The following is a 57671-nucleotide window of genomic DNA, read 5'->3' on the forward strand; positions in this document are numbered from 1 at the left end:
GCCTTAATCTGCTTGATGAGGGTTGCCATATGGGCAAAACCACCCATCTTGCCGTAGTTCTGCGCTGCGGCTACGAAATCAAGATATGTAAAGGCATGAGAGTCACGTGTCCCTGGAGATATACCATTTGCCTTTAAGAAGAATTCGCCCACTAAATGCGGCGTTTTTCCTTCTTGAGCCCCAATCCCCAGATTAACATTTGGCTCGCGAAAATAGATCGGTAGTAGTTGCGCGTGACAATCTGTAAAGTGCAAAAAATGGACGTTGCCAAACTTGGGCAAGTCATAAAATTTTTGCGCAGTACTTTGTGCATTGGCAAAATTAGACTGCAGGCTCATCCCCCCTGCAGAAGCAATAGCGAGAGCTTGTAGAAATTCACGGCGGTTTAAAGACATAGTGTTTCCTTAAGAAAACAGGCCTTTCGGCCTGTTTATGTATGCTATTTATTCACAGGAGACTCAGGATCTAACAGCAATGCCATCACATCCTGAATTTGCTTTTCATTTAAGAGTTTGAAATGCGCGAAACGGGGCATATTGCTGCAAGCGTTATATGCCTTCGAATTATTAATTCGATTCCAGGTGTATTTAATAACATCTTGGGAATAGCCGCGTAACTTACCGTAGCCCGATAAGGACGGGCCAATATTCCCATAGGAGATCTCCTTTGGGTCAATTTGGTGGCAGTTGTAGCAACCCCCACCAATCACCGTATCCGCACTATCCGTCCATGTAGCACCACGACCACTCTGAGCAATTCTCTCGCCGCTTTTCCAATCACCAATATATTTACCATCAGATGGCTGCTTAATGCCATCCATATTTATCTTTTGGATCTTATCGCGCATAGCCTCTCCTTGCTTGCTATTCGCAAACTTAGGATCAGAACAAAACTTCTGAGTCGCATCTTGCTCAATACGATCAAGGCCTGCGATACCCTCAGCCTTAAAACTGTCTTGCATCATCTTATTGAACTTTGGATCATTCTTTTGCTGAGCAAATGCGCTAGCAGAAAATACGATTGCAGTGAGAGCCAATCCACTAATAGCGAAGAGTTTTTTGAATTGTATAGTTTTCATAATTGTGATCTCTTATCTATTAACGCTTTAAGCCTGGTGTTTCAACTGTGCCACCATTTGCAGTCTTAGCCATATACATAGACAAGGCAATTGTTACATCTGATCCGTAAATTGGGAACGGAAAACGCTGTTGACGATAGCAATCATTTAAACGTTGCTGCATTGTCCAGAACTGACCGCTAGATACACGATAGGCAGGCCAATACCCCCATCCCATCGCCGCACCCTTTTGTTCGGTCAGATTTGGCAAGTCCTGCAGGCGAATTCGTTTGCCACTTTCAGCATGGCAGGAAGCGCATGAAAAGTCCATTGGGCCGCCTTGAAAGAAGAAGGCGCGCTTACCTAAGTCATACATTTCTTTTTCTTTTGGATGAGAAGTGCTAACTTTAATTTTTTCACCCTTAGAAAGCGTGACAACATAAGCAACGATGGCCTCCATATCCTTCTTAGGCCCCTTTTGAAAAGGAGCATCAATCATCTCTTGAGGATTACGACCCTGGAGAACTTGCATACATGTCATCAAGCGAGACTCTAGATCTTGAACTTTGTTAGTGTCTTTGAAGTAGCGCGGCAACTGCGCCGCTGCACCTTTAACAACGCCCGAACCAAGACCTAGATCACATTTCTCTAGAGTGGCATTCTTAGGTCCAGCAGGTTTTTTCCAAAGATCCTCGCCAGCAGCCTCATATAGCTCCGAAGGGTTGCCATCAGCAATCATCTCGCGATATTTTGCAATATCGTCTGTAGCGCTATTTTGCGCTGACACTGAAGATGACATTGTTAATAAAGCGGCTACAAAACTTGTAGCCAGCCCTAAGGTTAATTTATGCTGCATTTGCTACCCTTTCAAAACCATGGAGGCGGTAAAGATTCATTCAAGCTAAGAAATTTAAGAAGCCGTCGCTTCGTCAGTGCGCTTATCGCCTTTGCTATCAACCCAGGTGACAGTAATCTTGTCACCCTTTGCGCCCTTGTACTTGAAATTCAAGAATGGATCTTTAGAAACGGCGGGGCCAAATTGTCCGTTTAAAACATCTTTGCCATTTGCCTTCACATTAATCGTGCTAATAAACCAAGCAGGAATAGTTTTGCCGGAGGCATCTTTACGCTGCCCAGATTCCATATCATGTTTCATCAAAATTTTTACATCAACAGTTCCACCGTTTTCAGCAGCTCTTACGCGCATTGGATCAGCCATTTTGTTCCTCTTTTATTCTGTATATAAATGAATTATTTAATTGAATACCACAAGATTAACCGCCGCAACCACCTAGGGTTACCTTGACCTCTTTGACGGCCATATTCCACTTACCATCGGCTTTAACCAAGGCGTAAACATTAGATGTTTGACCCATCTTGATACGCGTAGTGACGAATGAATCTGTTCCAGATGGGATAAAGAACTGAGCAGCTAAGGCGCTTGGATTCTTTTCAACCAAGATGGCCATTTGCTCAGCTTTAAGTGTGGTTGTAATTCCTACGGGTACCACGGCGCCATTCTCAGCAATATCAGGAGCATTTAAGGTCACAGCAGATGATTTATCTGGGCTGCCAGCACCGAGAATTTTAAAAACATCATCCAAGCTCTTGCCTTCAAACGCAGCCTTGTTCCACTCTTGCGCTTGCGCTACGCTGATAAGTCCAGTTGAGGCCATTAGCCCAAATACTGCCGAATATTTCATTAGACTGCGACGCTGCTGATTCATAAAAACTCCTTTATTAATCACTACCCTTATAAATACATTAGCTATTTTGCTTCAAAATCGCCAAAAGATTACTAATTTTCAATTATTTACCGCCTGATAGCATCCAAGACACTAAAGTCCTACGATCCTCATCAGACAGCTGGGCTTGGGGTGGCATTGGAATCGAACCCCAAACTCCCGCTCCACCAGCCTTCACCTTAGCCATGAGCCTATCTAAAGCACCCGCCTGACCGTCATATTTCTTGGCAATATCAGCAATAGAAGGCCCCACCAGCTTTGCATTAGGAGCATGACAGGCAGAACAGTTCTCGTTCTTAAAAAGCGCTGCGGGTCCCTTGGTGCTAACGACATGGGTGTCTACAGCATGAGCTAAGCCCGCGCCAGAGGATCCAGGTAGCTGCTTAATCGGCGGCTTAGTAGTGTCAGCGCCGCGATAAGGGCCATACATGCGATTTTGCTCTGCAATATTCTCATGGGCATTGCGGGCAAATTCTGGCAAGGTTGAGCCAATCTGAACAAATGGTACGCAGTTATGCATACAAGCACTCCCATTGACATCAGGCTTTCCCGCAACATTCCAAAAGCCATGCTTTGTTGTCATGCCATTGCGGTTAGGCATTTTGACTTCGGCAATATTGTTATTGTTCAGAACGAAATCATCTGGAACAATTTCACCCAAGCTCAAAATAAAGGCCACTAAGGCGTAAGTGTCATCGGGCGTAAGTGATCGAGGAGCGTTCCAAGGCATGGCGCGATAAATATAATCCCACAAGGTTGAAACTGTTGGCACCTTCATCAAGGTTGTTCTTTGTGGCTGCTTCATATCCTTTAATGAAGCTACTTGACCCGTCTTTACGTCATCCCTGGTGGTGCCGCCAGCAATTGGCGTAAAAATTTCGTTGGACTCGCCAAAGACCCCATGGCAACTGGCGCACTTTGCCTCCCAGATTTCCTGACCTTTTTCTACCGAACCCGACCCTTTTGGTAGACCTTTAAAATCCGGACGAACATCTATATCCCATGCAGCAACCTCAGCTGGAGTTGCCACTCGACCGATACCGGGAAATTTTGCAGATCCAGATTGAGCAAAAATAGAATGTGCGCCGACCAAAAATAAGAGCGCAAAACTTAAGCGAATAATAGATTTACCCGACTTGAACATTGCTCACCTCGCCGTTTGAATCCAATTTCCAGGACTGAATTGCATTGTTATGGTAAATCGAACGCGTTCCACGAACATCACGAAGTGCCTTAATAGATGGCTGAATATAGCCAGTTTCATCCATCGCACGCGATTGAAGAATCGCAGGAGAACCATCCCAGATCCAATCGATATTAAAACGCGTGATCGACTTAGTCAGGATAGGCGTTTCTAGTCTTGCAGTACGCCAATTGTTTCCACCATCAAATGAGACATCAACACGCTTTATCTTTCCACGACCTGACCAAGCCATTCCGCTTACGTTATAAAAACCCTTATCGAGCAATTGCTGCCCGCCTGATGGGGTAGTGATAACAGATTTACATTCTTGAATGGAGGCGTATTGACGATGAATGCCATTGGGCATGAGTTCAATATAGTGAACGGCTTCATCTTTAGAGTTCCATGCCATATCTCCAACTTCGAGGCGACGCAACCACTTAACCCAGCTAACGCCTTGAACACCAGGTACAACTAAGCGAAGTGGGAATCCATTTTCCGGACGCAACATCTCACCATTCATTGCCCAAGCAACAATCGTGTCCTCTAAGCAACTTTCAAGATTAATAGTGCGCGTCATTCCAGAGCCATCACCACCTTCTGCAAGGAGAAATTTCCCCTTTCTCAAATCAGCGCCACATTCGTCAAGAAGCACCTTCAAAGGTACGCCAGTAAATTCGCAACAAGACAGCATGCCGTGGGTATATTGAACCGTCGGTACAGCAACATTACCCCATTCAAGTCCAGTATTGGCTCCGCACTCAATAAAATGCGTGCGCGAGACCGAAGGCAGCCTCATCAAGTCATTCATAGTAAAGACGCGTGGATTTTTAACCATGCCATTAATCATCAGACGATGAGTCTCAGGATTTAAGTTATACCAACCTTGATGATGTCTTTCAAAATGCAAGCCATTTGGGGTGATGGTTCCAAATAGACCCTGCAGCGGCGTAAAGGCAACCGAAGCAGCTGATACTCTCGTTAAGCCTGGCGATTCACGACGAATTAAATTAGACTCGTAAATCGATGGTACGCCATATGGCATAGTTGCCACATTCTTACCGAGAGTTGTTTGCCACTCTTGTTTTTCTAAAATTGCGGGGTCTCCCTCGCCAGACGCCATCGCAAAGGGTGCCGCAAGACTTGCAGTTGCGCCACCAAGAGCGGACATAAAACCTTTTCGCAAAAAGCCGCGTCGCTTTTCATCCAAACCATTGGCATTGATGTCTGCGATCAAATCTTGAGAAAGAAAGTGTTCCGGAGCCCTAACCAAGCGAGCGCGATTGCTGGGCTTTTCAATCACTGAAATATCTTTTGTATGAATCTCTAGTTGCTTATTGGTCATCTGATTTCTACTTGAGGAAATGAAAACATTAGAAAATTAATGCAAGCTCTCTGCTATCTTGGCGCACACTGCTTGACACATATCTACTGTCGCACTATCGGCGATAGAGTAATAGACCGTAGCCCCCTCTTTACGCCTAACCAGTATTCCAGCCTTATAAAGTGCTGAAAGATGGCGGGAAACATTTGCTTGACTTGACCCGCACAGTTTGAGCACTTCGCTGACAGATTTCTCACCGCCACAAACGGCATACATAATGCGGAGGCGCGATGGCTCAGATAAAACATTGAAATATTCAGCAACCCCAATAAACACCTTCTCCATCTCTTTTGCGGAAAGATTCTTGGTTGCCTGCTTTACTTTTGCTTTACTATTCATTGCCCTATAAGCATATATGCGTATACATGCATATATTGAACCTCGAAGACTTGAATCTTTATATAGTGAGATACCCTAGTCACAAACACAATACAATCCAAATAAATGGATATAGATGCAATTCTGCTGTCGCTCAAGCTTGCGTTTTGGACTGTGGTACTTATATTGCCCCCGGGAATATGGGTAGCCCACAAGCTTGTCAAATTAAATAAAAGTCGCCCATGGTTAGAGGCGCTATTAGCCCTGCCCTTGGTTTTGCCTCCCACCGTCCTAGGTTACTATTTTTTAGTGGGCTTTAGCGGAAAGACCTTTTTGGGTATTCCCCTGGTGTTCTCATTTCTTGGCATTCTTATTGCCTCACTCATTGTCAATCTACCATTTGCTATACAGCCGATACAGCGCGCATTTGAAGCCATCAACCCCGAAATTCGCGAAGCTGCTCAAGTCAGCGGTCTAGGCAACTGGCAAATATTTCGACTCATTGAGCTGCCTCTAGCTTGGCGTGGAATTACCAGTGCTGCCGTACTCACTTTTGCCCATACCCTTGGAGAGTTCGGAGTAGTGCTCATGGTTGGAGGCGCCATACCTGGTGACACAAAAACTGTTTCCATTGCAATTTATGACAAGGTTCAGAGCTTCGATACTACCGGGGCTGGGGCGCTTGCCCTCCTATTGCTGGTTATCTCCCTGCTGGCCATAGGAATATCGTATGGAGTCTTCGGCCGCAATCCCACCAATGGGCGCGGAGGAAGGGTTTAATGCTCAAAATTAAGCTAGCTCAGGCCCTACCCATGCCAATCCAGGTAAATCTCGAATGTGCCCCTGGTGAGTTACATGCATTGGTAGGCCCATCTGGTAGCGGAAAAACTACAGTATTAAGAACAATTGCGGGCTTAAGACAAGCCAGCTTCGGACTCATCGAGTGCGACTCTCAAGTATGGTTTCAAGGTGATGAATTCAATGGCGTAAGCCAATGCCTTGATGCTGCCACAAGGTCTTGCGGATTTCTCTTTCAACAATATGCCCTTTTTCCTCACCTCACCAGCTTGGAGAATGTCTGTATACCACTCCAAAATTCTGGATTGAGTAAAAATGAACGCCAAGCCACAGCACTTCGCTGGTTAGATCAAATGGGTATATCCGATTTAGCCAACAGAATGCCCAATCAACTCTCTGGCGGTCAACAACAACGGGTTGCATTAGCAAGAGCCCTCGCAAGAAAACCCAAAGTGCTTTTGCTTGATGAACCCTTCTCTGCAATCGATGCACCAACACGTCAGAGTCTATACAAGACATTAGCCGATCTACGAAGAGACTTAAATATTCCCATTCTCATGGTGACTCATGATTTGCGGGAAGCCGACTTGCTGGCAGATCGTATTACCGTAATTGATAAAGGGATTAGCCTTCAAACATCAAGCCCTCGAGCTCTATTCCAAAGGCCTCGTAACTCCAGAGTAGCAGAGCTCGTAGGTATCAGAAATATGTTCCATGGCGTCTTTAATGCCGGGAGCTTAAGTTGGGATGGCTGCGGAGAAAAATTTCCCGTAGTGGACAAGGGGAAAATACCACCCAATGTTCGAGTAGCTTGGGTTATTCCTCAAAGCGGCTTGAGTGTACATAATTACCCCACAAGCACCAGCATTCCAGCAATCGTTGAAACAATGAGCAGCCTTGGTCAAATCGCAGTTACGCAATTTCGTATTCAGGATAGTCAGAACACTGTTGAGTGGGAAGCCTCATCCGCAGAGATCAAAAGACTCAATATAGAATGCGGCAAGCTGATGCATATTGAATTCGATGGTAGTCAAATTCATATCATGCCCTTGAGGCCAATTAATGACCCAAGAAGATTTCAGGAATCCATTTAATACTACTTCTGTGCCGTCAAACCCAAAAGCGCCGACATTCCCGCATGTCTTGCGCCTTCAGATAATTCCTTCTCATAGCAACGCAGATCGAGAATCTTGAATTCTTGAGCCAGTTCGCGAATCATTTCTTCTGTATACAAGTGCTCAATTAAAGATGGGCCACCAGTCTTGTATTGAAGTTGCTTTGGCGTATAACCTTGCAAAATAAAAATTCCACCCGGCTTAAGGGATAAATAGACTTGCTTAAATATACGAGCGCGCATTGCTGGGTCTGCAAACTGAATAAAAATTGCAACAATGGCGTCATACGCATTGATCTGCCAGTGATATCCATCACTATCGCACAAGGAATAATCAATGCTGACTTGATTATCAATCGCCCATTGCTTCGCTTTATTTAAGGCGATATCCGATACATCGAATCCGGACACATGCATACCTTGCTTAGCAAGCCAGACGCCATTACGCCCTTCTCCATCGGCAATGCAAAGAACTGAATCGCCAGCTTTTAAATGGGGATTGGATTGTGAAACTAGATATTCATTCGGATCCTTTCCGAAAATGAACTCCTCCTTATTGAAGCGCTCATTCCAGAATTGGGTCGCATCCGAAAAACCCATCTACTTACGCAGTCCACCAATCAAATCATTTTTTAAATCATTAACATTTTCAAGTCCAACAGCAATGCGAACGAGGCCATCCGTTATGCCTGCTATTTTTCGGGCTTCAGGACTCACCCTGCAGTGAGTTGTTGTCGCAGGATGGGTGATTGTTGTTCGAGTGTCACCTAAGTTGGCGGTAATAGAACAAATCCGAGTCTGATTAATCAATTTAAATGCAGCCTTCTTTCCGCCCTTTAAAGTAAAGGACAAGATTGCCCCACCCTCTTTTTGCTGACGTTTAGCCAAAGCATGTTGCGGATGAGACTTAAGACCGGGGTGATAAACACGCTCAACACCGGGTTGCTTTTCCAACCACTGAGCAATTGCTAAGGCATTTTGACTTTGCTGCTTCATGCGCAATTCCAGTGTTTCTAAGCCTTTAAGAAAAACCCAAGCATTAAAAGCGGAAAGTGTTGGCCCCGCTGTTCTCACATATGGAAAAACCTTCCCCATAACGAAGTCGTTGCTACCAACAATAGCGCCTCCAACAACGCGGCCCTGACCATCGAGATACTTTGTTGCTGAATGGATCACCACATCAGCACCCAAAGATAAAGGTTTTTGTAATGCCGGAGTGCAAAAGCAGTTATCTACAGCAAACAATGCTTTAGCTTTTTTTGCAATCTTAGAGATAGCTTTAATATCTGCGATCTCTGTTAAGGGGTTAGATGGGGTTTCCAAATAAAATAGTTTGGTATTTTCTTGGACTGCGTTCTGCCAGGCCTTGGTATCGGCTAAATCTACATAGGTAGTAGTAATGCCAAAACGACCTAAGATATTGCTAAATAATTGTATGGTTGCGCCAAATACTGAGCGTGAGCAAACTACATGGTCGCCAGCCTGAAGATGTGACATCGCCATGGTCAAAATCGCAGCCATACCAGATGAGGTTGCAATGCAGGCCTCACCACCCTCAAGGGCGGCTAACCTGTCCTGAAACATGCTTACAGTAGGATTGGTAAAGCGCGAGTAAATAAAGCCTTGATCTGCATGAGCAAACCCATCAGCAGCAAGCTCTGCACTATCGAAACAAAAACTCGAAGTTAAAAACATCGCCTCAGAATGCTCTTGGAATTCGGCAGTACGACGAGTTCCAGCACGAACAGCAATGGTTTCTAGTGCTAGTTTTGAAAAATCTGGTTTTTTACGGGTATTTTTACTCTTCATACCGCTATTTTGACACTGAATTAGCAATTTGCCTCAGGCTTGATGGCCTGAGGAAATCTGGCGTTGTTTTTAGTCTTCGGTGGCCAAGTGCAAATGTAATTGTGAGCGAGCAAAATCACTGGAATCACGTTGACGGTCGGCCTTTGCTTCAGAGCTATTCCGAGCAGCCTCCAAAGCATCCAAATACGAATCATTGATATCGCCAGTGATGTAATGCCCATCAAAACAAGATGCCTCAAAATTCTGAATATTGGGGTTGATATCCTTGACCGCCTGCTTCATATCTTCAACACTCTGATAAATCAGCTGATCAGCGCCAATCATCTTATTAATCTCATCATCGGTCCTGCCATAGGCAACCAATTCGCTGCGCGTCGGCATATCAATTCCATAGACATTCGGAAAGCGTACAGGAGGAGCTGCCGAAGCAAAGATTACTTTTTTAGCACCTGACTCTCTCGCCATCTGAACAATCTCAAAAGATGTAGTTCCGCGAACAATAGAGTCATCCACAATTAATACCGTTTTATCCTTGAACTCAATTCGCATTGCATTGAGCTTCTGGCGCACGGACTTTTTACGTACGGCTTGGCCAGGCATGATGAATGTTCTACCGATATAACGATTTTTAAAGAAGCCTTCGCGGTAATCCACCCCTAAACGTTTTGCCACCTGCATAGCGGCTGGGCGGCTTGAATCTGGTATCGGCATGACTACATCGATTTCACCAGGAATCGTTTCCTTTCGAATCTTCTCAGCAAGATAGTCACCCATGCGCATGCGCACGTTATAGACAGTAACTCCATCAATAGTGGAGTCTGGGCGAGCCATATAAACATATTCAAAAATACATGGCGTAAGCACTGCGTCTACAACACATTGGCGAGAATAGAAATTTCCGTCTAAATCGATATAAATTGCTTCGCCTGGATTAACGTCGCGAACAAATGTAAAACCAAGACCTTCAAGAGCTACAGACTCGGAGGCGACCATCCACTCTGGACCCTTGGGCGTGTCAATGCGTCCAATACACAAAGGGCGAATTCCAAATGGGTCACGAAATGCTAATAAACCGTAACCAGCAATCAAGGAAACTACTGCATAAGAGCCCTTAACGCGTTTGGTAACGCCAGTTACCGCGTTAAACATTGCGCCCTCATCTAAGGCGGCACTATTGGTTTCTTTTTGCAACTCATCTGCTAAGACATTTAACAATACTTCCGTATCAGAGCTGGTATTAATGTGACGACGATCACGATACGCCATCTCAACACGCAAGCTTGGCGCATTTGTCAAATTACCGTTATGAGCCAAAATGATTCCGTATGGAGCGCTAACATAAAAGGGTTGCGCCTCTTCCTCGCTACTTGCTGAGCCAGCAGTTGGGTAGCGTACTTGCCCGATTCCAGCATTGCCAACTAGGCTACGCATATTACGAGTTCTAAATACATCGCGCACTAAACCATTGGCTTTGTGCATAGTGAATGAATTGCCATTCATTGTCGCAATACCAGCCGCATCCTGACCACGATGCTGCAAGAGCAGTAATGCGTCATATAAAAGTTGATTAACCGGGGAGTGGGAAACTGTTCCAACGACGCCGCACATAAGCCTAGATCCCTATTGTCAATGAAGGTGTAACTGTTGGTGTAATTTTAGGCATTGCGTCGCCCAATTGTTTGGCCCAGTCAGCTGGTAGCCATCCCTTGATTAGACCTGTTGCCATATCAATCGCAGGACGCGTAATAGCTTTCTGCCAGGCAACACTTTGAGGTATCGGTGTTAGGGCCGCCAAAGTCGCCATTACTACAACAACCAAGCCGCCACGAACTAAACCAAATACCAGCCCTAAAAAACGGTCGGTCATACTCAAGCCGGCAGATAGAATAATTTTTTGAATCACATTACCAAGCAAACCGCAGATGATCAGCGACAAGATAAACAAGATCAAGAAACTCACACCTAAACTTAAGAGCTCATCAATATGAAAAGTAGATAGCCATTCAGTAGCAAGGTAGTTGGTGTAATGATAGGAAACCCATGCCGCAACAAACCAGGATGCAAGAGCTAACACCTCTTTAAATAAGCCGCGAGAAATACCAACCAATGCGGAAACCAGCAAGACTACCAAGGTGAAATAATCCACCGTTGTTAAATTTAGGGTGGATAAATATTCCATTAGGGTGTGCCCACCTCAACAAGCCGTGGAGATAAGCCCATTGCCTTAACTTTTTTCTCCGCAGCCTCTGCCGCCTCTTTATCAGCAAACGGTCCAGCACGTAATACATACAACTTAACGCCATCTGATCCAGTTTTATTGATCACATAATTTGGAATCTTTTGATCCTTCATTTTGGCAATCCACCCTTTAGCACGCTCCTCGGAGGCGAAAGCGCCAATCTGAATAACATACTTACCCGATCCAGCTAATTTCTTGGGGACCTCTTCGGCTTTGACTTTGGCGGCAGGAGCTGCAACAACCTCTTCGCCAGCGGCTAAACCAATAGTGCTGGACTTAGTTGGTGATGGGGCTGACTTTGTGTCTGTTTTAAGCTCTGACTTCGCTTCAGTTGCAGGTGCGGCGGCGGCCTCTTTAGGGGCAATTTCTTTTTCCTTGGGAGGCAACTCTGGTGACGTCGCAGGCTTGATCTTCTCCTCCACGACTGGAGAAGCAGCGTTAGTGGTTGGTAGGCTGGTTACGATATTAACGGCGATATCATTGCTGACAGATTTAGGTGTGTTATCCAAGATGCGCGGTAGACCAACGACGGCAATGAGAACCAACACACTTGCACCTATCAGCCGATGGCGCGCACGTTGTTGTTCTGGATCTTCGGTTAAGGCAAGCTCTTCGCTTTCCTGGGCCCTTTGAAAACTTCTAGGGGCCAACTTATTAACAGTGCGACGACTCCTTACCGAACCTTGATCAAGGTCTTCAGTATCTAGGTTTCGCTTAAAAAGCTTTGGTAAACGAATCATGGATCAATGCGCCTGGTTGTTTCGATAAGCCATTACGCCGGCAACGGTATAGAAGGATCCGAAGATCACAATTCTATCACCCTCACCGGCTTTGGATAGTGCTTTTTGATATGCGGCTGCGGGGTCCGGGAAGCATTCAATACCGCCATCCTCACCGTTCTTGACCGCCACACCCAACTCTTGGAGCTTAAGGGACAGGTCTTGAGCGCTGGCCGCTCTTGCTGTTGGCAAATCCGTACAAAACCAAAAATCGACCGCATTGAGCAAGGGCTTAATCACCCCGGCGATATCCTTGTCAGCCATAGCCCCGAAAATAGCATAGGTGTATGGGTGAAAACCCATCTTATCCAAGCCCTGGCCAAGAGTGGCAGCCGCATGAGGATTATGAGCAACATCAAGCACCACAGTAGGTTGGCCAGGGAGAACCTGGAAACGGCCAGGCAGCTCTACTAAGGCAAAACCATTCCGAATATCCTGAGCGCTTACGGGAAGACGCTGATGAAGAGCCATCAATGCTGCGATAACCGCAGAAGCATTCAAAATTTGATTGGCGCCACGTAAAGCTGGATACCCCAACCCACTGAAACGCTTCTGGCGCCCCGCCCAACCCCACTGCTGTTTATCGCCTTGAAAATTGTAATCACGCCCCTGTAACCATAGATCACAACCTAACTTATCCGCATAATCAATTAAGGATTGTGGTGGCACAGGATCACCGCAAACTGCAATCGCACCTGCACGAAAAATCCCCGCTTTTTCCAAGCCAATAGCTTCACGTGTACCACCTAAAAAGTCCGCGTGATCAATATCAATACTGGTCACAATTGCACAATCAGCATCTACTATGTTGACTGCGTCTAGGCGCCCACCCATTCCCACCTCTAGAACTACCGCATCTAAATTCGAATTCGAAAATAAATGCATGATTGCTAAGGTGGTAAATTCAAAATAGGTGAGAGTCGGCGCATCAACTAAGCTCACCCTAGCGTTTTCTACAGCGGTAAAGTGCTCAAGTAAAAGGCCGTCCTTCACCTCTTCGCCATTGATGCGTGCACGCTCATTAAACGAGATCAGATGGGGTGACATATGGCAGCCGACCTTATAACCAGATGCCAGCAAAATACTTTCTAAGTAGGCGCAGGTTGAGCCCTTGCCATTGGTTCCAGCTACGGTAATTACTGGGCAGTCAAAATGAAGACCTAGAGCTTCTTTAACTCGAGAAATACGCTCAAGCCCCATGTCAATGCCGACAGGATGGGCGGTCTCCAGGTAGGCAAGCCAGGCCGAGAGGCTAGAAAAAAGAATGGGGGGTTGGTGTGAGGTACTCAAGCGCCTAAACAGCCGCGCCACCCGCAATTGCAGGTTCTGGTAACTGCTGGAGCAGCGCCAATAAACGGGCAATTTCTCCGCGCATTTGACGACGGTCAACAATCATGTCAATGCCACCCTTTTGCATCAAGAACTCAGAACGTTGAAAGCCCTCTGGCAATTTTTCGCGAACAGTTTGTTCGATGACGCGGGGTCCCGCAAAGCCAATTAATGCCTTGGGTTCAGCCATCACCACATCGCCCATAAAAGCGAAGCTGGCGGAGATTCCGCCCATAGTGGGATCGGTTAAAACACTGATATATGGCAAACCTTTTTTAGAGAGTAAGGTAAGCATCGAATTGGTTTTAGCCATCTGAAACAGTGAGAGCAGGCTCTCCTGCATGCGCGCACCACCAGTAGCAGTAATACAAATGAAGGCACACTTCTTAGCTATCGCCTCTTGAACTCCACGGGCAAAACGCTCGCCAACTACCGAACCCATCGAGCCCCCCATATACTGAAACTCAAAACAGGCAGCTACAACAGGGATACTTTCAATCTTTCCGCCCAACACAATTAGCGCCTCAGATTCGCCAGAGGCATCATTGGCCTCTTTGATACGGTCAGGATATTTCTTCGAATCTTTAAATTTGAGAGGGTCAGTTGGATAAATATCTGCACCAATCTCATATCGCCCCTTAGGATCTAATAAGCTATCAAGACGCTGACGAGCGCCGATACGCATATGGTGACTGCATTTAGGGCAAACAGATAAGTTAGCTTCGATATCCGTGCTATACAGAACAGTTTCGCAGCTGGGGCACTTTACCCATAAGCCCTCAGGAACCGATTTACGGTTCGCAGGATCCGTATGTTGGATTTGTGGGGGTAATAATTTATCAATCCAGCTCATCAGTTTTCAACTATCCAGTGCATTAACTATCTAAAGCGACGCGAATTTCACGTATGAAGTTTTCAAGTGATTGTACCGCTTGACCTGGGGCAGCATCCTCCAAAATGCGAATAATTCGACTGCCAATGACGACTGCATCTGCTGTTTTTGACACTGTACGAGCACTTTCAGCATCATTGATGCCAAATCCCACGGCAATCGGGATGGGGGTCTCCTCACGAATTTTAGGGATGATGCTGGCGACATCCTGAGTATTGAGGTGGGAAGCTCCCGTGACCCCACGCATAGAAACGTAATATATATAACCAGAAGCTATTTTGGCAGCCTCTTTTATACGTAAAGGTGATGAAGTAGGCGCCAGAAGGAAGATGGGGTCAACGCCCGCAATCCGCATACGAGCAGCAAAGTCCACGCATTCCTCTGGAGGGTAATCCACAATCAAAACACCATCCACACCGGCCGCTTTAGCTTCAATTGCAAAGCGCTCTGCCCCCATTTGCTCGACTGGATTGGCGTAGCCCATTAGCACCACTGGAGTGTTGGCATCATTTTTCCGAAATTCTTTCACCATGTCCAGGCAACCATGCAAGGTGACACCTAAAGCAAGGGCTCGCTCTGATGAACGCTGAATGACGGGGCCATCTGCCATTGGATCAGAAAAAGGCACTCCAAGCTCAATAATGTTTGCACCACCACGAACCATTGCATGCATTAACTCTACTGTTAACTTTGGATCTGGATCACCAGCGGTAATAAAAGGAATGAGGCCCTTCTTGCCAGATGTTTTTAACTCTTGAAAAAGAGTGGTAATTTTTGACATAACAGTTCGTGATTAATAATTCTGATTTGAATAGTGAAGCTTAACCCTCTGATCCGGTTGCTTGCGCTACGGTGTGCATATCTTTATCACCGCGACCGGATAGGTTCACCAAAATAGTTTGATCTTTTGGAAGTGTTGCAGCCAACTTACAAGCATAAGCAATCGCGTGGGAGGATTCGAGCGCAGGAATAATGCCTTCAATGCGACAGCAATCATGGAATGCTTTGAGAGCCTCCTCATCTGTGATTGCAACATACTCTGCACGACCAGAATCTTTTAACCAGGCATGCTCAGGCCCAACACCTGGATAGTCCATGCCTGCAGAGACAGAGTGCGTCTCAGAAATTTGGCCATTCTCATCCTGCAAAAGATAGGTGCGGTTGCCATGCAATACGCCGGGCTTACCAACACAAAGCGCAGCAGAATGGAGGCCACTGTTCAAACCGTGACCAGCAGCTTCTACACCAATCAATTTGACCTCTGGATAGTCAATATAAGGATGGAAGATGCCCATCGCATTTGATCCACCGCCAACACAAGCCAATACGTAGTCCGGCTGACGACCAGTCATTTCAGGCATCTGCACTTTGCACTCTTCACCAATAACACTCTGAAAATCCCGTACCATCATCGGGTATGGATGTGGGCCAGCTACCGTTCCAATAATGTAGAAGGTGTTATCAACATTAGTAACCCAGTCGCGCATTGCTTCATTTAAAGCATCCTTTAGCGTCTTTGTTCCAGACTCCACAGGAACTACTTTTGCGCCAAGCAGTTTCATACGGAATACATTCTGCGCTTGACGAGCAACATCAACTGCACCTTGATAGACAGTGCAATCCAAACCAAATCGAGCGCAAATCGTTGCAGTAGCGACACCATGCTGCCCTGCTCCCGTCTCAGCAATAATGCGAGGCTTACCCATTCGCTTAGCAAGCATGGCCTGACCGATCACATTATTAATTTTGTGTGCGCCAGTATGGTTTAAGTCTTCACGCTTGAGATAGATCTGAGCACCGCCAAGCATTTCACTCCAACGCTTGGCATGATAAATTGGTGATGGACGACCAACGAAGTGTTTTAACTCGTAATGAAATTCTTCTAAAAACTCTGGGTCATGCTGATACTTTGCATAAGCCTCTTTGAGCTCATCCAAAGCAAACATCAATGTTTCAGAAACAAATACGCCACCATAAGGACCGAAGTGCCCTCTTGCATCTGGCTTATCGTACATAGCTACCTCTTTTGATTAGAACTGCAAATATTAGGGTGATGGAGTTGCATCTGCGATGCGTACTGCCTCAATAAACTGCTTCATCAATACAGGATCTTTAATGCCCTTGCTAATTTCTACGCCACTAGAGACGTCAACTGCGCAAGGATGAAGGCGTGTAATTGCTTCGCCCACGTTGTGCGCGTTCAATCCACCACTCAAAACGACCCGAGGCGCGTTTGCGCTTATCCATTCTTGCGGAATCCCCTGCCAATCAAAAGGAACGCCTCCGCCACCATACCCTTCAACCAGGGCATCGAGCAAAAAGGCATTTGCTTGGCTATATTGTATGGAAAAATCGTCATAAGCGAATTGTCCCCCCACCCTAGCCGCTTTGATCCAGGGCTGACCTTGAGCTAAGCGCTGGCAGACTGCAGGCGGTTCATCCCCATGAAATTGCCACAAAGTGATCGGTGCCACAGCTCTGATAGCTTCAAATTGAGCGTCAGATGCATTGACAACAAGTCCAACGGCATCAACCCCGGCAGGAAGCCTAGAAATCAATGAGGCGGCGATATTGGGGGTTACCGCTCTTGGGCTTGGCGGATAAAAGACAAAGCCCACAGCATCAACTCCGGCCGCTACGGCTGAATCGATATCTGCAGGCGTTCTTAGGCCGCAGATCTTAATCCGAGTTCGATTTGCAGAGTAGGTAAGTAAGCCCATGATGGAATGATAAGGCTTTAGACCAGATGCAACCTAAGCTTAATCAAAGAAGGTATTTGGGCAACCATGAATTACCCAGCCAAGGCTGAGGAATATGAAATTCTTCTGGATAGGCAATTTGAGCCAAATACAAGCCAGCAGGTGAAAAAGTGGGAGCCGCAATACTGCGATCCTTTGCCTCTAAAACCTCGGACATCCACTGAGATGACTGCCTACGAACGCCAATTTGCAGAAAACTTCCCACTAAATTTCGGACCATATGATGCAAAAATGCATTTCCCTTAATCTTGAAATAGAGCCAGGGCTCATCAGAAAAGATTTCGATGGAATTAATCGTCTTAATAGGTGTCTTACTTTGACACTCAGAAGAACGAAATGAGGTGAAATCATGCTCACCGATTAAACATTTCGCAGCAGTCTCCATAGCAGCCACATCAAACCACTGATTTTCAGGAAGCATCAAATAACCTGCGCGAGATGCAACCATTGGTGAACGGCATGGCCCCGCATGCAATGCATAAATGTAAGTGCGCTCAAAGGCAGAATAACGGGCACTGAAATTTTCTGAAACTGGTTGCGCCCAATTAACCACAATCGATTCAGGTAAAAAAGAGTTGACCCCCCTAACCCAAGACCAATTCTCACGTTCTACGTTCACATCAAAGTGCACCACTTGACCCAAAGCATGAACACCAGCATCTGTTCGGCCTGCAGTAATGACGCGAATAGGATTTGATTTGACTCCATCAATCCCGACAAAGGCGGTGATAGCGTTCTCTAATTCGTCCTGTATGGTGCTTTGATTAACTTGCGATTGCCACCCAGAATAAGGGGTGCCATCATATTGAAGTCCTAAGGCAATACGCATGAAATTGCCTTAATTTCCCCGTTTTGAAAGCTCTGTTAATAAACCCTGAGCTTCAAGCGTTATTACGGGATCAATTGAACCCCCTGCCTGAATAATCTCTTGCAGTGATTTACGCGCCGCCGAAAAATCCTCAATCGTGATGTAGGCGCGCGCTAAATTTAGCTTAACCCTCAATGCATCGGCTAATGGATTAGGCTGAATGCTGTGAACTGTTTGAGATTTTTTGACGGGATTTAAATCAAGATCAATGCCAGCAAATAAGGCTTTCGCACGCTCTGGCATTGCGGTTTTTTGAGTAGATTCGACTGGATTTGCAGCGTGGGCTGAATAATGCACTCTTGAAAAGTCACGTGTCTCTGAGCGACGAGCATTCTTTGCCAAGAACCACAATAAAAGCCCAGTCAGCCCCATTAACAATAAAGTTAAGATGGCCGGGGCGAAGCTACTAAGACCAAGGAAATTAGATTGGACATTTTGGACTGTTGGCTTGCCTTTAGACTGATCAAGTAGGCGTTGCAAGTCGGCAATATTTTTCTCCAACTCAGCCACTCGAGCACGAGTTTGCTCCAAGGCCTTTTCTTGAGCAACTAAATCCTCGGCATAGCGTCGCTCCTCAATACTTCCCTCGGCGTTAGAGCCAATTTTTAATCGATCTTTAGCAGGAGCTTCCTCACCACTCTTTCCTGAAGCAGAATTAGCCAGTGAATTCGCTTTAGATGTATGGTCAGCTTGCCACTGTGCATTTGCCTCAGCTACAAACTGACTGGCTTCTACCGGACTAATGGAGCGCAATAAAGCTTGGCTTGGTTTATTTAACTGCGCACCAGCATCGAGACGATTGATGCTGCCACTAGCAAACGCATCAGGGTTTGCCTTAAATAAGGCCATCATAGTTTGATCTAGTGAAGCGCCGTCTAACTGAGGCGCCAATTGCGCCGCTATCTCAGAAAGAGTTTGGCCTGGTTTAACAGAAATTTTCTGCACATCACCCAAAAGAAGCGTGTAGACCTTGGTTATGCTGCCAGCAGACCAATTAAGGCTTAATAAAATATCCACAAATGGATCATCAGTAACCGGCAGGGCTTCAACCGTTTCCACCAATACCATCAACCGATCTTGCTGATTGCGATAGATCATCGCCTGCGGATTGAACTCTAAAACTTTTTTAGATATCCCCAAACGATCATAAGAAGCTTTATTTGAAATGCTGGCTTGAAGACTAGCTAGGGCGCCTTGTTCATCAGCGCCTACCTTAATCGGAAACTCTACCCTAAGGAGTTCACCTGCCTTGGATAAAAGTCTAGGGGGACCAAGCGATATTGCACCAGCAGAAAATGCCCAGCTTAGCCAAAATAAGCAAAGCAGCTTTGTAAGCTGAATTTGGCTATTACGGAACATTAGTGCTCAAGCAAGATGCGGAGCATGCGACGTAAAGGCTCTGCAGCACCCCACAGGAGTTGATCCCCAACAGTAAATGCAGCGAGATACTCGGGCCCCATCGCCATCTTGTGCAGGCGACCAATCGGCACAGTCAAGGTGCCACTCACCGCAGCTGGAGATAAATCACGCTCGGTGGTTTCGCGATCATTAGGCACGACTTTCACCCACTGGTTATCGTTAGCCAAAATGGATTCGATCTCTTTTAGTGGAATATCCTTTTTCAACTTTACCGTCAAACCTTGTGAATGGCAGCGCATGGCACCAACACGAACACATAATCCATCAATCGGAATGCTTCCTGGAGTTCTAAATGCAGGGCGACCTAAAATCTTATTGAACTCGGCCCCACCCTTCCACTCTTCTTTTGTCTGGCCATTCTCAACTGGTACGTCAATCCACGGAATTAAGCTACCGGCTAATGGAGTGTTGCGGAAGTTTTTCTTTGGAAAATCTGGTGAGCGTAAGGTCTCAGTGATTTTGCGATCAATATCCAAAATCCATGAAGATGGATCTGCTAACTCAGTAGCTACACTGTCACGCAATGCGCCCATCTGTAAGAGTAATTCACGCATATTTTGGGCACCAGCACCAGAAGCGGCCTGATAAGTCATTGCGCTGATCCACTCAACCATATCGGCTTTGACCAAGCCACCCATAGCCATCATCATCAGGCTGACTGTGCAGTTACTACCAATCCAATTTTTTCCACCTGCGGCCAAAGCCTTATCAATGACGGGACGATTTACTGGATCCAAAATGAGGACCGCATCTTCCTTCATGCGCAATGCACTGGCTGCATCAATCCAGTGACCCTGCCATCCTGCACCGCGAAGTTTAGGAAAAATATCGTTGGTGTAATCGCCGCCCTGACAGGTCAAAATAATGTCGCAACGCGACAAAGCCTGAATATCATTGGCATCTTGTAATGCAGTTTCGCTCTTAGCTACCTTTTGACCGTTGAGCAATGGCACCTGACCACCAGCTTGGCTTGTACTAAAAAAAACTGGCTCAATCAAATCAAAATCTTTTTCAGCCAACATTCTCTCCATGAGAACGCTACCGACCATGCCGCGCCAGCCAACTAAGCCTACCAATGGTGTTTTCGTATTTGCCATGTTGTTCAACTATCTATTTAGTGTGATGTTTTATTTAGAGAGTGCTGCGACAACCGCATCACCCATCTCTACGGTTGAAACTTTTTTCGTACCCTCGGTATAAATATCAGCCGTACGTAAACCTTGCGACAGTACTTTTTGTACTGCGGCCTCAATCCGATCTGCTTCGGTGGGCATGCCTAATGAGTAGCGCAACATCATTGCGGCAGACAAAATCGTTGCTAAAGGGTTTGCAATCCCTTTGCCAGCAATATCAGGCGCAGAACCATGACTTGGCTCATACAAGCCTTTATTGTTTTTATCTAAGGATGCCGATGGCAACATGCCGATAGAGCCAGTCAGCATTGCAGCTTCATCGGAGAGAATATCGCCAAAAAGATTACCGGTAACAACTACATCGAACGCCTTTGGCGCCTTCACTAACTGCATCGCAGCATTATCTACATACATGTGTGACAACTCGACATCTGGATAATCCTTTGCAACCCGAATCATGACCTCGCGCCAAAGTTGTGATGTCTCAAGAACATTGGCTTTATCAACACTACACACCTTTTTGCCACGCTTACGCGCTGCTTCAAAGGCGACTCTGCCTATGCGCTCCACTTCTGGCTCGCTATAGTGCATCATGTCAAAGCCTTCGCGGGCACCTTTAAATAAAGGTAATTCTGAAGTGCGAATGCCACGTGGCTGACCAAAATAGATATCGCCATTCAGTTCGCGAATGATCAAAATATCGAGACCACCAACAATCTCCGCCTTTAGGCTTGATGCAGCCGTTAATTCGTCGTAACAAATGGCAGGCCTAAAGTTAGCAAATAACTCTAAGTGCTTTCGCAGGCCCAAGATAGCCTGTTCTGGACGATGTTCACGTGGCAAGGTGTCATACTTCCAGTCACCAACAGCGCCAAACAAGATTGCATCAGCCTTCTTAGCCAACTCCAAAGTTGCCGGCGGCAAAGGATGGCCCGCCTCATCATAAGCAGCGCCACCTACAGGGGCTATCTCGAGGTCAAATTTAGGGCCTAGCGCGTTTAATACTTTTACGGCTTCAGCAACGATTTCCGGGCCGATACCATCGCCCGGTAGGACTGCAATTTTCATGAAAGGCCTTTAACTCTATAAAACTACGGCAGTTGTGTCGCAAGCCAAGGCATCTTTAGGATGCGCTCAGCCTCATAAGCCTTGATTTTATCTGCATGTTGCAGGGTTAAGCCAATATCGTCTAAACCATTGATAAGGCAATGCTTCCTGAAAGGAGCGACATCAAAGCTGTAAGCCTTGCCATCCGGGGTAATAACTTGCTGAGCCTCTAGATCGATCGTGAGCTGGTAACCATTAAATGCAAGGGTTTCATTAAATAAATGATCTACCTGAATTTCAGACAGCACAATCGGCAAAAGTCCGTTTTTGAAGCAATTATTGTAGAAAATATCGGCAAAACTAGGGGCAATCACGGCTCTGAAGCCGAATTGATCCAAAGCCCAAGGGGCATGCTCACGCGAGCTGCCACAACCAAAGTTTTTACGAGCCAACAAAATGCCTGCACCTTTATAGCGCGGTTGATTCAATACAAAATCCGGATTTACTGGGCGGGTACTGCAGTCTTGGCCAGGTTCACCGTGATCGAGGTAGCGCCATTCGTCAAATAGGTTTTGGCCAAAACCTGTTTTCTTAATAGATTTTAAAAATTGCTTTGGAATGATGGCATCGGTATCGACGTTCTCGCGATTAAGCGGGGCTACCAAACCTTTGTAAACCGTAAATTTTTCCATGTTGTCTTTGACTTGATCCGACTATGAACTGCGTTGTTGCACTTATTTCACTGGAGTAACAATAACGTCCTTACCCTTGGTCTGGGACTGATTATTGTTACTTGTATTGCTACCGCCCATGGAGTTACCCATCGTTTGCATATCTTTGCCAAGACCTTCCATCATGTTGCTGCAGGCCGATAGAACTACACCAGCAATTGCTACGATAGTTAATTTTTTAATCATCGACATTGATGTGAATTTAGACACGGTATACCCTTAAGAAATCTTACGAATATCAACAAAGTGGCCCTCGATCGCTGCAGCAGCAGCCATAGCTGGACTCACTAAATGCGTTCTTCCACCATTACCTTGACGTCCCTCAAAGTTACGATTTGAGGTGGATGCGCAGCGCTCTCCTGGCTCAAGTCGATCCGCATTCATAGCCAAGCACATTGAGCATCCCGGCTCACGCCATTCAAAACCAGCTGCCTTGAATACACGATCTAAGCCCTCGCGCTCTGCTTGAGCCTTCACTAATCCAGATCCGGGCACAACCAAAGCTAGCTTTACATTAGAAGCAACCTTTTTACCCAAACGATCCACTACTTTAGCTGCAGCGCGCATATCTTCAATGCGACTATTAGTACATGAGCCAATAAATACTTTATCGACAGAAATATTGCTCAGGGGTGTATTTGGTGTCAGATCCATGTACTCAAGTGCACGCTCCATCGCGGAGCGCTTATTTGGATCACGCTCTTTTTCTGGATCAGGAACCCGATCGCCAATTGAAAGGACCATTTCAGGGGAGGTTCCCCAAGTGACCTGAGGAGCAATTTCTTCAGCGCGCAACTCAACCACAGCATCAAACTTCGCATCGGGATCGGAGTGCAAGGTTCGCCAGTATTGCAAAGCATGTCGCATGGCCTCACCAGTAGGAGCGTAAGGACGACCCTGAACGTACTCGATCGTAGTTTCATCGACAGCAACCAATCCAGCACGAGCGCCCGCCTCAATCGCCATATTACAGAGGGTCATGCGACCCTCCATAGACAAATTGCGGATTGCTTCACCAGCAAACTCAATGGTGTAGCCAGTACCACCAGCAGTACCAATCTTGCCAATGACAGCAAGCACAATATCTTTTGCACTTGAGCCGGGCTGAAGGCGTCCATCAACCTTAACAAGCATATTCTTGCTCTTTTTCATGAGCAAAGTTTGCGTAGCTAAGACATGCTCAACTTCTGAGGTGCCAATACCAAAGGCCAAGGCACCAAAGGCACCATGCGTACTTGTGTGAGAATCGCCACAAACCACGGTCATACCTGGCAAAGTTGCGCCCTGCTCAGGACCAATCACATGAACAATCCCTTGGCGAGCATCACTCATCTTGTACTGCGTAATACCAAAGGCATCGCAATTCTGATCTAAGGTATCGACCTGTAATTTCGAAATCGGATCTGAAATACCTTGGGAACGATCGGTAGTAGGAACGTTGTGGTCAGAAACTGCCAAATTAGCGGAAATACGCCATACCGGACGGCCAGCTAGATTCAACCCCTCAAATGCTTGAGGACTTGTTACTTCATGCAATAACTGGCGATCAATATAAATAGTGGCCGTGCCATCCTCTTCAGAATAGACGACATGGTCATCCCACAATTTATCGTAAAGCGTACGTGACATTTAAATCCTCAAAAACATTATTTACGAACAGAGATGTTAGGAACCTTGCGTGAGGTTTCTCCAACATATAACTGACGTGGACGGCCAATCTTGTACTCAGGATCGGTAATCATTTCTTCCCACTGAGCAATCCAGCCGACCGTTCTTGCCAATGCGAAGATACAGGTAAACATTTCTGTTGGAATGCCAAGGGCGCGTTGAACGATGCCTGAATAGAAGTCAACGTTTGGATAAAGCTTACGACTCACAAAGTAATCATCTTCCAAGGCAATCTTCTCAAGTGTCATTGCCAACTTGAATAATGGATCATTCTCAAGACCGAGTTCTTTGAGAACTTCGTGGCAAGTCTCACGCATTAATTTAGCGCGTGGATCAAAGTTTTTGTAAACACGATGACCAAAGCCCATCAAGCGGACACTGGAATTCTTATCTTTAACTTGAGCAATGAATTCATGAATCTTGTCTACGCCACCATTTGCTTGAATCTCATTCAGCATTTGCAAGCAAGCTTCATTAGCACCGCCGTGTGCTGGACCCCACAAGCATGCAATACCAGCAGAAATAGCTGCAAAAGGATTGGTGCCTGAAGATCCACACAGACGAACTGTTGATGTAGAAGCATTTTGCTCATGATCAGCATGCAAAGTGAAAATACGATCTAAAGCGCGTACCAATACTGGATTGACTTTGTACTCCTCACAAGGAGTTGCAAACATCATGCGCATGAAATTTGCTGTATACGACAAAGAGTTATCAGGATAAATGAATGGCTGACCTACAGAGTACTTGTAAGCCATTGCAACTAAAGTTGGCATCTTCGCAATCAAACGAATCTGAGCCACTTCACGAGCATGCGGGTCGCTATAGTCGATCTCATCATGATAGAAAGCAGCCATTGCACCAACCAAACCAGTCAAGACTGACATTGGATGCGCATCGCGACGGAAACCACGCAGGAAGAATTGCATTTGCTCATGGACCATCGTGTGGTGCATGACCAATTCTTCAAAATCTTTTTTCTGTTTGGCGTTTGGCAATTCACCATTGAGCAACAAGTAGCACACTTCTAAGAAGTCGCAGTTATGCGCCAAATCCTCAATTGGGTAGCCGCGATATAGCAACTCACCCTTATCGCCATCGATATAAGTAATCTTGCTGTTGCAAGATGCAGTAGAAAGGAATCCAGAATCGTAGGTGAACTTACCAGTCTGACCATAGAGCTTACGAATGTCGATTACGTCAGGACCAATCGTGCCTTTATAAATTGGCAAGTCGATATCTGGGGTGCCGTCCGAAAACGATAATTTTGCCTTGATGTCCGATTCAATCATTTCTAATCCTTAGTCATTCAAATTGATGATTAATACACTATTCGATCATGCGTTTGCACTGCTAATGCACCAAAATACTGAATTACTTCTCTCTCAGCCTTTTTAAAAGCGCCTTGAAGCTTGGTGACTCTGACTCCTGATCCAATCCAACTGCCGAATCCTTGCGACCAATTAATAAATCCATTAAGTCGTTATCTTCCAAAGCCAACAGCAGAGTTAGTAACTTGCCATCTTCAACGCTCAATTCAGCGCCGTAACGTTGAAAGAAGCGCTGCAGAATTAAATCATTCTCAAGCAAGCCCCTTCGGGCGTCACTCTTTAAACGATATAACTCTGCATTAGTTAGGGTCATACTGCCCTGCGAACCATTAATTCCTTAATCTTTCCAATTGCTTTAGTTGGATTTAAATGTTTAGGGCAAACATCCACGCAATTCATGATGGTATGGCAGCGGAATAAACGGTATGGATCCTCTAAGTTATCCAAACGTTGAGCTGTTTCTTCATCACGACTATCAGCAATAAAGCGATATGCCTGTAGCAAACCCGCTGGTCCAACAAACTTATCTGGGTTCCACCAGAAAGATGGGCAAGAAGTAGAGCAAGATGCGCACAAGATGCACTCATACAAACCGTTCAACTCTTCACGTTCTTCAGGACTCTGCAAACGCTCTTTTTCAGGCGGAGGATTGTCATTAACCAAGTAAGGCTTGATAGACAAGTATTGCTTAAAGAACAATGTCATATCAACAATCAAATCGCGTACGACTGGCAATCCAGGCAATGGGCGCAATGTAATGACCTTAGGCAAAGTCAACATATTGGTTAAGCAAGCTAGACCATTTTTACCATTGATATTCATGGCGTCAGAGCCGCATACGCCCTCACGGCAAGAGCGACGATAAGAAATAGTTTCATCTTGTTTCTTTAAAGAAATCAAGGCATCCAATAACATGCGCTCACCAGTCAATTCAAGCTCGTAGCGCTCCATACGTGGAGCTGCATCGACATCTGGATCGTAGCGGTAAATTTCAAATATACGGATATCACTCATTTTTAATTTCTCTTAGCTTAGAAAGTACGTTCTTTAGGAGGGAAGGACTCAACCGTCAAGGGCTTTAGAACAACAGGCTTGTAATCCAAGCGATTACCTTCGCTATACCAAAGCGTATGCTTCATCCAGTTGTCATCATCACGCTCTTGATGATCATCGTGCGAATGCGCGCCACGACTTTCTTTACGAGCTGCCGCAGAAATCATGGTTGCATTTGCAGTCTCGACCAAGTTGGCGACTTCTAAAGCTTCAATACGAGCAGTATTGAAAATCTGAGATTTATCTTTGAGCCATAAATTTTTAGCGCGCTCAGTCAACTTCGCCATTTGACGCACACCTTCATCCATCAACTCTTGATTGCGGAATACGCCAGCATACTTCTGCATCGTTTTGCGAATGTCATTCGCAACATCTTGGGCGTACTCGCCAGAAGTGGAATTATCCAATGCTGAAATGCGAGCCATCGTTTGTTCACCAGCATTAGCAGGCAACGGCTTGAACTCACGATTCTTGAGATCCATTGCAACAATATGATTGCCAGCAGCGCGACCGAATACCAACAAATCGAGCAATGAGTTTGTACCTAAGCGGTTTGCGCCATGCACAGAAACACAAGAGCATTCACCAATCGCATACAGACCGTTGATGATTTCATTGTGCTTACCATTAGCTGGCACAACCACTTGACCGTTAATGTTCGTCGGAATACCACCCATTTGATAGTGAATTGTTGGCACAACTGGGATTGGCTCTTTTGTAACATCAACGTTAGCAAAGTTAATACCAATTTCATAAACAGAAGGCAAACGCTTCATGATGGTCTCGGCACCAATGTGGGTGAGGTCGAGAACAACATAATCACCATTTGGTCCACAGCCACGACCCTCTTTAATTTCTTGGTCCATGCAACGAGAAACGAAGTCACGCGGCGCTAAGTCTTTATAGGTAGGAGCGTAACGCTCCATGAAACGCTCGCCGTCTTTATTGCGCAGAATGCCACCTTCACCACGGCAACCTTCTGTCAACAAAACACCCGCGCCTGCAACGCCAGTTGGATGGAACTGCCAAAACTCCATGTCTTCAAGCGGAATACCTGCGCGAGCGGCTAAGCCCATGCCATCGCCAGTATTAATAAACGCGTTGGTAGATGCATCCCAGATACGGCCAGCACCACCAGTAGCCAACATGACTACTTTTGCCTCGAGAATGTACACCTCGCCGGTTTCCATTTCAAGGGCAGTAACACCAACAACGTCACCAGTTTCATCACGAATCAAATCAAGCGCTAACCACTCAACGAAGAAATTAGTTTTCGCACGAACGTTACGCTGATACAAGGTGTGCAACATTGCGTGGCCGGTTCGGTCAGCAGCAGCGCAAGCACGTTGGACCGCTTTCTCACCGTAATTCGCTGTATGTCCACCAAAAGGACGTTGATAAATCGTGCCATCTGGGTTGCGGTCAAAAGGCATACCAAAATGCTCAAGCTCATAAACGACTTTAGGAGCTTCACGACACATAAACTCGATCACATCTTGATCGCCTAACCAATCGGAACCTTTGATGGTGTCATAGAAGTGATAGTGCCAATTGTCTTCACTCATATTGCCAAGCGAAGCGCCAATACCACCCTGCGCAGCAACAGTGTGTGAACGTGTTGGGAATACCTTAGTTAACACCGCAACATTCAGGCCGGCTTCTGCTAATTGCAAAGAAGCACGCATACCTGAACCACCTGCACCAATAATTACCGCGTCGAAACGGCGGCGTGGCAATGCTTTTTTAATCGCGGTCATCGAATTACACTTTCCACAAAATTTGTACGGCATAGGCCGCACAGGCTACGAGATACAAAACAGTTAACACTTGAAGTGTTAGACGAATGCTGACGGGCTTGATGTAGTCCATCCAGATATCACGGATACCAATCCAGGCGTGATAGAACAAGCTAATGAAAGCTAGCAGGGTTAACAACTTCATGAACTGGTTGCTAAATAATCCCGCCCAGCCTTCGTAAGTTGGACTGCCAGTAATGCAGTAATCAACTAATAAAACGACTGTGAAAACCACCATAACAATGGCGGTGACACGTTGAATAATCCACTCTTTGAGGCCGTAATGAGCGCCGACTACTAAACGCTTCGGTCCGATTTGATAAATAGGCATGAGATTTCCTTAATGAAAAAGCGCTTAGTACAAGCCAAATAATTTAAGACCTACAACCGCAGTCAGCGCGAGTCCCAAAAAGAACACAACAATCGCTGAGCGATTAGCATCCGCCTTTTCAACGCCAATCTCTAGATCAAGAAGAAGATAGCGAATACCAGCGCAGAAATGGTGCAAGAAGCACCAGATCAAACCCAGGGCGATAATTTTCACCAATACATGTCCAGTAATTGCCTGGAATTTCTGATAGCTGATTTCAGAAGCCAAACTTTGATCAAACAGATACAAAATGAATGGCAACATTAGAAACAAAGCTGCACCGCTAATACGGTGAAGAATTGACACTTTCCCAGCCCAAGGAAGGCGGTACTTAATTAACTGGGCTAAGCCAATATTCCGATATACGGGTTTGGCGCTCTTTACTTCATGCTGTGCATCAACCATGGGCAATCTCTATATTTAGGTGGAGGATCAGTGTGACTTTGTTGTATCGCAACATATTCTATTGGAAACCTTGAGGTCGTTGTGGGTTTTTTAGCGTTTAAAGGGTTAAATTACTGGTTTTTACTAATTTGAGTGTACTGCTTAGTTCAATTTATTGTCATAGTGCTGATTGGTAGTGTCATACCTGGCGCGACGAATTTCCACTGGTTTATTCCCGTAGGTAAAAGCCACCCGCTCCACTGAAAGTAATGCAGTGCCAACAGGAATATGCAGGTGTTCCGACAGATTTTGATCCGCGTTAATCGCCTTAATCTTCTCTTCAGCCCTCACCATATGGGTGGCGTATTCACTTTCATAAAAAGCATACATCGGCCCAGACCATGCATTTAGGGCATCCAAGGTCAAACCTTTAAAGCGCCCTTCTGGCAACCAAATCTCTTCAAAAACAATCGGCTTTCCGCCAGAACTTTGGACGCGATCGATACGGATAACAGGATCACCTCCCTTTAATTTAAGCAATTGAGCAATATGAGGGGCGGATTTGAGGTTTTGACAAGCTAAAAATTGATTTTTGAGGTGCAACCTTTCACCAGAATCTGGCTCAAGGCGGAGAAAACGGTATTGCCATCCCTCCTCTTGGTGGGTGGCAACAAACGTTCCCTTACCTTGACGGCGAACTAATAGGTTTTGAGCGGCTAACTCATCAATGGCCTTGCGAACAGTACCTTGACTGACGGCATAACGTGCTGCAAGCTCTATTTCACTAGGAATGGCCTCACCAGGAAGCCACTCAGAAGCCTGTAGGCTAGCCAAAATCATCGCCTTAATCTGCTGATAAAGGGGGCTAAAAGAGGCAATTGGTTCGGATATAAGAGACAAATTAACTCCAGAGCGACTTCAATTGGATAAAATTCAGTTCTATTTCATATCTTATATAAGACATGATTGACAGTGTAAATGGAAAGTCCATACACTTGAATGGATAATAGAAAAGATTTCAATTAATTAACCTCAACTGGAGTTATTAGTAAAAATGGCAAAAGCCCCAATGCGTGTCGCCGTAACCGGTGCAGCCGGTCAAATCGGATATTCCCTACTCTTTCGCATCGCCAATGGTGATTTATTAGGCAAAGATCAGCCAGTAATCCTCCAGTTGCTCGAAATTCCAGATGAAAAGGCTCAAAAAGCACTAGCCGGCGTCATGATGGAATTGGAAGATTGCGCCTTCCCATTGTTAGCTGGCATGACAGCACACTCGGACCCAATGACCGCATTTAAGGACATCGATATCGCCCTTTTGGTTGGCGCACGTCCACGTGGCCCTGGTATGGAGCGCAAGGACTTGCTCTCAGCAAACGCTCAGATCTTCACGGCACAAGGTAAGGCCTTGAATGCTGTTGCCAAAAAAACTGTCAAGGTATTGGTTGTTGGAAACCCAGCAAACACCAATGCATACATTGCTATGAAATCCGCTCCAGATATTCCAGCGAAGAACTTCACAGCAATGCTACGTTTAGATCACAACCGTGCTCTTTCACAATTGGCAAACAAGTTGAACAAACCCGTTGCTGATATTGAAAAGTTAGTTGTTTGGGGTAACCATAGCCCAACAATGTACCCTGACTACCGCTTTGCAACTGTTGATGGCAAGTCTGTTAAGGACAGCATCAATGATCCCACATGGAATAAGGACACCTTCATTCCAACAGTAGGCAAGCGTGGCGCAGCCATTATTGAAGCGCGCGGCTTATCTTCGGCAGCATCTGCAGCGAATGCAGCAATTGATCACATTCGCGACTGGGTTCTTGGTACGAATGGCAAATGGGTCACTATGGGCATTCCATCAAAGGGTGAATACGGCATTCCTGCGGAAGTTATTTACGGCTATCCAGTTATTTGCGAAAACGGCGAGTACAAAATGGTTGAGGGACTTGAAATTGATGAGTTCTCACGTGAGCGCATGAATCACACCCTCAATGAATTGCTCGAAGAGCAAGCTGGCGTCAAGCACCTTCTCTCATAAGGATTTATGCACATGAAGCAAACACTATTAATCGTTAGCTTGTTGGCATCAGGTTTTATCGGCGCTGCAAACGCTAGTGAAGTTGTAAGCACATGGACTTGTAGTGAAAGCAAGCAGTTTAAAACGACCGGTACAACGGAAAAGGTTCGCCTCACTTGGGAATCTAAAACGTTTGATATGAAGCGTGAAAATTCATTGCCAGGAAGTCTTCGTTACAAAAATACCACCACTGGACATGATCTCGTGGTCTTAGGTAACAAGGCAATGCTTTTCAATATTAAGTCTGGCACACGTCTTGCAGACTTTTGCCAAACGGCGGAAATGAAAACAGGTAAGCTTCCCCATTTATTTGCAGATGCTGAACCTTTTACGCAAAATTAAATTATTGCGTATGGATGTATAGATAAAAAGCCGAGAATTTCTCGGCTTTTTTCTTTAATGAAATAAAGGTTGCTGCGTCGGGGCATCATCCGGCATTTCAGCGTGCACTGCCTCGCCCGATCGATCTGGAAATAAAGGGGCACCACAATCATCACAAAGCTCTGGATCAAACAACATCGCGTGACGGAAAACATCTTCAACGCCAGCATCATGAAGCGCATCAGCAATCCTCTTCATAGGGCTCTCATCATCGGATAAATCATTGAGAGCATCATTGGCCACGCTCTCTCGATCGTATAGCGGCCAAATCACACCATAGACGACTTCGGGCGAGCCTTTCAAGCTAAATGAAATACGATATTCATCTGCTTGATCTTCGCCAAACGCACCAACTACACATGAAAGACCTGCAGGCAATACGCCCAATGTACTCTCTAAGAAATTAACAGCCGCCCTAATACTGAGAGGACGAACATGCTTATCCGCCAAGCGGCAGTTGGTAAAATAAGCCTCTGGCAGCAATAGCTCAAACTCACAACCAGGTAAAAGAGCAGCTATGGGATCATGCATCGCTGTTTGCCACCCAATCAGACTCACGCCCCTCTCTTGACGCAACGGAGCTTCTGCCTGCCAACGAAATAGTGGCATACCACTTGGCGCCGCAACTACAGCGATAATAAATCTCGGATCAGCCAATACGGCAATTGTCTCTGACATTTCGCGTAATTCTATTTTGATCTCACTAGAAGTAATTGCTGCTGTAGCCAGAGCCTCAGTAAGTAAACGTGTTTGAGAATGAGAATGCGGCATCTGATCGATGCTGTACAACCAGGGAATAATCGCTAACCTACTCTCAGTCGAGGCTATAGAACTATGCAAGGCAGCCGCGGTCGTTTCAACGGCCCCAATCGGCAGAGCCCCTGACGGAATTTGATAACGGGTATGCGCAACTATAGGCAATGCTAATAACAATGCATCCCAATTCTGTCCATCATGCTCGATCACCAGTGATTCAGCAAGCGTCTCTGCAGAATCGGCAAGAACCTCGAAAGCCACTGTATTAATACGAAAGGTTTGATCCAACGCAGCATCGATTGCATTCTGATTTTGATTTTTGAGCAAACGCATCAAGCGTAGATTCAGACGCTCCTCCCAAAATCGATCCTCTACTTGACTTCCGGATGCAGCTAAAGAAATCGCGTCCGCAACCAAGCGCTCAACATCGGGAGAGGATCTTTGCGGGGATTTAGTGCGATGAATAGCCATAGAGAATCCTCTTACTTTCTTTCAGGACGTCTAAAGATGGGTTTTTCCGGCTTTGATTCACTAGCCACATATTTATAGCCGTCTAAATTAAAGCCTTTTAAATCGGCGGGATCAGTAATCCGATTTTCAACTACGTAGCGAGCCATCAAACCTCTGGCACGCTTGGCATAGAAGGAAATAATTTTGTATTTACCATCCTTGGTATCCTGAAACACTGGAGCAATTACAGGACAATCAAGCTTCCTTGGCTGCAGCACTTTGAAATACTCTTCCGAAGCCAAATTGAGAAGAATGGGCTTTTTCTGCTTCTCCAGAAGTTTATGAAGCGAATCGGTAACGCGCTCACCCCAAAATGAATAGAGATCCTTGCCTCGAGTGTTTTTGAAGGCTGTACCCATTTCAAGGCGGTAAGGTTGCATTAAGTCCAAGGGCCTCAAGGCCCCATAAAGACCAGAAAGAATGCGGATATGGTTTTGCGCGAATTCAAGTGCTTTAGGACTCAGCGTTTTAACGTCAAATCCGTCATAAACATCCCCATCAAAGGCATAAATCGCTGGCTTACTGTTTTCCTCGGTGAATTTTTTAGACCAATCCCGGTAGCGTCCAACATTCAAGGCTGCTAGTTGGTCAGATAAACCCATTAAATCAGCCACCTCCTGCGGTGCCAATTTTTTCAAGTCGGCTATCAGCTTGGCCGATTCCGAGACAAATTCAGGCAAAGTGGGTGCTTTGACCTTAACTGGGGTTTTGTAGTCGAGTGATTTAGCGGGCGAAAGGACGATCAGCATGGCACAATTTCATTATGAATTTCTTCCATTCTAGCGACTACCAATCTTATTTGCCTTAAACCGTCTGCATGGACCATAAGTCACCCCCAACCCCATCTTTCCCAAGTCGCTTACCAAAGGTGGGAACAACCATTTTTACCGTGATGTCAGCCTTGGCGACAAAGCATAAGGCGATCAACCTAGGCCAAGGGTTTCCTGATTTTCCCTGTGATCGAGAATTGATTGGCCAAGTGAATGCAGCAATGATGGCCGATCACAACCAATACCCACCCATGACTGGAATTCCGGAGTTACGTCAGGCGGTGGCAAACAAAATATTAGCGCTTTATGGGCATGCCTATGATCCCGAAGCGGAGATCACCATCACCGCAGGTGGCACTCAGGGAATTATGACTGCGATCTTGGCCTGCGTAAGTCCAGGTGATGAGGTGGTCATCATTGAACCCGCCTACGATAGTTATCGACCTTCGATCGATTTAGCGGGCGGAAAAACAATTGCAGTTTCATTGCTGGTGAATCGTGATTCAGAAGGACGTGCGGCATCGTATTCCATTCCCTGGGATGAATTAGCAAATGCAATTAATTCAAAGACTCGCTTGATCATTATTAATACGCCACACAATCCCACCGGCATGGTCTGGACTCGATCGGATTTGGATCGCTTAGCAGAACTAATGAAAAACACGAATGCACTCATCTTAAGTGATGAGGTTTACGAACATATGGTCTATGACGGTCATTTACATCATAGCGTTGCAAGCCATCCAGACTTAGCTGCCAGAAGTTTTTTGATTTCCAGCTTTGGCAAAACTTATCATGTCACTGGATGGAAGGTGGGTTATGTTGCCGCACCAGCAACTCTAATGAAAGAATTTCGGAAAGTGCATCAGTTCAATGTCTTTACGGTAAATACACCGATGCAATACGGTCTGGCAAAGTATTTAGAACACCCAGAGCACTACTTAACACTCCCCAGCTTTTATCAAGAAAAACGAGATTTCTTTAGATCTGGCTTAAAAAGTTCTGGCCTGAAATTACTCCCTACGCCGGGGACTTATTTTCAGTGCGTTGATTACACCGGGCTAGATATCCCACAAGCAAAATTGGGTGAAGCGGATTTTTGTGCATGGCTCACTACGGAAATTGGTGTGGCTGCCATTCCGGTTTCCGCTTTTTACGATGAAGCGGTTGAGTCTGGAGTAATTCGTTTCTGTTTTGCCAAACAAGAAAAAACATTGAGCGCTGCTCTAAAACGCTTACAAACACTTTAAGATCAGGAACATCCCCATTATGAAAACCAATCAAGTTACTAGCAAAATTAGCAAAGACATCATCGATGTTTACAGCTGGCCTACTCCAAACGGTCACAAAGTACACATCATGCTTGAGGAGTGCGGATACAAACTAGGCAAGGATTGGATTGCCCACCCCATTGATATTGGCGCCGGCGATCAGTTCAAGCCCGAATTCTTAGCCATCAGCCCCAATAACAAGATCCCAGCCATATATGACCCGGTAGGCCCTGATGGCAAACCTATTCATTTATTTGAATCCGGCGCGATCTTGCTATACCTAGCCTCAAAAACTGGTAAGTTTCTTCCGAAATCCACCAGAGGGAAATTCGAAGTATTGCAATGGCTGATGTTCCAAATGGGAGGCTTAGGCCCACTTTTAGGGCAAAACCACCATTTTCGTATCTATGCTCCTGAAAAAATTGAATATGCTATCAATCGCTACACTAATGAAGCCAAGCGACTTTATGGCGTTATTGACCACCAACTCAAAGATAATGTGTATATCGCTGGCAAGAGCTACTCGATTGCAGATATGGCCATCTTTCCATGGACGCGTAATTGGAAGAATCAAGGGATTGACATCAATGACTACCCACATTTCAAACGTTGGTTTGAAATGATTAGTGAGCGCCCTGCCGTTAAGCGTGGCGTGGAAGTATTAACCGCATTGCGTAAGCCCCATGACGCCAAAGCAAGAGAACAATTATTTGGTTCAACCCAGTATCAAAAAAGGAAATAGGATGAAGATTCAATCGGTCGGTGTTATCGGTGCAGGCACTATGGGCAATGGAATTGCGCAGGTTTGTGCAGTTGCCGGATTGGACGTTGTAATGGTTGATATTAATGATGCAGCTGTTGAACGCGGCTTAAGCCAAATCAGCAAGAGTCTTGATCGTCTAGTGAAAAAAGAAACGCTCACTACCGATGGAAAAGAGGCAGCCTTAAAACGGATTAAAGGCAGCACATCTTATTCAGACTTCAAAGGCTTGCAACTCGTGATTGAAGCAGCCACTGAGAATCAAGCGATTAAAGAAAAGATTTTGAAGCAAGTCGACGAGATTGTAAGTAAAGAGACCATTATCGCCACCAACACCTCTTCACTATCGATTACAAAACTTGCCGCATTAGATTCCAATCCACATAGATTTATTGGAATGCACTTCTTTAATCCCCCTCCTTTAATGGCCTTGGTTGAAGTGATCCGCGGCTTACAAACTAGTGATGAAACTCATGCGGCCATTATTGAAATGGCTAAACGAATTGGCAAGGAGCCAATCACCGTTAAGAACTCCCCTGGTTTTGTGGTGAACCGCATCCTATTACCCATGATTAATGAAGCATTCTTTGTCCTTTCCGAAGGTCTCGCTAGCCCTGAAGATATCGATGCAGGCATGAAGTTAGGTTGCAATCAGCCAATTGGACCTCTTGCATTAGCCGACTTAATTGGATTAGATACTTGCTTGGCAGTAATGGAAGTCTATTTTGAAAATTTTAGCGACTCCAAATACCGTCCATGCCCCCTCTTAAGAGAAATGGTTGCTGCTGGTTATTTAGGTCGCAAAACAGGGCGTGGCGTATACAGCTACGATCAATAATCATTCAGATTTTTAACCTCTAAAGATAAAGCAAAGAAGTATCGTGAATCCATTGCCACCACTTGTTCGTAAATTAGCTTATGCCGGTCTTATTCCATTTATTGGTTTAGCCCTAATGGTTCAATTAGCACCAACTCCAATTAATTACCTGAGTGCTGAGTCCCTTGCCGCATACGGTGCAGTCATTACTGCATTTATGGGAGCTCTTCATTGGGGTGCAAACTTACACACTCTTGGCAAAGCACCTCCAGGCGATCGGTGGGAAGATCGCAATGCTTGGATTTGGGGTGTTATTCCTGCATTAGTTGCCTGGATAGCGCTCCACATTTATATACCAGTAGGCTTGGTTATTCTTGCTTCGACATTAGTCATCCAGCGTAATATTGATGCTGACACATACCAATATTATTTTTCCTCAGCAGAGGCTTGCGGGGAATTCATCACCATACGTAACCGACTAACTGCGGTCTCTGCCACCTGTTTAGTTTGGGCGGCACTGGTAATTTTGTTTGTACAAAACTAATTACTAATTCAATGGGTAATCTATTTGATCAAGCGCCTCCACCTCCCTTAGCTGAAGCATTGCGCCCAAAGGTTATTGGGGATGTGATTGGTCAAGATCACTTATTGGGTCTAGGTAAACCCCTGAGCCTTGCATTTGCCTCTGGTAAGCCTCATTCCATGATCTTGTGGGGACCACCCGGGGTTGGTAAAACTACCTTAGCCAGACTTTCTGCAAACGCCTTTGATCGTGAGTTTATTGCCATATCTGCAGTCCTTGCTGGCGTCAAAGAGATTAGGGAAGCGATTGAGCGCGCGCAACAGAGCATGTCTCAATATGGCAAACAAACCATCTTGTTTGTTGATGAGATTCATCGCTTTAATAAAAGCCAACAAGATGCCCTATTACCTCATGTTGAATCAGGCCTATTTACCTTCATTGGCGCGACTACTGAAAATCCCTCGTTTGAGGTAAATTCAGCATTACTGTCGCGCGCTCAAGTTTATGTTCTGAACTCATTGAGTGCTGATGAACTTAAGAAATTATTTTTGCGCGCACAAGATTTCGCGATGCCAGATGTCAAGTTTGAAAATTCTGCTATCGATACTTTGATTTCTCATGCAGATGGTGACGCCCGTCGGCTACTCAATTTGCTTGAACGAGTTCGCAATGCTATCTCCACCTTAGGCGATCAATTTAAGCATGTCGATCAGCAGTTTGTCGTCAACACCCTCACCACTCAAGCGCGACGCTTTGATAAAGGAGGGGATCATTTTTACGATCAAATCTCCGCACTGCATAAATCTGTTCGAGGCTCCAATCCCGATGCCGCTCTGTATTGGCTCTGCCGTATGCTTGATGGAGGAGTAGACCCACTCTATCTTGCTCGAAGAATTATTCGTATGGCCTGGGAAGACATTGGATTAGCAGACCCCAGGGCAATGCAAATAGCGAATGATGCTGCACAAACCTATGAACGTTTAGGCTCCCCCGAGGGAGAATTAGCGCTTGGACAAGCCGTGATCTACCTGGCCATTGCCGCCAAAAGCAATGCAAGCTATAGCGCATTTAATGCGGCTCGAGCCTATGTTGCCAATGATCAAAGTCAGCCGGTACCCAATCACCTCCGCAATGCGCCAACCAAACTCATGAAAGAGCTAGGACATGGTAAGGAGTATCGCTACGCGCATGATGAGCCGCACGCTTACGCCGCGGGAGAATCATATCTTCCAGAGGGTATGGCTGATCCGTATTGGTATAAGCCTGTCGATCGAGGCCTCGAAACTCAAATTGCTGAGAAGATGATCTTCTTGCGAAAACTCGACGCGGAGTCAGGTAAAAAATGATCGCCGATACAAATCAACTGCCTAAGGGTAAGCTCTACTTCGATATTATCTCCCCCTTCTCCTACTTCTACATCAAGCAGCTTGGTAGGCTTAATCACAAAATCAATATTGAACCTGTGCCGATCTTATTAGGGGGCTTGTTTCGAGCAACTGATAATCGCGGCCCTGGAGAGATCGATGCCAAGAGACCTCACACCTATCAATACTGCGTCTGGCTCGCTGAAAAATTAGGCCTTCCATTTCAGTTTCCAAAACATCACCCATTTCTCACGGTGGCAGCTCAGCGCTTATTAGTGCAGCAACATGCTGACTGGACTATGGTCGAGCGTGCATTTGACTTTGTATGGGTACAAGGAAATGACCCCAATCTATCCTGGCCTGAATTTTGTCGCCATCTGAACTTACCAGAAAACACTCCAAAACCAGATGACCCCGCAGTTAAGGCACAGCTGATTACAAATACCAATCAAGCTAAAGAAGATGGGGCCTTTGGCGTGCCTGCCTTAGCCCTCAACGGGCAGTGCTTTTGGGGTGTAGATACGATTGATTGGGCTTTAGATTATCTTGATAGGCCCAATATGTTTTCTGAGCCAGCCTATGCTTTGGTCAAAACAATTCCCTCGGGGATTTGAACAATACAATCACCAGTATCAAGAACTCAACCCTTCCATTTAAGGATCTATCCCATGCGTAAATATCTAGCCACCCTCATTTTCGCTTCCAGCTGCTTTATCAGTACCATTGCATTTGCCGGGCCTAAAGTGGAATTCAAAACTACTTTGGGTAACTTTGTAGTAGAGCTAGATTCAGTAAAAGCGCCAAAGACAACTGCGAATTTTCTCAACTACGTGAACAGTGGTTTTTATAATGGCACTATTTTTCATCGTGTCATTGATGGCTTCATGATTCAAGGGGGTGGCTTTACGGCAGATTTAAACCAAAAGCCTACGAATGCACCTATCCCATCTGAAGCTCAGAATGGCCTTAAGAATCAAACCTACACCATTGCAATGGCGCGCACGTCAGACCCAGATTCTGCAACAGCGCAATTCTTCATCAACGTTAAGGACAATGAGGCATTAAATTATCCGAATGCCATGGGAAATGGATACACCGTCTTTGGTAAGGTCATTTCGGGCACCCAAACAATTGATGCCATTCGTAAAGTTCCAACAATGCTGGCACCCACACCAAAAATGGGGCGCATGGCTGATGTTCCAAGCAAAACTGTCGTAATTGAGTCGGCAACTGTCCTGAAGTAATTGGTAGCCAGTTTCCACTTCGAGGCTTGAGCGATGATATTGCTCGATGATGCGCAAAGTACCGCCGCACAACCCACCAGCCGACTATATCGCCAAGCAATTGGAGCATGGTCGGTCTACGCCAAAGAAACTGAAGACAGAACGGTAGTAGCCATTAACGAATGCCTTGAAGAGATTCATGCTGCACTAGCTTGCGGTCAATATGTAGTGGCAGCATTCTCTTATGAGCTTGGGGCATATCTTCACGGACTTACTCAATCGAACTGCTTTAAACCAAAGGACTCTAGTCACCCTTTAATTGCAGCCTGGTCATTTGATAAATATGAACCATTAAGCAAGGATCAAGTCGACTTGTTTTTAAATGAGCAACTCAGCTCATTAGGCCTTCAGTCTCGAGTTTCTGGAGTATGCGATCTGGATTTGTCGATTGATGAATCTCAATTTTCATCAGACATCAACAAAATCCAGGAATATATTCGCAATGGTGACTGCTATCAAATTAATCACACCTTCCGCATCACCGGCAAAACCTACGGCGATCCTACCTCACTCTATGTACGCCTTCGCGATCGACAGCCAGGAAGATTTGGTGCCCTTATCCTAGAGGATGATTGTCAAATCCTCTCGCAATCTCCAGAATTATTTATTGAAAGACATGGCAACACATTAACCGCAATGCCCATGAAAGGGACTGCTAATGCTTTAGTTGAGACCCCCGACCATTTATCAACAGATATCAAAAACCGGGCTGAAAATGTCATGATTGTTGATCTATTGCGTAATGACCTCGGTCGAATCGCTTTGCCAGGCTCAGTAAAAGTGCCTCATCTATTTTCAGTAGCGCGGCATGGAGATGTTCTGCAGATGACTTCTACGGTACAAGCTCAAGCAAAACCGAATACACAATTGCGAGATGTGCTGCAGGCAGTTTTTCCCTGCGGATCGGTGACTGGTGCTCCCAAAAAACGTAGCCTGGAAATTATCCATGAACTTGAACCCGTTGATCGCGGCTATTACTGTGGAGCCCTCGGCTGGCTTGACCCTAGTGGAGACTTTGCATTTAGTGTTCCAATTCGTACAGTTGAAATAGAGCGCAATCCCGTAACACAGGAATCGTCATTCACCCTAGGGGTAGGTGCAGGAATTACGATCGACTCAGAAGCAAAGCAGGAGTGGGAGGAATGTCGTATTAAGGCAGCATTTTTATCTGAACTCCCAAGTACCGTTGGGTTATTTGAAACTGCGCTTATCCAAAACGGAATCCCCCAGCACTTAGAGCTTCACTTAGCTCGCCTTCAGAAATCGGCTCACTCCCTAAATATACCTTTCTCTCTTGCTAAAGCTAGAGAAACAATTAATCAAGGACTTCATGAGTGTTCATCCAACCAGGAATACCGACTGAGATTAGATCTAGACCCTTCTGGAAATCTTTACTACAAACTAGCACTCATAGATCCGCTGCCCAAAACAGTCAAAATATTTTGGGCCCATCAAATCCTTGTCAACCCATCTCATGGAAAGGTTCACTCCGGCAATATATTACTTAAACACAAAATTAACCAGCGCCAAGCCTATGATGAAGCCTGGAAATCTGCAGAGAGTCTGGGTGGTTTTGATGCCCTCTTTATTAATGAGCAAAATTTTGTTACCGAGGGTGGCAGAACTAGTGTTTTTATTAAGCCCCCAGACGATGATCGCTGGCTCACGCCACCTCTAAGCGCAGGTGTTTTGCCTGGAGTAATGCGCTCGGTGATTTTGAATGATCCCAAATGTAATGCCCATGAGGCCAACCTTACTATTGATGACGTCATGAATGCCAAAGAGATTATCCTTAGCAATGCATTACGTGGTCGTATTCCGGCTCATTTTTAGAAGGTCTTTATGAAGTTTTGCTCAAGCTGTTCAGCCCCGGTAAATAAGCGAATACCAGCGGACGATTCTCGCGAGCGTCATGTTTGCGATGCCTGTGGAACTATTCACTACATCAATCCACGCAATGTTGTTGGGAGCATCCCAGTTTATGGAGAGCAAGTTCTCTTATGTCGACGTGCTATAGAGCCACGCTATGGCTACTGGACTTTGCCAGCAGGTTTTATGGAGATTGGGGAAAGCACTAGCGCTGGAGCGGCACGAGAAACACAGGAAGAGGCAGGAGCAATTGTTGAAATTGGTCCACTCTATTCGCTACTCAATGTGCCACATGCTGAACAAGTGCATTTGTTCTATTTAGCAAGCATGACCTCCCCGCATTTTGAAGCTGGCGAGGAAAGTCTTGAGGTTGCACTGTTTCATGAACACGAAATTCCCTGGAAAGAAATCGCATTCCCAACGGTTAAACAAACCTTAGAGTGGTTTTTTGCCGATCGCGCTGCCGGCATCTTCAATAGCCCTGCAGGGTTTAGTGTCCGCTGCAGAGATATCAGCTCAGCGGAAAAGATTACAGGCTAAAGAGTTCTATGGGTAATATTGCTTGGCTGGGAACGCAAGATCCCTTTCCCAACCCCCTACTTTATCAAGATCCAGATCCGAGCGTTCCAGGACTCATAGCCGTCAGTGAGCGTATTTATCCAGGACAACTTTCACGGGCGTATCGCGCCGGTATCTTTCCCTGGTACTCAGATAATCAGCCAGTTTTGTGGTGGTCCCCCAATCCGCGTATGGTGCTTAAACCCAGTCAATTTAAGTGCCATGAGTCTCTTAAGAAAACAATTCGTCAATTTTTATATGAAGAGAGTGCGGACATCTTAGTTGATGATGATTTTGGTTTAGTCATGCGTTCTTGTGCTACTGCCAGGAGAAAAGATCAGGACGGCACTTGGATTACCCATGAAATCATGGATGCCTATACCGAACTTCATGAACAAGGAAACGCGCACAGCATTGCAGTGATTGAAAACGGCAATCTCATTGGCGGCTTATATTGCGTAGCTTTTGGAGGTATGGTTTTTGGAGAATCCATGTTTAGCCACCAGTCTGACGCTTCAAAACTTGCTCTAGCAGCCCTTTGTGCCTGGTGCAATCAACATCAGGTTGAAATGATTGATTGCCAACAAGAAACTGACCACCTTAAATCACTGGGGGCAGCACCCATCTCTCGTGATGAATTTTTAACGCATCTGCAAGCAGCACTAAAGCAATCTAATATAGAGATTCCATGGAACTTTAATAAGACGATTTTGCGTTACTGGTTATGACTCAGCTCAAAGAACTCCCGCTCACTGCACTACAGTTTTATGCAACTGCCCCCTACCCTTGCAGCTATCTTCCTCAAAAGACCGCACGATCCCAAGTCGCTACGCCCTCACATTTAATTCATGCAGATCTATATGGAGAATTGGTCAATGCCGGTTTTCGTCGCAGCGGTTTATATACTTATCGCCCTTACTGCGATGAATGCAAAGCCTGCATCGCCACCCGAATTTTGGTAAGCAACTTTCAAGCTAACCGCAGTCAAAAACGATCCTGGAAAAAGCATGCAGGACTCGATATCAATGTTCTTAATTTAGGGTATCAAGAGGAGCATTATCAACTGTATAAGCACTACCAGAATGAGCGGCACTCTGGAAGCCAAATGGATCAAGACGATCAGGATCAATACATGCAGTTTTTACTGCAAAGCCGAGTAAATTCACGAATTGTAGAATTTCGTGATGGTCCGAATGATCCGCTTCCAGGAAAATTGCGAATGGTGAGCATGATCGACATCCTCAATCAAGGCATCTCATCCGTTTACACGTTTTTTGACACTAACAACCCATCGGCTAGCTATGGAACATTCAGCATCCTCTGGCAAATTCAGCAATCCTTGGGGCTGGGGCTCCCCTACCTTTACTTGGGCTACTACATTAAGGAAAGTGAAAAGATGTCCTACAAAGCGAATTTTCAACCCATGGAAGGTTTAGTCGATGGCCATTGGCAAGCTATCATTGCGCCATAATATCCAACCATGATTAATCGATACTCTTTACTGCGCCCTTGGCTATTCTCTCTCGATCCTGAAGAAGCGCATCATTTGACCCTGAGCAACCTAGATCGCGCCGAGCGTTGGGGGATCTTACGCTGCCTGATTAAACAACCAGCGGCAGATCCTCGGACAGTATGTGGCATCACTTTTCCAAACCCAGTGGGGCTGGCGGCCGGCCTAGATAAAGATGGTAAGCATATTGATGCGCTTGCCGCTTTAGGATTCGGCTTTCTTGAAATTGGGACCGTTACACCTAAACCCCAAGCAGGTAACCCAAAGCCTCGTATGTTTCGCATTCCCGAAGCCCAAGGAATCATTAATCGCATGGGCTTTAATAATGATGGAGTAGACGCCTGCGTTGTGCGCGTCCGCAAATCCAAATTCTGGCAGAGTGGTGGCGTAATTGGCTTAAATATTGGCAAGAATGCAACAACTCCTATTGAAGATGCCGCAAGTGACTATGTCACCGCAATGGAGGCTGTTTATGAAATTGCCTCATACATTACCGTTAACATCTCATCACCCAATACGCAGAATCTTCGAGCGCTACAAGGTGAAGAGATGTTGCGCTCTTTGCTTGGATCCTTGCAATTGGCACGCGAGCGTCTTAGCGATCGATATGGTGTTCGCAAACCCCTCTTTCTGAAAATCGCTCCGGATCTTGACACCAATGACATCAACCTGATTGCAGATCTTCTACTGGAATTTCAGATTGACGCCATCATTGCTACTAACACTACTATTGCGCGAGATGCAGTTCAAGGTATGGAATACGGCAGTGAAGCTGGAGGGTTATCTGGAGCACCAGTACGTAACGCCTCCAATCAGGTAATCAGAACCCTCAATCATCGTCTGCAACAGCAAATCCCGATAATTGGAGTTGGCGGAATCATGTCGGGCAAAGACGCAAAAGAGAAGATCGATGCTGGTGCTAGCTTAGTTCAACTGTATAGCGGCTTAATTTATCGAGGCCCAGATCTAATTACCGAGTGTGCCCAAGCGCTAGGAAATTGAGCAACCAGCACCCCGATTGAGGTGAAATTGCATTTCATATTGTGCAATTTATCCTAAAAAATCGTTACAATGGACCTCATGACAACGAGCAAACCATCAAAAACGCCAAAGATACCAGGAGAAGCGGGTAAAACAGCCATCCAGGTTGTTGAGCGCATGATGAACTTGCTTGATGCCCTGGCGAACTATGAAGAGTCCAGCAGCTTGAAAAGCTTGGCCGAGCACACAGACCTCCACCCTTCTACCGCACATCGCATACTCAATGATCTGGTGGCCTGCAGACTAGTTGAGCGTGGCGATGGTGGCACCTATCGCCTAGGTTTAAAGTTACTCGAATTAGGCAATTTGGTTAAGGCTCGCCTATCCGTGCGTGAAGCAGCTCAGGCTCCAATGAGAGCGCTTCATAAGTTGACCGGAGAAACAATTAATCTATCCGTTCGCCAAGGTGATGAAATCGTCTACATTGATCGCGCTTACAGCGAGCGCTCGGGAATGCAAGTAGTACGCGCCATTGGTGGAAGAGCTCCCCTGCACCTCACCTCAGTTGGAAAATTATTTTTAGCTAGTGATGATCCGAGTCAGGTGCGCGCATACGTCACACGCACGGGACTATCAGGTCATACACGTAACAGCATTACTGATCTTGCCAAGCTAGATGCAGAATTAAATCAGGTGCGGAAATTAGGTCATGCACAGGATAACGAAGAGCTTGAGCTTGGTGTAAGCTGTATCGCCGCTGAAATTATGGACGACAGCGGTAAATTGGTTGCAGGACTGTCCTTAAGCTCGCCTACTGATCGCATTCAAGCAGATTGGCTCAAGTTACTGCAAGATACTGCGCTGCAAATCTCTAAGGGTATGGGCTATAAACCGAAAACTTCGGAACCTGGCATCCAATAAATTGAACGCTACATCAAACGGCGAATAGGTCTTGGCTCACCTGCTGGCATGTGCTCATACCAGTCCTTCACTCTGACAGCATCAGCAAAACGGGACTGAGTTCCAACAGAATCTAAGAAAACTAAAAGCAAAGGCGTGTTATTTACCCTCGCCTGCATAACCAAGCATTTACCAGCGGCATTAATAAAGCCGGTCTTTTGCAAACCGATATTCATATCACCAGCACGCACTAAGCGATTGGTGTTTAAGAATTTTTGAGGCCGCTTCGCAATAACCATCGTTAAGTCTGGCCAGGTAGAGAACTCACGAATCATCTTATATTGGTAGGCCGCACTTAGCATACGCGTTAAGTCTTCCGCCGAAGCTACGTTTTCACTAAGCAATCCAGTAGGATCGGCAAAATGAGAATGGGTCATTCCGATCTCTTTTGCCTTACGATTCATGGCATCAACAAAGGCAGTGATACCACCCGGATAATTTCTTCCCAAGGTGTAGGCCGCGCGATTTTCAGAAGACATTAAAGCAAGCAACAATGCCTCCTCTCTTGTGAGGACTGTGCCACCAGCCAAGCGTGAGGTTCGGTAAATATTGACATCATCAGAATTAATCACAAGCGTTTCATCTAAAGGCAATTTAGAGTCCAAGACCACCATCGCGGTCATTAGCTTAGTAATGGATGCAATTGGCAAACTAACCGATGGGTTCTTTTCAAAATAAACCTCTTTAGTGTCTTGATTAACCACCATCGCCACACTAGATTTCAGACTAAGATCATCATGCTGACCGCGCAAACCCAAAGCGGTTGCGAAAGAAGGCCTAGCAGCGATAACTGGCTCTGCTGAACGCGTTACCGTAGTACGAACTGTTTTGGGCTTTTTAGCAGACTTGGCCGCCTTTTTTGTATCGGACTTTGTGGAGGCTTTAGCAGAAGGCTTGGCTTGCTTTGAACTTTGCGCATCTTTATTGGCTGCAAATATCTGTAATGGCGCACCTGCAAATACAACCAAGCTTATACAAGCCAAAAGCCAAAATCGATTTAAACGCATGCCAAATTGCCTTCCAAAACTTTTTACATACCGAATGATAAATAACTTTTGCTTATCGGCAAGTCTTATTCGCCCCAGGGTCGACAGAATCACTCGGCAATCGTTGCGACAGAGTTTGATTGCTTGGCGTTAACCAAGACAACCCCAGTCATTGTAAGAGCGAGTCCTCCCGCCATTAATACCGTAAAAGGCTCGCTAAATAAAAGCCAAGCCATGGCTGCTGTTGTTGGCGGTGTCAAATAGAGCAAACTCGTTACCTTAGTTGCCGCCCCCTTGCGAATCATCATAAATAGCAAGCTAATAGATCCAATAGATATGGGAATGATTGACCATAGCAAAGCTACCGTTACAGATGCATTCCACACCATTTCTCCAGACTCAAAGAAATGCATCACGATGAAACACAAAATAGCTGACACCCCAAATTGAATAGATGAGCCAGCGCGCAAGTCAAATACAGGACAGTATTTCTTTTGATAAAGAGTGCCAAAAGTAATCGATAATAAAGCCGCAAAGGCAAGGACGTAGCTCAATAATGGAATATGCGCGAATCCAATTTTTTCAGCTACAACTAAGGCTACTCCAGCAAATCCAAAGCCAAGACCGACCCACTGTCTAGCCGTAACCTTTTCTGAAACCCACGCAGCGAGCCATGCCGTCAAAATAGGCTGAAGTCCTACAATAATTGCCACTAATCCAGCGGTCATACCAAGGCGAACGGCAAACCAAACACCCGCTAAATATCCAAACTGAAGCAATAGACCCGCTACTGCAATATGCCTGACTTGAGACCAACTCGGCCAAGTAATTTTCCAAACAAGACTCAAACAAGCCATGGCCATCAAAACACCAGAAAAACGCCAAAACAGGAATGTTGCAGGCTCCACATAGGGCATCGCCATTCTGGCAACAATAAAACCGGTACTCCATATCACTACAAATATTGGGGCAATAAGGCTATCAAGCTTGAACGTCATAAGTAACTTATTGAATTTAGGCAATTTTTCTTTAATCTATGATTTTAGGCCTAATTACAGCTCTCACCACTCAATTACTCGCCGCCACCTCTATTTGTATTGCATTGCAACATAACATTGGTAAAATTAAATTAGAGAAAATGAATACATAAAAGTCCTTAACAGTAGCAAAATAGGACTAAGCAGAGGAAAGGGATTTAAATGAACTTAACGCCAGAACAAATTGCAGCGGCACAGAAAGCCAATTTAGAAACCTTAAGTGGACTCACAAACCAGGCACTTCAAAGCATTGAGAAATTGGTAGAGCTCAATATGCATATTGCCAAACAGAGTTTGAGCGACAGCATGAGTAGTGCAAAAAAAGCGCTTGAAGTAAAAGATATCCAGCAGTTACTCGCCCATCAAGCCGCGACAGTGCAACCGATGGCTGAAAAAATTATGGCTTATAGTCGCCATTTATATGAATTGGCACATGAGACTCAGGCTACATTTACCAAATCAGCTGAAAAAGAATTGCAGGCTGGTCAAAACAAAATTAATGCTCTAGTTGAGGACTGGACCAAAAATGCACCAGCAGGTTCAGAAGCTGCAGTGCAAGCCATGAAGCAAGCTATCGCATCAGCCAATACTGTTTTTGAAACTAGTCAAAAAGCAGTCAAGCATGCTGTTGAAGTGGCGCAAACTAATCTTAATAAAGCAACTGACTTAGCAACGCCATCAAGTAAGACATCTAAAAAGAAATAGCCATTTATACATATAGAAGTAAAAATAGCCTCAAATTTCGAGGCTATTTTATTGTGCTATTGGTACAAATAATTCATTGAGGCGAGGCTGCGGCAACCCTAGCTCAAGAGCAAGCTGATTGAGCCTTGACTGGAACTCTGGAAGCATCTTGTCATCAAGGGTATAAACCTCCATCCAGGTTTCTCTACCAGATTCATCAGTGTTCGGTCTTTTTAATAAATCGCATATTAACTGCGGAAACTCAGCAACCAGTTGGCACTGAATGGCCTTGACTAAGCTATATACGTCTGGAGACTGATCAACCAAGAATTTGTAATAAACGAATAAGTTCACTTCTCACCACCTATCCCATCCCAGCGCTTAACCATTCCACTATCGAGATCAAACAAATCAAGACATCTTCCAATAGTGTGGTTCACCATTTCATCTATAGTAGATGGTCGCGAATAAAAAGCAGGTACCGGCGGCATCACAATAGCTCCGCACTCAGTAACTTGGGCCATCGAGCGTAAGTGGCCAGAATGCAAAGGCGTCTCTCTAACTAACAGCACCAAACGGCGACGCTCCTTCAGGACGACATCAGCCGCACGAGAAACCAAACTGCTAGTGACTCCAGTGGCAATTTCAGAAAGCGTCCTAATCGAGCAAGGTGCTATTACCATACCCATGGTGTGAAATGATCCCGATGATATTGATGCGCCGATATTTTTTGCGGCATGGACAAAATCTGCCAACGCCTCAACTTGCCCGGGCTTATAGTCAGTCTCTGCAGCCATGGTTAATTTTGCCGAATCGCTCATCACTAAATGTGATTCAACATTAAGAACCTTCAACGCCTCAAGAATTCGAATGCCATAGATCGTTCCAGAAGCGCCTGTAATAGCAACAATTAAACGTTTTTTCACAATATTTCCTTACTTATCGTTAAGAAAAGATGTAATAGAAACGCTCGGGTCAATCACCGCACTTAGATCCACTTCATCTTCACCTGGAATACGCACCTTAGTAAAGACATGACCATCGTATGCAAGGGGTTTGGTTGCATCAAAACCAACTTTTGAACTCATGCCCTGGTATGAGGCAGGGATAATCCCATTTGCATCAACAGGCAAGCCAACCGTTGTAGATGGATCAAGCACAGAGCCTTGAGCATCATGAATTACCACCAAATCACGTTTAGCTTGAAAGCGCGTAGCAATTGCCCACTCCACCTGAACGGGATCATGAACATCAACATCCTCATCAACAACCACCACATGCTTGACATCATAATGCGAGCTAAAAGCCCCTAAAATGACGTTCTTAGGCATTCCCTCATGCGTTTTCTTTATCTGTACATAAAGATGGTATCGCCCTACACCACCCAAGGAAAGATGCACATCCAAAACACTTGGGAAACTGCGCTTTAAATGGGAAAGAATGGTTGATTCTCTAGGTATGGAGCCCAACAGCAAATGCTCAAGCTCTGCTGGAATGATTGTATGGAAGATGGGATTTTTGCGATGCGTAACGGCATCCACCACAATTACCTGCCTCTTTTCCTGCGAACTGTAGTACTTGGGAAACTCTCCAAATGGACCCTCTATCTCACGGACATTAGGAGGTATATGACCCTCAATGACAATTTCTGCATTCGCCGGAACGAGCACGTCATTAGTAATGCACGATACTACCTCTAACGGATTTCCATGAAGAGCGCCGGCGATTTCAAGCTCATCAGAGTCTATCGGCGCAATCGCCTGAGATGCAAGCAATGTTAATGGATCAACGCCTATCACTACAGCAACAGGCAAAGCTTGATTTAATTCCTCGGCTGCCTGTTGAAATGCATGCAAATGACGAGGCAAAATCAACACAGCCATTCTATCTTTTGAATTGACCTGTATTCGATTGATGGATACATTTTGGATGCCAGTCTTTGGATTTTTAGCAATCACCAATCCAGCTGTAATGTATGGGCCACTGTCATGCTCGCTATGCGTTGGCACTGGTAATAGAACTCTCAAGTCAAAATCTTTGTGAACCACCTCTTGACACGGGGCCTTCTTGACCACATGGCAAGGCAATGGATTATCAGCGGCCGCCCTAAATGAATCTAAAAGCCGCCCCTCCTCTACGCCCATTGCTTCGGCGATCCACGCTCTAGAGGACATAAATCCTGAAACTACTGGAATCGCATGCCCATCTGGAGATGGAAAAAAAACGCCGCTATCACCATCCAGCTTCTTTGCAATCGCAGCAAGCTGATGCCTCAATGAAATATTTTTTTGAGTTACAACCATTCGATTGGTTTTAGCCAATTGATTAAGCCAGGGCCTGAGTTCGGTAAATTTTTTCATAGGTAATGTATTAATTAAGTTGGAATACGGTCAAACACTAGCCTCTCTGAGTGTTTGAACCGTTAATTGTGGAGTTAGAAGATTGGGGTCAGTTTGTAATTCAATTAGCGCAGGGAGATTAGATGCAAGGGCTCTCTCAAATGCGCCTTGGAAATCTTTAGTTTCTAGAATGCATTCTCCATAAGCGCCATAAGATTTAGCGAGCTCTACAAAATTCGGATTGTTAAGACAGGTAGCCCAAACATTACCCGGGTAATGTCGCTCTTGATGCATGCGAATGCTTCCATACATATTGTTATTTACGACAATAACAATGATGTTTGCTCCGTACAGAACCGCGGTAGCAAGCTCTTGACCCGTCATCAAAAAACATCCATCGCCAGCAAAACAGATCACCGTACGTTTAGGAAAAAGAAGTTTTGCAGCAATTGCGGCTGGCAAACCATAACCCATTGTTCCACTAGTTGGAGCCAATTGAGTCCTTAAGCCACGATACTGATAAAAACGCTGCACCCATAAAGTGTAATTCCCAGCCCCATTAGTAACAATGGAATCGGGTGGCAAAATTTTTCTGAGGCAATGCATAACCTCGCTTAAATTTACACCTTTAGTAGATGGCACTGTAGTCAATGTAGCAAGGTAATCAGCTCTTGCGGAAGACAAAAATAGTAACTTTTGAGAATCTCCAGATGGAGTCACGTCAAGACTCGATAAGATAGCAGCAAAATTCTTTGGGGTTGAATTGATGGGAATATCGGCCTGATAAACCCTTCCCAACTCATTTGGATCCGCATGCACATGAATGAGTGCTTGCTTAGGTTTTGGAATATTTAATAATGTATAGCCATTAGTAGTTGTTTCGCCCAAGCGCGCACCAACACATAGAATAAGATCTGCTTGGATTATTCTATTGGACAATTTAGGATTCATGCCCAAACCAGCTTCGCCTACATAGTTTGGATGCTGGTTATCAACAATATCCTGACGTCTAAATGCGCTGACAATGGGAAGGTTAAAACGCTCAGCAAAATCACTAATCTGCTTACTAGCTAGGGAATCCCAACCCCCGCCGCCCAGAATCATCATCGGTCTCTTTGCGTTTATGATCAGCTCAGTCACTTTTGCAATATCAGCCACTAATGGAGCTGCGCCAGCAGACTTATAAACATTGACATCACCAACTAAGGAAGTCTCCGCAAGCATATCTTCAGGGAGAGCTAACACCACTGGACCCGGTCTTCCCGACGTTGCAACACTGTAGGCTCGAGAAATCATTTCCGGCAATTTATCAACGCTATCAATCTGATCAACCCATTTAGCAATGTCACCAAACATTTTCTTATAGTCAATCTCTTGCCAAGCCTCCCTACCGCACGAGGATCTCTCAACTTGTCCTATAAATAAAATCATCGGCGTAGAATCTTGCCGAGCAGTATGAACAGCTATGCTTCCATTGGTGGCGCCTGGACCGCGAGTGACGAAAAATACTCCAGGTTCACCAGTTAACTTACCGTAAGCTTCAGCCATATTTCCAGCACCGCTTTCATGCCGACAAACAATAGTTTGGATTTTTTCTTGGGCTACATATAAAGCATCAATTACCGGCAAAAAACTCTCTCCAGGAACGCAATAGATTGTTTTAGTGCCATTGGCAATGAGTGCGTCAACAAGAATTTGGCCGCCCGTCTTCCTTATATCAACTTGGTTATTCATTAGGCTTTACTCGGAATCGCAATTAGTTGGAAGGTGTTAGATAAGACTGGTCAAGTGAACTGATAGCTGCGCATCCCAGCAAAGCCAAATCAACATCCACTTCATTTTTAATAATATTTAAGGCTTGCAAGACACCTTTTTCTCCGCCTGCACCCAGTCCGTACATAGCAGGTCGACCGATAAAAACACATTTAGCACCCAAAGCTAAAGCTTTTAATACATCTGTACCCCTACGAATACCCCCATCGAGCATCACAGTCAAATTAGGGACTGCCTTAACAATAGCAGGGAGTGCGTCAAGAGAAGAAACCGCACCATCAAGCTGCCTACCCCCATGATTTGAAACAATGATTCCATCCACACCAATTTGCTCAGCACGAAAAGCATCCTCTGCACGCAGTATTCCCTTAAGAACAAGCCTTCCAGGCCACTCCTTACGAATTCGAGCAACCTCCTCCCATGTCATGGCTGCCCTCCCAGAGCGATGATCACCCTTAACGGCATTAATAATTGGCCCTCCGCGCTCGGCTGTGAAATTTTCAAAATGAGGGACCCCATTTAGCAATAGAGTCTTCAAGAAAACCCTCGTAATCCAACCTGGCCTCAGAATACCGCCAATAAATAACCGGAGATTTGGTCTCAATGGCAATGAAAATCCATTTCTCAATTCATTTTCACGTGTTGACGCAAGCTGAACATCAATTGTGACGACTAGGACCTTCACTTTGGCTTTCTGTAAGCGCTCAAGATAGGGGGAGATAACATCAAAATTTGCCGGTAAGTATGCTTGGCACCACACATTAGGGGTCAGCTTCACCACCCGCTCCAAAGGTACTGTAGAAGCTGCGCTAAGGATGAATGGCGCTCCTACATTTTTTGCGGCGGCAGCCAAAGCAAGATCACCCTCGAAACTACATAAGCTAGAGACCCCCATGGGACTAATACCAAATGGTAACTTAAATTTTTCGTCAAAAATTTCTGTACATAAATCACGATTTTCTACGTTAACCAAGGGGCGAGTTAAGAAAGACCACCTTAAAAAAGCTCGCCTATTTGCAAGAACGGTTGCCTGATCTTCCGAGCCGCCATCTATATATCCAAAAATACTGGCAGGCAAACATTTTTTAGCCAACAAACGTAAGTCAGCAATTGAAAGTGCATCAGTAATACGCATAAGCAATTATTCCGCCTTAATTCCGGCTTTAGAGATTACCGAGCCCCATTTAGCATCTTGAGTCTTATTAAATTTAGCGAAGTCATCCGTTGATCCGCCTAATATAAAGACGCCAGCAGCTGCAAAATTATCCTTCACATCATCACTTTTTAAGGCTTTATTTAATTCAGCATTGAGTTTTTGAAGTATTGCTGCAGGGGTATTAGCTGGAGCATAAATACCATACCATACAGAAACATCAAATCCTGGATAACCTTGCTCGGCAATAGTTAGAATATTAGGTGCACTAGCAACCCGCTTAGCGGAGGTAATACCCAATGCACGCATTTTCCCAGACTTGACATGCGGCATTGCATTGGGAAAATTATCAAACATAACGTCTACCTGGCCGCCCAATAAATCAGTCACCATTGGAGCGCTACCTTTATAGTTAATTTGAGTGACGTAAATTCCAGCAATACTCTTGAGATATTCCATAGACAGTGCCTGGGAAGTGCCCGGCCCAGACGCAGCGTAATTTAGCTTGCCTGGGTTTGCTTTAGCATACGCAACAAAATCTTGGAGAGTTTTAAATGGAGAATCGTCCCTAACCAGGAGAACGTTTGGTGTCTCACCACCTAAAATTACAGGTGTCAAATCCTTTTTAGTATCGTATGGAAGCTTTGCACTTAAATACTGATTTACAGTCAACGGGAAACCGTTTACCACCAAGGTGTATCCATCAGGCGCAGATTTTGCAGCAGCATCAGTACCAATTACAGTACCCCCACCCGGCTTATTCTCAACTACAACTGGTTGACCCATCGAGGCCTGAAGCTTTCTAGCAAAGATTCTTGCCATTGAATCATTAAATGCCCCAGGGGCATAAGGAACAATAATTTTGATTGCCCGATCGGGATAGTTAGTCACAGATTGGGCGGGCGCAACAGAGGGCACGCCAAACAATATGGCCATAACAACAACGAGCCAGAAATCTTGAATAATTTTCATAGGAAAACTCCAATTATTTATAAAAAAATACTACTGTTCAATTACGCCAACATTTTGATAAATATGTTTGATCTCTTGAAAATCAATCAACGCATCGTACCCATGCAAACGCCCTAACCCACTCTGACGATAGCCACCCGTCTCAGCCTCAGCAATCAGCTTATTGTGATCATTAATCCAGACAGTTCCATTTTTTAAAGCCCTAGCAATCCGCATAGACAAAGCGCCATCCCTTGTCCATACACTTGCCGATAATCCATAAATTGAATCGTTAGCTCGCATAACAGCATCAGCCTCATCACTAAATCGCTCTATAACAACCAGAGGGCCAAAAATCTCCTCTTGAATAAAGCTGGCTTTGCAATCCTGATGTGCAATTAAAGTTGGCGTTAAAAAAGCGCCATCTCCTGGGGCGGCGATCTTTGTGATACCCCTGACAACAACCTCGTCAGCCGAAGCCATGGCTTCTTCAATTTGCCTTCCAACGACATTGGCATTACGAAAATCAATCATAGGCCCCATTTGAATGCCCACATCAAACCCTGGTCCAACGCGGATGTTTCTTAATTTTGACGCCAAAGAAATTTTGAATTTCTCATAGCAGCTATCATGCACAAGAACTCTTCTTGCGGCAGTGCATTGCTGTCCAGAGATAACCGTAGATGCTATCGCAAGATGTGAGGCGACGCTATCAATATCCACATCTGGAAATACCAGGCATGCAGACTTACCACCCAATTCAAGCGACAACTTCTTCATGGTTGGTGCTGCTGCAGCCATGATTTTTTGACCAACCTCATTTGAGCCCGTAAAACTTAATACGGATACATCAGGAGATGTAGTTAAATAGGAGGCAACCTCAGAAGACACCTCATTTACCAAGTTCACAACGCCATTTATGCAACCCTCAATGGAGATCAACTCTTTAATAAGTGCCGCCGTAATCAACGCCGTCTGGGGTGAGGGTTTAATTACAGCGGTACAGCCAGTAGCGAGGGCAGGTGCCAACGAGCGAATGAGTAAAACCGCAGGTGCGTTCCATGGAACGATAATCCCAGCTACGCCAGCAGGCTCCTTTAGTATCATTGAAAATACACCGGGCTCAACCTCAAGAATGTGCCCAGGCATATATCTGGTTAAACCAGCGTAATAGCGGATCTCAGAAATTGCAGAAATAATTTCACCGCGAGACTGAGCAACAACCTTGCCATTCTCTCTCGTTAAAAGGATGGCTAAAGTTTCAATATTTTTCTCGAGGCTATCAGCCCAACGCAGGAGAACCATTTGCCTCAGGCGAGGATTTTGAGACCACTGAGGTTTTTCAAATGCTATCTTTGCAGCATCAACAGCAAATTTTCCATCGATAAGAGATGAATCTGAAAAGCTTCCAATTGCTGCACCATTAACCGGGTCACTAGAGGTTGCAAATGCTCCAGTAGAGGATGGGCACCACTGGCCGTTTATGAAATTAAGCGCCGTTATCATTTTTTTGAAATGAATAAATTATGCATATGCAGGGCCTTCGATAACGGGATGCGCCTTTATGAAATCTTCATTGACTTCAACGCCTATTCCAGGTGCTTCGGAAGGGTTAACAAACCCATCTGAATCCAAAATAAATGGTGTATTAACTAACTCATCTCTAAATAAGTTTTCCTTCGATACATCAGCTTCAAAGTATCCACCCTGATCAATAGAAGCAATAAAATGAATTGTTGCCGCCATATTAATGCCAGTCATTGAGGTATGGGGATGGGTTGGCAATTTGTACGCAGACCCCAATGCAGCAATCCGAAGAGCCTCTGTAAGTCCACCCGTCTTAGATAGGTCTGGCTGGAGAATGTTGACAACTCGATCGTCCACAAGACGATTGAATTCAAATCTAGTGTAATGATTTTCCCCTGCAGCAAATGCAACCTTCCCAAAGCTTCTAGCCATCTCATAACTTCGATAATCATGCGCAGGAAAAGGCTCCTCTAGCCAGCCAACCTTTAGCTCATCTAATGCAGGAATAATTGCCCTAGCATCATCAAGTGAATAAGCGCAGTTAGCATCACCCAAGACTTCTACTTCAGATCCAAATGTTTTTCGAATTGCCGTAATCCTACTTAAATCATGATGGACACTCTCGCCCAGCCTCAATTTAATCGCACGATATCCAGACTCAATTAATTCTCGAGCCTCCTCCACTAGCTTCTGAGGATCCTGCCAACCTAATGCAACACCACCAGCGTATGCAGGTATTTTTTTGGGGGCGCCGCCTAGCATCTTATAAAGTGGCCAACCTACTGACTTGGCCCTAATATCCCATAAGGCCATATCGATTCCGCTCATTGCAATAGCGCAACCAGCACCAACACCCATAGCAGCTAATTGCTTTGAATAAATATCCTTCCAAATACCAATGACATTAGAGGCCTCCTTTCCCACAACAATGGGTCGTAATGCATGATTAATGAAATGGGCAATTGTGGACGGCGCTCTGCCATGATGAGACTCCCCCCAACCATACAGACCTGAATCAGTAGTAACCTTCACCACTACGGCATCTCGCTTTAAAGCTTGACCAACCCCCAAGCGAACGCTATTTTTTTTGGAAACTGGAAACGAAATTGCCCATGCCTTGAGGTCGCAGATCTTTAAATCTAAATTTTTTTGCATCTCACGCTGACTCAATTGGAGGTCTCAATAATTTATTAAAGTCCAGTTTATGGAGTATTAGCTATCAAATCAATTAATACTTATTTATACTATCTATCACTTTAAATGATGGGTATATAGCGATGGAATTTAAGCAAATACAGTATTTCGCATGTCTATATGAAGAGGGCACGGTCACTCGTGCGGCAAATAGACTGCATATTGTGCAACCTGCCCTTAGCTCACAAATCAAGAATCTAGAGCAATCTGTAGGCGAACTCTTATTTACTAGAAGCTCACAAGGCATGCATCCAACCCCGGCAGGGCGAAGAATGTATCAACTTTTCCAACCTCTCCTCGAAGAATTCGAGCGTTCAAAAAATCAGGTAATCAACTCCAATGCTGAACTGTCTGGCAACATTCGGATTGGCGTTATCTCCTCAATTGCAGAGAGCATCTTGGCACAAGTAATTAATGAATTTACA

The 57671-nt window shown here is 45.3% G+C and carries 63 protein-coding genes (2 of these 63 cut by a window edge); 19 read left to right on the top strand and 44 right to left on the bottom strand.

Annotated elements, in window-relative coordinates; translation table 11 throughout:
* The 8 genes from soxB to AOB49_RS05525 all read right to left on the bottom strand — a co-directional run.
* Positions 1-395, bottom strand: partial view of a thiosulfohydrolase SoxB gene (soxB, locus tag AOB49_RS05490; RefSeq protein ID WP_062308790.1) — the 5' portion only. Its footprint begins 1336 nt before the window's first position; only the first 395 of its 1731 coding nucleotides appear in the window; its start codon is at positions 393-395; its stop codon lies beyond the left edge, outside the window.
* Between the two features lie 44 nt (positions 396-439).
* The gene (gene soxX / locus AOB49_RS05495) at positions 440-1078 is read right to left on the bottom strand and encodes a sulfur oxidation c-type cytochrome SoxX (protein ID WP_062308792.1); all 639 of its coding nucleotides are present in this window, start codon (positions 1076-1078) and stop codon (positions 440-442) included.
* Between the two features lie 19 nt (positions 1079-1097).
* The gene (gene soxA / locus AOB49_RS05500) at positions 1098-1913 is read right to left on the bottom strand and encodes a sulfur oxidation c-type cytochrome SoxA (RefSeq protein WP_062308794.1); all 816 of its coding nucleotides are present in this window, start codon (positions 1911-1913) and stop codon (positions 1098-1100) included.
* A 54-nt stretch (positions 1914-1967) separates the two neighbouring features.
* Positions 1968-2276 (bottom strand): thiosulfate oxidation carrier complex protein SoxZ, encoded by a 309-nt coding sequence (soxZ, locus tag AOB49_RS05505; RefSeq protein ID WP_062308795.1) that lies wholly within the window; start codon positions 2274-2276, stop codon positions 1968-1970.
* 55 nt (positions 2277-2331) lie between these two features.
* A complete protein-coding gene (soxY, locus tag AOB49_RS05510) occupies positions 2332-2784 on the bottom strand; it encodes a thiosulfate oxidation carrier protein SoxY (protein ID WP_062308797.1) in 453 nt (150 codons plus the stop codon).
* An 82-nt stretch (positions 2785-2866) separates the two neighbouring features.
* Positions 2867-3946 (bottom strand): c-type cytochrome, encoded by a 1080-nt coding sequence (locus AOB49_RS05515; RefSeq protein WP_062308798.1) that lies wholly within the window; start codon positions 3944-3946, stop codon positions 2867-2869.
* Positions 3930-5285, bottom strand: a complete 1356-nt coding sequence (soxC, locus tag AOB49_RS05520) for a sulfite dehydrogenase (RefSeq protein ID WP_062309353.1) — start codon at positions 5283-5285, stop codon at positions 3930-3932. Before soxC ends, AOB49_RS05515 begins: the two co-directional genes overlap by 17 nt.
* An 81-nt stretch (positions 5286-5366) precedes the next feature.
* Complete coding sequence (locus AOB49_RS05525; protein ID WP_062308800.1) at positions 5367-5708, bottom strand: ArsR/SmtB family transcription factor; 342 nt, start codon at positions 5706-5708, stop codon at positions 5367-5369.
* Between the two features lie 105 nt (positions 5709-5813).
* On the opposite strand from AOB49_RS05525, the gene modB reads away from it, so the two are divergent.
* Positions 5814-6467 carry a molybdate ABC transporter permease subunit gene (modB, locus tag AOB49_RS05530; protein WP_062308802.1) on the top strand — a complete coding sequence of 218 codons (654 nt, stop codon included), beginning with the start codon at positions 5814-5816 and terminating at the stop codon, positions 6465-6467.
* The gene (locus AOB49_RS05535) at positions 6467-7579 is read left to right on the top strand and encodes an ABC transporter ATP-binding protein (RefSeq protein ID WP_062308804.1); all 1113 of its coding nucleotides are present in this window, start codon (positions 6467-6469) and stop codon (positions 7577-7579) included. Before modB ends, AOB49_RS05535 begins: the two co-directional genes overlap by 1 nt.
* Positions 7580-7581: 2 nt before the next feature.
* Here the strand turns inward: AOB49_RS05535 and AOB49_RS05540 are convergent, their stop codons facing one another.
* The 24 genes from AOB49_RS05540 to AOB49_RS05655 form a co-directional block, all read right to left on the bottom strand.
* Positions 7582-8199: a class I SAM-dependent methyltransferase gene (locus AOB49_RS05540; RefSeq protein WP_062308806.1), complete on the bottom strand. Its 618-nt coding sequence runs from the start codon at positions 8197-8199 to the stop codon at positions 7582-7584.
* Positions 8200-9408, bottom strand: a complete 1209-nt coding sequence (locus AOB49_RS05545) for an O-succinylhomoserine sulfhydrylase (protein WP_062308808.1) — start codon at positions 9406-9408, stop codon at positions 8200-8202.
* Positions 9409-9477: 69 nt separating this feature from the next.
* Positions 9478-11016: an amidophosphoribosyltransferase gene (purF, locus tag AOB49_RS05550; RefSeq protein ID WP_062308809.1), complete on the bottom strand. Its 1539-nt coding sequence runs from the start codon at positions 11014-11016 to the stop codon at positions 9478-9480.
* A gap of 4 nt (positions 11017-11020) precedes the next feature.
* Positions 11021-11587 (bottom strand): CvpA family protein, encoded by a 567-nt coding sequence (locus AOB49_RS05555; RefSeq protein ID WP_062308811.1) that lies wholly within the window; start codon positions 11585-11587, stop codon positions 11021-11023.
* Positions 11587-12387, bottom strand: coding sequence for an SPOR domain-containing protein (locus AOB49_RS05560; protein ID WP_062308813.1), 801 nt, complete (start codon positions 12385-12387; stop codon positions 11587-11589). Before AOB49_RS05560 ends, AOB49_RS05555 begins: the two co-directional genes overlap by 1 nt.
* A 3-nt stretch (positions 12388-12390) precedes the next feature.
* Positions 12391-13716, bottom strand: a complete 1326-nt coding sequence (gene folC / locus AOB49_RS05565; protein WP_172793396.1) for a bifunctional tetrahydrofolate synthase/dihydrofolate synthase — start codon at positions 13714-13716, stop codon at positions 12391-12393.
* A 4-nt stretch (positions 13717-13720) separates the two neighbouring features.
* Positions 13721-14608: an acetyl-CoA carboxylase, carboxyltransferase subunit beta gene (gene accD, locus AOB49_RS05570; RefSeq protein ID WP_062308816.1), complete on the bottom strand. Its 888-nt coding sequence runs from the start codon at positions 14606-14608 to the stop codon at positions 13721-13723.
* Between the two features lie 22 nt (positions 14609-14630).
* Positions 14631-15428 (bottom strand): tryptophan synthase subunit alpha, encoded by a 798-nt coding sequence (gene trpA / locus AOB49_RS05575; RefSeq protein WP_062308818.1) that lies wholly within the window; start codon positions 15426-15428, stop codon positions 14631-14633.
* Positions 15429-15468: 40 nt separating this feature from the next.
* Positions 15469-16662 carry a tryptophan synthase subunit beta gene (gene trpB, locus AOB49_RS05580; RefSeq protein ID WP_062308820.1) on the bottom strand — a complete coding sequence of 398 codons (1194 nt, stop codon included), beginning with the start codon at positions 16660-16662 and terminating at the stop codon, positions 15469-15471.
* 30 nt (positions 16663-16692) lie between these two features.
* Complete coding sequence (locus tag AOB49_RS05585; RefSeq protein WP_062308822.1) at positions 16693-17367, bottom strand: phosphoribosylanthranilate isomerase; 675 nt, start codon at positions 17365-17367, stop codon at positions 16693-16695.
* Between the two features lie 43 nt (positions 17368-17410).
* Positions 17411-18235 carry a tRNA pseudouridine(38-40) synthase TruA gene (gene truA / locus AOB49_RS05590; protein ID WP_062308824.1) on the bottom strand — a complete coding sequence of 275 codons (825 nt, stop codon included), beginning with the start codon at positions 18233-18235 and terminating at the stop codon, positions 17411-17413.
* A gap of 9 nt (positions 18236-18244) precedes the next feature.
* The gene (locus tag AOB49_RS05595) at positions 18245-19633 is read right to left on the bottom strand and encodes a FimV/HubP family polar landmark protein (protein WP_062308826.1); all 1389 of its coding nucleotides are present in this window, start codon (positions 19631-19633) and stop codon (positions 18245-18247) included.
* Positions 19633-20790 (bottom strand): aspartate-semialdehyde dehydrogenase, encoded by a 1158-nt coding sequence (gene asd / locus AOB49_RS05600; protein ID WP_062308827.1) that lies wholly within the window; start codon positions 20788-20790, stop codon positions 19633-19635. The genes AOB49_RS05595 and asd overlap by 1 nt, the downstream gene beginning before the upstream one ends.
* Positions 20791-20820: 30 nt before the next feature.
* Positions 20821-21894, bottom strand: coding sequence for a 3-isopropylmalate dehydrogenase (leuB, locus tag AOB49_RS05605; RefSeq protein ID WP_062308829.1), 1074 nt, complete (start codon positions 21892-21894; stop codon positions 20821-20823).
* Positions 21895-21917: 23 nt separating this feature from the next.
* Positions 21918-22565 carry a 3-isopropylmalate dehydratase small subunit gene (gene leuD / locus AOB49_RS05610; protein ID WP_062308831.1) on the bottom strand — a complete coding sequence of 216 codons (648 nt, stop codon included), beginning with the start codon at positions 22563-22565 and terminating at the stop codon, positions 21918-21920.
* Positions 22566-22607: 42 nt separating this feature from the next.
* Positions 22608-22814, bottom strand: a complete 207-nt coding sequence (locus AOB49_RS05615; protein ID WP_062308832.1) for a hypothetical protein — start codon at positions 22812-22814, stop codon at positions 22608-22610.
* A 9-nt stretch (positions 22815-22823) separates the two neighbouring features.
* Positions 22824-24233 (bottom strand): 3-isopropylmalate dehydratase large subunit, encoded by a 1410-nt coding sequence (gene leuC / locus AOB49_RS05620; RefSeq protein ID WP_062308834.1) that lies wholly within the window; start codon positions 24231-24233, stop codon positions 22824-22826.
* A 17-nt stretch (positions 24234-24250) separates the two neighbouring features.
* Positions 24251-25564: a citrate synthase gene (gene gltA / locus AOB49_RS05625; RefSeq protein ID WP_062308835.1), complete on the bottom strand. Its 1314-nt coding sequence runs from the start codon at positions 25562-25564 to the stop codon at positions 24251-24253.
* A gap of 82 nt (positions 25565-25646) precedes the next feature.
* On the bottom strand, positions 25647-25916 hold the full coding sequence (locus AOB49_RS05630; RefSeq protein ID WP_062308837.1) for an FAD assembly factor SdhE: 270 nt from the start codon (positions 25914-25916) through the stop codon (positions 25647-25649).
* Entirely contained in the window at positions 25913-26617 is a 705-nt protein-coding gene (locus AOB49_RS05635) for a succinate dehydrogenase iron-sulfur subunit (RefSeq protein WP_062308838.1), read from the bottom strand. Before AOB49_RS05635 ends, AOB49_RS05630 begins: the two co-directional genes overlap by 4 nt.
* 17 nt (positions 26618-26634) lie before the next feature.
* Positions 26635-28413, bottom strand: a complete 1779-nt coding sequence (gene sdhA, locus AOB49_RS05640) for a succinate dehydrogenase flavoprotein subunit (protein WP_062308840.1) — start codon at positions 28411-28413, stop codon at positions 26635-26637.
* A 4-nt stretch (positions 28414-28417) separates the two neighbouring features.
* Positions 28418-28783 (bottom strand): succinate dehydrogenase, hydrophobic membrane anchor protein, encoded by a 366-nt coding sequence (sdhD, locus tag AOB49_RS05645; protein ID WP_062308841.1) that lies wholly within the window; start codon positions 28781-28783, stop codon positions 28418-28420.
* A 24-nt stretch (positions 28784-28807) separates the two neighbouring features.
* Complete coding sequence (sdhC, locus tag AOB49_RS05650; RefSeq protein WP_062308843.1) at positions 28808-29227, bottom strand: succinate dehydrogenase, cytochrome b556 subunit; 420 nt, start codon at positions 29225-29227, stop codon at positions 28808-28810.
* A gap of 141 nt (positions 29228-29368) precedes the next feature.
* Positions 29369-30106, bottom strand: a complete 738-nt coding sequence (locus AOB49_RS05655) for a GntR family transcriptional regulator (protein WP_062308845.1) — start codon at positions 30104-30106, stop codon at positions 29369-29371.
* Between the two features lie 154 nt (positions 30107-30260).
* On the opposite strand from AOB49_RS05655, the gene AOB49_RS05660 reads away from it, so the two are divergent.
* Positions 30261-31250, top strand: coding sequence for a malate dehydrogenase (locus AOB49_RS05660; RefSeq protein WP_062308847.1), 990 nt, complete (start codon positions 30261-30263; stop codon positions 31248-31250).
* Positions 31251-31262: 12 nt separating this feature from the next.
* Positions 31263-31631, top strand: a complete 369-nt coding sequence (locus tag AOB49_RS05665; protein ID WP_062308849.1) for a hypothetical protein — start codon at positions 31263-31265, stop codon at positions 31629-31631.
* Between the two features lie 54 nt (positions 31632-31685).
* Here AOB49_RS05665 and AOB49_RS05670 read toward each other — a convergent pair whose 3' ends face one another.
* Positions 31686-32897 (bottom strand): DUF2863 family protein, encoded by a 1212-nt coding sequence (locus AOB49_RS05670; RefSeq protein WP_062308851.1) that lies wholly within the window; start codon positions 32895-32897, stop codon positions 31686-31688.
* An 11-nt stretch (positions 32898-32908) separates the two neighbouring features.
* Positions 32909-33685 carry a peroxide stress protein YaaA gene (gene yaaA / locus AOB49_RS05675; protein ID WP_062308852.1) on the bottom strand — a complete coding sequence of 259 codons (777 nt, stop codon included), beginning with the start codon at positions 33683-33685 and terminating at the stop codon, positions 32909-32911.
* Between the two features lie 68 nt (positions 33686-33753).
* On the opposite strand from yaaA, the gene AOB49_RS05680 reads away from it, so the two are divergent.
* The 13 genes from AOB49_RS05680 (at position 33754) to AOB49_RS05740 (ending at position 45563) form a co-directional block, all read left to right on the top strand.
* Positions 33754-34956 (top strand): pyridoxal phosphate-dependent aminotransferase, encoded by a 1203-nt coding sequence (locus AOB49_RS05680; protein ID WP_062308854.1) that lies wholly within the window; start codon positions 33754-33756, stop codon positions 34954-34956.
* A gap of 58 nt (positions 34957-35014) precedes the next feature.
* Complete coding sequence (locus AOB49_RS05685; RefSeq protein WP_062309355.1) at positions 35015-35719, top strand: glutathione binding-like protein; 705 nt, start codon at positions 35015-35017, stop codon at positions 35717-35719.
* Between the two features lies 1 nt (position 35720).
* The gene (locus AOB49_RS05690) at positions 35721-36575 is read left to right on the top strand and encodes a 3-hydroxybutyryl-CoA dehydrogenase (protein ID WP_062308856.1); all 855 of its coding nucleotides are present in this window, start codon (positions 35721-35723) and stop codon (positions 36573-36575) included.
* A 43-nt stretch (positions 36576-36618) separates the two neighbouring features.
* On the top strand, positions 36619-37098 hold the full coding sequence (locus AOB49_RS05695) for a DUF3429 domain-containing protein (protein ID WP_062308857.1): 480 nt from the start codon (positions 36619-36621) through the stop codon (positions 37096-37098).
* 11 nt (positions 37099-37109) lie between these two features.
* Positions 37110-38423: a replication-associated recombination protein A gene (locus AOB49_RS05700; RefSeq protein ID WP_062308858.1), complete on the top strand. Its 1314-nt coding sequence runs from the start codon at positions 37110-37112 to the stop codon at positions 38421-38423.
* Positions 38420-39055, top strand: a complete 636-nt coding sequence (locus AOB49_RS05705) for a 2-hydroxychromene-2-carboxylate isomerase (protein ID WP_062308860.1) — start codon at positions 38420-38422, stop codon at positions 39053-39055. The genes AOB49_RS05700 and AOB49_RS05705 overlap by 4 nt, the downstream gene beginning before the upstream one ends.
* Before the next feature lie 54 nt (positions 39056-39109).
* Positions 39110-39685, top strand: coding sequence for a peptidylprolyl isomerase (locus AOB49_RS05710; protein WP_062308862.1), 576 nt, complete (start codon positions 39110-39112; stop codon positions 39683-39685).
* Between the two features lie 33 nt (positions 39686-39718).
* The gene (locus AOB49_RS05715) at positions 39719-41557 is read left to right on the top strand and encodes a bifunctional chorismate-binding protein/class IV aminotransferase (protein ID WP_062308864.1); all 1839 of its coding nucleotides are present in this window, start codon (positions 39719-39721) and stop codon (positions 41555-41557) included.
* 9 nt (positions 41558-41566) lie between these two features.
* Positions 41567-42133 carry an NUDIX hydrolase gene (locus AOB49_RS05720; RefSeq protein WP_062308866.1) on the top strand — a complete coding sequence of 189 codons (567 nt, stop codon included), beginning with the start codon at positions 41567-41569 and terminating at the stop codon, positions 42131-42133.
* Between the two features lie 8 nt (positions 42134-42141).
* On the top strand, positions 42142-42879 hold the full coding sequence (gene aat / locus AOB49_RS05725) for a leucyl/phenylalanyl-tRNA--protein transferase (protein ID WP_062308868.1): 738 nt from the start codon (positions 42142-42144) through the stop codon (positions 42877-42879).
* Complete coding sequence (locus AOB49_RS05730) at positions 42876-43622, top strand: arginyltransferase (RefSeq protein ID WP_062308869.1); 747 nt, start codon at positions 42876-42878, stop codon at positions 43620-43622. Before aat ends, AOB49_RS05730 begins: the two co-directional genes overlap by 4 nt.
* Before the next feature lie 9 nt (positions 43623-43631).
* Positions 43632-44663: a quinone-dependent dihydroorotate dehydrogenase gene (locus AOB49_RS05735; protein WP_062308871.1), complete on the top strand. Its 1032-nt coding sequence runs from the start codon at positions 43632-43634 to the stop codon at positions 44661-44663.
* A 78-nt stretch (positions 44664-44741) separates the two neighbouring features.
* Complete coding sequence (locus tag AOB49_RS05740; RefSeq protein ID WP_062308872.1) at positions 44742-45563, top strand: IclR family transcriptional regulator; 822 nt, start codon at positions 44742-44744, stop codon at positions 45561-45563.
* An 8-nt stretch (positions 45564-45571) separates the two neighbouring features.
* Here the strand turns inward: AOB49_RS05740 and AOB49_RS05745 are convergent, their stop codons facing one another.
* Entirely contained in the window at positions 45572-46609 is a 1038-nt protein-coding gene (locus tag AOB49_RS05745) for a serine hydrolase (RefSeq protein ID WP_062308874.1), read from the bottom strand.
* Positions 46610-46698: 89 nt separating this feature from the next.
* Complete coding sequence (locus AOB49_RS05750; protein WP_062308876.1) at positions 46699-47586, bottom strand: DMT family transporter; 888 nt, start codon at positions 47584-47586, stop codon at positions 46699-46701.
* 201 nt (positions 47587-47787) lie between these two features.
* Between AOB49_RS05750 and AOB49_RS05755 the strand changes: the two genes are divergently transcribed.
* Entirely contained in the window at positions 47788-48330 is a 543-nt protein-coding gene (locus tag AOB49_RS05755) for a phasin family protein (RefSeq protein WP_062308878.1), read from the top strand.
* Positions 48331-48378: 48 nt separating this feature from the next.
* Here the strand turns inward: AOB49_RS05755 and AOB49_RS05760 are convergent, their stop codons facing one another.
* From AOB49_RS05760 to AOB49_RS05795, 8 genes are read right to left on the bottom strand one after another with little or no spacing between them, the layout of a single operon-like run.
* Positions 48379-48663: a DUF4936 family protein gene (locus AOB49_RS05760; RefSeq protein WP_062308879.1), complete on the bottom strand. Its 285-nt coding sequence runs from the start codon at positions 48661-48663 to the stop codon at positions 48379-48381.
* Positions 48660-49235 (bottom strand): UbiX family flavin prenyltransferase, encoded by a 576-nt coding sequence (locus AOB49_RS05765; RefSeq protein WP_216634649.1) that lies wholly within the window; start codon positions 49233-49235, stop codon positions 48660-48662. The genes AOB49_RS05760 and AOB49_RS05765 overlap by 4 nt, the downstream gene beginning before the upstream one ends.
* A 9-nt stretch (positions 49236-49244) precedes the next feature.
* Entirely contained in the window at positions 49245-50669 is a 1425-nt protein-coding gene (locus AOB49_RS12005; protein WP_062308883.1) for a UbiD family decarboxylase, read from the bottom strand.
* 30 nt (positions 50670-50699) lie between these two features.
* A complete protein-coding gene (locus AOB49_RS12010) occupies positions 50700-52382 on the bottom strand; it encodes a thiamine pyrophosphate-binding protein (RefSeq protein WP_062308884.1) in 1683 nt (560 codons plus the stop codon).
* Between the two features lie 22 nt (positions 52383-52404).
* A complete protein-coding gene (locus AOB49_RS05780; RefSeq protein ID WP_062309357.1) occupies positions 52405-53556 on the bottom strand; it encodes an alpha-hydroxy acid oxidase in 1152 nt (383 codons plus the stop codon).
* A gap of 6 nt (positions 53557-53562) precedes the next feature.
* Positions 53563-54546 (bottom strand): Bug family tripartite tricarboxylate transporter substrate binding protein, encoded by a 984-nt coding sequence (locus AOB49_RS05785; protein ID WP_156471342.1) that lies wholly within the window; start codon positions 54544-54546, stop codon positions 53563-53565.
* Positions 54547-54576: 30 nt separating this feature from the next.
* Positions 54577-56031 (bottom strand): aldehyde dehydrogenase family protein, encoded by a 1455-nt coding sequence (locus tag AOB49_RS05790; protein WP_062308886.1) that lies wholly within the window; start codon positions 56029-56031, stop codon positions 54577-54579.
* Positions 56032-56049: 18 nt separating this feature from the next.
* Positions 56050-57207, bottom strand: coding sequence for a mandelate racemase/muconate lactonizing enzyme family protein (locus AOB49_RS05795; RefSeq protein WP_062308888.1), 1158 nt, complete (start codon positions 57205-57207; stop codon positions 56050-56052).
* A gap of 122 nt (positions 57208-57329) precedes the next feature.
* Between AOB49_RS05795 and AOB49_RS05800 the strand changes: the two genes are divergently transcribed.
* On the top strand, positions 57330-57671 hold the start of the coding sequence (locus AOB49_RS05800; protein WP_062308890.1) for a LysR family transcriptional regulator. Its footprint extends 552 nt past the window's final position; 342 of the gene's 894 nt are visible here — the first part of the coding sequence; the start codon lies at positions 57330-57332; its stop codon lies beyond the right edge, outside the window.

The organism is Polynucleobacter sinensis (assembly GCF_001595985.1).
In the GTDB taxonomy this organism is placed as follows: domain Bacteria; phylum Pseudomonadota; class Gammaproteobacteria; order Burkholderiales; family Burkholderiaceae; genus Polynucleobacter; species Polynucleobacter sinensis.

Coding starts and splice junctions, on each gene's coding strand:
- soxX (WP_062308792.1), bottom strand. CDS start 1,078: ATGAAAACTATACAATTCAAAAAACTCTTCGCTATTAGTGGATTGGCT.
- soxA (WP_062308794.1), bottom strand. CDS start 1,913: ATGCAGCATAAATTAACCTTAGGGCTGGCTACAAGTTTTGTAGCCGCT.
- soxZ (WP_062308795.1), bottom strand. CDS start 2,276: ATGGCTGATCCAATGCGCGTAAGAGCTGCTGAAAACGGTGGAACTGTT.
- soxY (WP_062308797.1), bottom strand. CDS start 2,784: ATGAATCAGCAGCGTCGCAGTCTAATGAAATATTCGGCAGTATTTGGG.
- AOB49_RS05515 (WP_062308798.1), bottom strand. CDS start 3,946: ATGTTCAAGTCGGGTAAATCTATTATTCGCTTAAGTTTTGCGCTCTTA.
- AOB49_RS05525 (WP_062308800.1), bottom strand. CDS start 5,708: ATGAATAGTAAAGCAAAAGTAAAGCAGGCAACCAAGAATCTTTCCGCA.
- modB (WP_062308802.1), top strand. CDS start 5,814: ATGGATATAGATGCAATTCTGCTGTCGCTCAAGCTTGCGTTTTGGACT.
- AOB49_RS05535 (WP_062308804.1), top strand. CDS start 6,467: ATGCTCAAAATTAAGCTAGCTCAGGCCCTACCCATGCCAATCCAGGTA.
- AOB49_RS05540 (WP_062308806.1), bottom strand. CDS start 8,199: ATGGGTTTTTCGGATGCGACCCAATTCTGGAATGAGCGCTTCAATAAG.
- AOB49_RS05545 (WP_062308808.1), bottom strand. CDS start 9,408: ATGAAGAGTAAAAATACCCGTAAAAAACCAGATTTTTCAAAACTAGCA.
- purF (WP_062308809.1), bottom strand. CDS start 11,016: ATGTGCGGCGTCGTTGGAACAGTTTCCCACTCCCCGGTTAATCAACTT.
- AOB49_RS05555 (WP_062308811.1), bottom strand. CDS start 11,587: ATGGAATATTTATCCACCCTAAATTTAACAACGGTGGATTATTTCACC.
- AOB49_RS05560 (WP_062308813.1), bottom strand. CDS start 12,387: ATGATTCGTTTACCAAAGCTTTTTAAGCGAAACCTAGATACTGAAGAC.
- accD (WP_062308816.1), bottom strand. CDS start 14,608: ATGAGCTGGATTGATAAATTATTACCCCCACAAATCCAACATACGGAT.
- trpA (WP_062308818.1), bottom strand. CDS start 15,428: ATGTCAAAAATTACCACTCTTTTTCAAGAGTTAAAAACATCTGGCAAG.
- trpB (WP_062308820.1), bottom strand. CDS start 16,662: ATGTACGATAAGCCAGATGCAAGAGGGCACTTCGGTCCTTATGGTGGC.
- AOB49_RS05585 (WP_062308822.1), bottom strand. CDS start 17,367: ATGGGCTTACTTACCTACTCTGCAAATCGAACTCGGATTAAGATCTGC.
- truA (WP_062308824.1), bottom strand. CDS start 18,235: ATGCGTATTGCCTTAGGACTTCAATATGATGGCACCCCTTATTCTGGG.
- AOB49_RS05595 (WP_062308826.1), bottom strand. CDS start 19,633: ATGTTCCGTAATAGCCAAATTCAGCTTACAAAGCTGCTTTGCTTATTT.
- asd (WP_062308827.1), bottom strand. CDS start 20,790: ATGGCAAATACGAAAACACCATTGGTAGGCTTAGTTGGCTGGCGCGGC.
- leuB (WP_062308829.1), bottom strand. CDS start 21,894: ATGAAAATTGCAGTCCTACCGGGCGATGGTATCGGCCCGGAAATCGTT.
- leuD (WP_062308831.1), bottom strand. CDS start 22,565: ATGGAAAAATTTACGGTTTACAAAGGTTTGGTAGCCCCGCTTAATCGC.
- leuC (WP_062308834.1), bottom strand. CDS start 24,233: ATGTCACGTACGCTTTACGATAAATTGTGGGATGACCATGTCGTCTAT.
- gltA (WP_062308835.1), bottom strand. CDS start 25,564: ATGATTGAATCGGACATCAAGGCAAAATTATCGTTTTCGGACGGCACC.
- AOB49_RS05630 (WP_062308837.1), bottom strand. CDS start 25,916: ATGACCCTAACTAATGCAGAGTTATATCGTTTAAAGAGTGACGCCCGA.
- AOB49_RS05635 (WP_062308838.1), bottom strand. CDS start 26,617: ATGAGTGATATCCGTATATTTGAAATTTACCGCTACGATCCAGATGTC.
- sdhA (WP_062308840.1), bottom strand. CDS start 28,413: ATGACCGCGATTAAAAAAGCATTGCCACGCCGCCGTTTCGACGCGGTA.
- sdhD (WP_062308841.1), bottom strand. CDS start 28,783: ATGCCTATTTATCAAATCGGACCGAAGCGTTTAGTAGTCGGCGCTCAT.
- sdhC (WP_062308843.1), bottom strand. CDS start 29,227: ATGGTTGATGCACAGCATGAAGTAAAGAGCGCCAAACCCGTATATCGG.
- AOB49_RS05660 (WP_062308847.1), top strand. CDS start 30,261: ATGGCAAAAGCCCCAATGCGTGTCGCCGTAACCGGTGCAGCCGGTCAA.
- AOB49_RS05665 (WP_062308849.1), top strand. CDS start 31,263: ATGAAGCAAACACTATTAATCGTTAGCTTGTTGGCATCAGGTTTTATC.
- AOB49_RS05670 (WP_062308851.1), bottom strand. CDS start 32,897: ATGGCTATTCATCGCACTAAATCCCCGCAAAGATCCTCTCCCGATGTT.
- yaaA (WP_062308852.1), bottom strand. CDS start 33,685: ATGCTGATCGTCCTTTCGCCCGCTAAATCACTCGACTACAAAACCCCA.
- AOB49_RS05680 (WP_062308854.1), top strand. CDS start 33,754: ATGGACCATAAGTCACCCCCAACCCCATCTTTCCCAAGTCGCTTACCA.
- AOB49_RS05690 (WP_062308856.1), top strand. CDS start 35,721: ATGAAGATTCAATCGGTCGGTGTTATCGGTGCAGGCACTATGGGCAAT.
- AOB49_RS05700 (WP_062308858.1), top strand. CDS start 37,110: ATGGGTAATCTATTTGATCAAGCGCCTCCACCTCCCTTAGCTGAAGCA.
- AOB49_RS05705 (WP_062308860.1), top strand. CDS start 38,420: ATGATCGCCGATACAAATCAACTGCCTAAGGGTAAGCTCTACTTCGAT.
- AOB49_RS05710 (WP_062308862.1), top strand. CDS start 39,110: ATGCGTAAATATCTAGCCACCCTCATTTTCGCTTCCAGCTGCTTTATC.
- AOB49_RS05715 (WP_062308864.1), top strand. CDS start 39,719: ATGATATTGCTCGATGATGCGCAAAGTACCGCCGCACAACCCACCAGC.
- AOB49_RS05720 (WP_062308866.1), top strand. CDS start 41,567: ATGAAGTTTTGCTCAAGCTGTTCAGCCCCGGTAAATAAGCGAATACCA.
- aat (WP_062308868.1), top strand. CDS start 42,142: ATGGGTAATATTGCTTGGCTGGGAACGCAAGATCCCTTTCCCAACCCC.
- AOB49_RS05730 (WP_062308869.1), top strand. CDS start 42,876: ATGACTCAGCTCAAAGAACTCCCGCTCACTGCACTACAGTTTTATGCA.
- AOB49_RS05735 (WP_062308871.1), top strand. CDS start 43,632: ATGATTAATCGATACTCTTTACTGCGCCCTTGGCTATTCTCTCTCGAT.
- AOB49_RS05740 (WP_062308872.1), top strand. CDS start 44,742: ATGACAACGAGCAAACCATCAAAAACGCCAAAGATACCAGGAGAAGCG.
- AOB49_RS05745 (WP_062308874.1), bottom strand. CDS start 46,609: ATGCGTTTAAATCGATTTTGGCTTTTGGCTTGTATAAGCTTGGTTGTA.
- AOB49_RS05750 (WP_062308876.1), bottom strand. CDS start 47,586: ATGACGTTCAAGCTTGATAGCCTTATTGCCCCAATATTTGTAGTGATA.
- AOB49_RS05755 (WP_062308878.1), top strand. CDS start 47,788: ATGAACTTAACGCCAGAACAAATTGCAGCGGCACAGAAAGCCAATTTA.
- AOB49_RS12005 (WP_062308883.1), bottom strand. CDS start 50,669: ATGAAAAAATTTACCGAACTCAGGCCCTGGCTTAATCAATTGGCTAAA.
- AOB49_RS12010 (WP_062308884.1), bottom strand. CDS start 52,382: ATGAATAACCAAGTTGATATAAGGAAGACGGGCGGCCAAATTCTTGTT.
- AOB49_RS05780 (WP_062309357.1), bottom strand. CDS start 53,556: ATGCGTATTACTGATGCACTTTCAATTGCTGACTTACGTTTGTTGGCT.
- AOB49_RS05785 (WP_156471342.1), bottom strand. CDS start 54,546: ATGAAAATTATTCAAGATTTCTGGCTCGTTGTTGTTATGGCCATATTG.
- AOB49_RS05790 (WP_062308886.1), bottom strand. CDS start 56,031: ATGATAACGGCGCTTAATTTCATAAACGGCCAGTGGTGCCCATCCTCT.
- AOB49_RS05795 (WP_062308888.1), bottom strand. CDS start 57,207: ATGCAAAAAAATTTAGATTTAAAGATCTGCGACCTCAAGGCATGGGCA.